Source organism: Stenotrophomonas sp. Steno-C15, from assembly GCF_056393265.1.
In genome coordinates this window covers 1-55,133 of the sequence record NZ_JBWJPF010000005.1, presented here as the reverse complement: position 1 = coordinate 55,133, position 55,133 = coordinate 1, and the positions used below count along the sequence as shown (strand labels likewise).

The window sequence follows — 55,133 nt, the reverse complement described above, 5'->3', positions numbered from 1 at the left end:
AGGCGCGGGCCACGGCGGCGCTGTCCTGGCGCCAGATGGCACCGGCCAGCGCCTGTTCGGCAGCGCCCCCACTGGGCAGGCCCAGCTTGTAGCCGCGCTCGATGGCGCGGTTCAGCAGCGGGCGCGCGGCATTGGCCTGCTGCACGCTGACCAGGCGCGGGCCGCTGCCGTCATCGACGGCCAGCCACAGCACCGGCTTCGGTCGGGGCTGCGGCCACAGCGGCAGGCCCAGCGCGGCGACCAGCGAATCGACGTCATCCTCGCGGAAACGGGCCACCAGCAGGGTCCGGAAACTGGGCGCACCGCTGGCGCTGACGCTCTGGTCCTGCTTGTAGTCGTAGCTGGCCACGTAATCCTTGGCATTGCGCAGGGCCTGCACCACGCCTGGCCGGGACATCACGCTGCGGTCGCCCGACAGCTTGCCCAGCACTACGCTCAGGGCACGTGCCAGCCCGCCATTGCGGTCGGCCTCGGCCTGGCTGTTGACCGGCACTTCGGCCTCGTAGGCCCCACTGGCGGTGGCGACATCCCCCTCGGTGCGCAGGCCGCTCTGGGCCATCGTGGCCACCGGCAGGCTCAACGCAAGAAGCAGGGTGAGAATCAGGCTGCGGCGCATCAGGACATCCATTGGCTCGACGTATCCGGGGGGAATTGTTGCCCGAATACGGCCTGTGCGCCAATGCGGCCTGTTAAAATCGCCCGTTCAACCCCTGCCAGCGCCGACGCCCGTGACCAACACCCCGTCTTCCGCCCCCTCCCCCCTCACCTACCGTGACGCGGGCGTCGACATCGACGCCGGCAACGAGCTGGTCGAGCGGATCAAGCCCCTGGTCAAGCGCAGCTTCCGTCCGGAAGTGATGGGCGGCCTGGGCGGTTTCGGCGCCCTGTTCGACCTGTCCAACAAGTACCGCGAACCGGTGCTGGTGTCGGGTACCGACGGTGTCGGCACCAAGCTGAAGCTGGCCCACCAGCTGAACCGCCACGATACGATCGGCATCGATCTGGTCGCGATGTGCGTGAACGACGTGCTGGTGCAGGGCGCCGAGCCGCTGTTCTTCCTGGACTACTTCGCCACCGGCAAGCTGGACGTGGATACCGCCGCGGCGGTCGTGGGCGGCATCGCCAACGGCTGCACCGAGGCCGGCTGCGCACTGATCGGCGGCGAAACCGCTGAAATGCCCGACATGTATGCCCCGGGCGAGTACGATCTGGCCGGCTTCACCGTGGCCGCGGTGGAAAAGAGCGAACTGAAGGATGGCGCCAGCGTGGCGGCCGGCGATTTGCTGATCGGCATCGCCTCGTCCGGCCCGCACTCCAACGGCTACTCGCTGGTCCGCCGCATCTACGACCGCGCCGGGCGTCCGGCCGATCTTGAGCTGGAAGGCGGCGTGAAGCTGGTCGACGCGCTGATGGCACCGACCCGGTTGTACGTCAAGCCGATCCTGTCGCTGCTGAAGTCGCACGGCGATGCCATCCATGGCATGGCCCACATCACCGGTGGCGGACTGACCGAGAACATCATCCGGGTGGTCCCGGACGGCCTCGGCCTGGACATCCAGGCGGCCTCGTGGACGCTGCCGCCGGTGTTCCAGTGGCTTCAGAAGGAAGGCGCGGTCGCCGACAGCGAAATGTGGCGCACCTTCAACTGCGGCATCGGCTTCGTGCTGATCGTCGCGCCGGACCAGGTCGAGGCGGTGTCCGCCGCGGTCACCGCCCAGGGCCTGGATCACTGGACCATCGGCCAGGTCGTCACCACCGAAGGCGCCGAGCGCGTCCGCATCGCCTGACCCCTGCAGAGGAGCCCGCATGGACGCAATGCCCCCATCCCCTTCGAACCCGGTGCCGCCGCCGCTGCTGACGGCACCCGTATTCGGCCCGCAGGACGCCAGCCATCTGCGGGCGCTGTCCATCGGCCACTACGTGGTTGGTGCGCTCATCGCACTGTTCTCGCTGATCTTCATCATCCACATCGTGCTGGGCGTGAGCGCCCTGACCGGGGCATTGCCGCTGAGCTCGGAGGGGCAGCCCTCATCGCCCGCCGAGCAGCGGATGTTCGGCTGGATGTTCACCATCATCGGCAGCGTGATCGTGGTGGGCGGCGTCACCCTGGGGGCCTTCGTCGCCTACGCCGGGCGCTGCCTGGCGCAGCGCCGCCGTTACGTACTGTGCCTGGTGGTCGCGGGCCTGTCCTGCCTGTTCACCCCGGTGGGCACGGTGCTGGGGGTGTTCACCCTGATCGCCCTGCTCCGCCCCCAGGTGAAAGCCGTGTTCGACACTCCGTCGGCAAGCGTTTGAGCCGCCTGGGTTGCCGGTAATGAACGCCCCCCGCCGCATCGCCGTGCTCGCCTCCGGGCGCGGCAGCAACCTGCAGGCCATCCTGGATGCCATCGCGTCGGGCCGCCTGCCGGCCGACGTGGTGGGCGTGTTCTCCGACCGCCCCGATGCCGCGGCCCTGCAGCGGGTCGATCCTTCCCGGCGCTGGGCGCATGCACCGAAGGAATTCAGCGATCGTGCCGCCTACGAGCTGGCCCTGGGCGACGCGGTTGCCGCCTCCGCTCCGGACTGGATCGTCTGCGCCGGCTACATGCGCATTCTCGGCGCTGGCTTCGTGCAGCGCTTCAACGGTCGCCTGGTCAACATCCACCCGTCGCTGCTGCCGCTGTACAAGGGCCTGCATACGCACGCGCGGGCGCTGGAAGCCGGCGATGCCGAGCATGGCGCAAGCGTGCATCTGGTGGTGCCGGAGCTGGACGCGGGCACGGTGCTGGCGCAGGCGCGCGTGCCGGTGCTGGCAGGCGACGATGCACAGACCCTTGCCGAGCGCGTGCTGGCGGTGGAACACCCGCTGCTGATCGCCAGCCTGCAGCTGCTGTGCGATGGCCGGCTGGCTGAACGGGAAGGACAGGCGATCTTCGACGGTCACCCCCTGTTTAGGCCGCTGGCCCTAGATTCCGCCGGAAACCTGAACCGATAACGTTCTGCACACGCCCCGCTGACTGCGGGGCTGGCATCCTGCCCCACTCCTGCGGCCCCTGTCCCCCATGAAGACCACGACGCTGCTGTGCACGCCCCTGCTGTTGTCGCTTGCCGTGTTGCCTGGCGTCGGCTGGGGCCAGGCACAGCCCTCTGCCGACCCGGCAGCTCCGTCGCAGGCCCCAGCCGCACCGGCCGTGCCCATGCTGCCCGCGCTGGCCTGGGAACCGCCGCCGCTGCAACCGTTCACCGCTACCTACCAAGCCTTCTACAAGGGCAAGGAAGCCGGCGATGCCACCATGCAGGTCACCCATACCGGCGGCAACCAGTGGCGGGTGGACATGCAGGTGGTGGGCCGCCGCGGCTTTGCCAGCGTGCTCGGCCTGAACATCGAGCAGAGCACGGTGTTCGAGGAGCGCGGCGGCGTCTATGCGCCGCTGAGCCAGAGCACGGTGCGCAAGGGCCTGTTCCTGGGCAAGAAGGCCGTCGGCACCTATAACTGGCAGGCCGGCACCGCGCAGTGGACCGGCGATGTGAAAAAGGATCGCGCGCAGCCCATTCCGCTGCAGGCCGGCGATCAGAGCGCCCTGCTGATCAACCTGGCGATCATGCGTGATGCCCGCCCGGGCGTGGCCATGCACTACCGCTACGTCGACATGGGCAAGGTGCGCCAGCACGACTACCAGGCCGCGCCGCAGACCGAGAACGTCGAGGTCGGCGACCTGTCCTACAACGCGCTGCGGGTATACCGCAGCAACGGCGGCAACAACGAAACCATTCTCTGGATCGCCAACGGTGTCCCCACCCCGGTGCGCATCCTGCAACGCGAAGATGGCGAAGACCGCGTCGATCTCCGCCTGATCGAATACCAAGGAGTCTGAGCATGAACACCCTCTCCCGCCCCCTGACGTGGATCGCCGCTGCCACCCTGTCGATGGCCAGCCTGCCGGCGATGGCCCTGGAGCCGTTCAAGGCCGACTATCTGGCCAGCTACATGGGCATGCAGGCCAACGGCACCATGACGCTGGCCAGTGAAGGCAGCAACAAGTGGCGCTACAGCCTGCAGGTGAAAAACCAGCTGGCCGACCTGAGCCAGAGCACCGTGTTCGAGGAAGTGCGCGGCCAGCTGCGTCCGCTCAGCAGCCAGGACCGCTCGGCGCTGCTGGTGAAGAAGCGCAACGTGCAGGCCAACTACAACTGGACCAGCAACCAGGCCACCTGGACCGGCGACATCAAGCCGGACCGCGCCGGACCGATCGCCCTGAAGGCCGGCGACATGGATGCGCTGCTGATCAATCTGGCCATCGCCCGCGACCTGGCAGCCGGCAAGCCGTTGACCTACCGCATGGTCGACGAGGGCCGGATCAAGAACATGACCTACCGCGTGATCGGCAAGGAATCGATCACCGTGGGCGGCAAGAGCTACGAGGCGACCAAGGTGTCGCGTGCCGATGGCAACAAGGAGCTGATCGCCTGGATCGTGCCGGAGTTTCCGGTGCCGGCGCGCATGCTGCAGCGGGAAAGCGGCCGCGACGCGCTGGACCTGACCATCCGATCGATGAACTGAGTGCCGGGGGTCGGATCCCATCCCCTCGGGGATGGGCTCTGACCCCGGCCCCGCACAAGGAAAACGCCCGCTTGCGCGGGCGTTTTTCATTTCTTCTCTTCGGCCGGTTTGAACTCGGTGCGGCAGTCCACCCGGATCTGCTCACCGCTTCCGCGCCAGACGAACGTGCGGCAATGGCGGTTGCCTTCCTGGCTGTCGTTCACCGACACGGCATAGAACGACTGGATGATCTCGTCACGCGATACCGTGCCGTCACCGTTCCAGTCCATGTCCTTCTGCTCGATGCCGCGGGTGATGGCGATATCGGCGTACCAGGCATACCCCAGCCACGCCAGCACGATCAGCACCAGCGCCAGCAGCGCCTTGCGACGCGGGCTGAATTTTCCGCGAAGGATCATGGCACGCGCCGGATGGTGGCACCGAGCGAAGACAGCTTCTCTTCGATGTTCTCGTAGCCGCGATCGAGGTGGTAGATGCGATCGATGGTGGTATCGCCGCTGGCCATCAGGCCGGCCAGGATCAGCGATGCCGATGCACGCAGGTCGGTGGCCATGACCGGCGCGCCGCTCAGGTGCTCGCTGCCACGCACGATCGCGGTATGGCCTTCGACCTGGATGTCCGCGCCCAGGCGCAGCAGCTCGTTGACGTGCATGAAACGGTTCTCGAAGATCGTTTCGTTGATCACGCCGACGCCGTCGGCCACGCAGTTGAGCGCCATGAACTGCGCCTGCATGTCGGTCGGGAATGCCGGATACGGCGCGGTGGTCAGGTTCACCGCCTTCGGCCGCTTGCCCTGCATGTCCAGGGTGATGCTGTCCTCGGTGGTCTCGATCCGGGCGCCCGCCTCGACCAGCTTGGACAGCACCGCGTCCATGGTGTTCGGACGTGCGCGGTTGACCGTGACCTTGCCGCCGGTCATCGCGGCGGCCACCAGGAAGGTGCCGGTCTCGATGCGGTCGGGCAGCACTTCATGACGGCCACCGGAGAGGCGCTCCACGCCTTCGATCACCAGGCGGGCGGTGCCGAGGCCCTCGATCTTCGCACCCAGAGCGATCAGGCAATGGGCCAGATCGGTCACCTCCGGCTCCATCGCGCAGTTGTCGAGGATGGTGGTGCCTTCGGCCAGCACCGCGCCCATCAGCACGTTCTCGGTCCCGGTCACGCTCACCATGTCGAAGGTGAAGTGGCCACCCTTCAAGCGCTTGGCCGAAGCCTTGATGAATCCGTTCTCGACCACGATGTCGGCACCAAGCGCCTGCAGGCCCTTGATGTGCTGGTCGACCGGACGCGAGCCGATGGCACAGCCACCGGGCAGCGACACTTCGGCCGCACCGAAACGGGCCAGCAGCGGACCCAGCACCAGGATCGACGCACGCATGGTCTTGACCAGTTCGTACGGCGCCACGTGCTGGTTCACCGCACGCGGGTCGACCACGATCGCGCTGCCGCGCGACAGCGTGCCCTGGTCGATGGTGACCTTGGCGCCCAGTTCGCCCAGCAGCTTCACCGTGGTGACCACATCGTGCAGGTGGGGCACGTTGGTGATCTCCACCGGCTCATCGGCCAGCAGGGTCGCGCAGAGGATGGGGAGGACGGCGTTCTTGGCGCCGGAGATGCTCACTTCACCGTGCAGCGCAGCGCCGCCGGTCACAACGATCTTGGCCATGGGGTTCGGGATCTTCTGCGGTTCAGCCGGCTTCGGCCGGGGTCACGGTTTTCAGCGCCAGCGCGTGGATCGCGCCGCCCATCAGGTCGCCCAGCGTGGCATAGACCATGCGGTGGCGGGCCAGCGGCATCTTGCCGGCAAAGGCGTCGCAGACCACGGTCGCTTCGAAATGCACGCCATCGTCGCCCCGCACATCGGCGCGGGCGCCAGGCAGGCCGGTTTCGATCAGGTTGCGGATGGTGTCGGCGTCCAACGGGCTTTCCTAATAAAATGAACCCTCATTCTACTTCCGCTGCGTGGCGTCCGCATGGCCGAGTCCCTCCCGCCCCCCCGTTCCGTCGAGCCGGCCGCCCTGGTGGCCAGCGGCCGCCGCGTGTTCGAGATCGAGCAGCAGGCACTGCAGGCGGTCGCCGAGCGCCTGGGCGAGCCCTTCCAGAAGGCCTGCCAGGTGATCCTGGGCAGCCGCGGGCGGGTGGTCGCCACCGGGATGGGCAAGTCAGGCCATGTGGCGCGCAAGATCGCCGCAACCCTGGCGTCCACCGGTACCCCGGCGTTCTACGTGCACCCGGGCGAGGCCGGCCATGGCGACCTGGGCATGATCACCGAAGCCGACGTGGTACTGGCCCTGTCCTATTCGGGCGAATCGGACGAAGTGCTGATGCTGCTGCCGGTGCTCAAGCGCCAGGGCAACGTGCTGATCTCCATGACCGGCCGCCCGCAGTCCAGCCTGGCGACCGCCGCCGACGTCCACCTGGACGTCAGCGTGCCGGCCGAGGCCTGCCCGCTGGCGCTGGCTCCGACCTCGAGCACCACCGCCTCGCTGGCGATGGGCGACGCGCTGGCGGTGGCCCTGCTGGATGCGCGCGGCTTCACCGCTGACGATTTCGCCCGCTCGCATCCGGCCGGCAGCCTTGGCCGTCGCCTGCTGCTGCATATCACCGACGTCATGCATACCGGTGCCGATCTGCCCAAGGTCGATGCCGGCGCCAGCCTCAGCGAAGCCCTCGTGGAGATGAGCCGCAAGCGCCTGGGCATGACCGCCGTGGTCGATGCCGAGGGCGTGCTGATCGGCCTGTTCACCGACGGTGACCTGCGCCGGGCACTGGACAGTGCGCTGGACGTGCGCACGGCAAAGATCGCCGATGTGATGACGCGCAACCCCCGCACCATCGGAGCCGACCAGCTGGCGGTGGAGGCCGCCCGCCAGATGGAAACCCAGCAGATCAACGGCCTGATCGTGGTCGATGACCAGGGCCGCGCCGTCGGCGCCCTGAACATTCATGACCTGTTGCGGGCCCGGGTGGTTTAACCGACAGTCCGTAGACCCCATTCAGTCTGTAACCCCACACCTGCCCTGATCGAGTTCAACGTCCTGATGCCCTGGTCCCCCCTGCCCGCCTTCCCCGCCCACCTGCATGCCGCTGCGGCGCGGATCCGCATGGCCTGCTTCGACGTGGACGGCACCCTCACCGACGGTCGGCTGTACTACGACCAGGACGGCAACGAGAGCAAGGCGTATTTCGTGCAGGATGGCCTGGGCCTGAAACTGCTGCAGCAGCACGGCATCCACCCCGTGCTGATCACCGCGCGCAACAGCCAGTCCGCGCTCAGGCGCGGTGCCGATCTCGGCATTGATACCCACATCGCCGTGGGCGACAAGCTGGCCAGCGTGCAGGCTCTGTGTGCCCAGCGCGGCATCGGCCTGGAACAGGTCGCCTTCCTTGGCGATGACCTGCCGGATCTGGCGCCCCTGGGTGCGGTCGGCCTGGCCGTGGCGCCGGCCAATGCCCATCCGTGGATCGCCGAACGCGTGCACTGGCAGACCCGTTCCGAAGGCGGGCGCGGCGCGGCGCGTGAGCTGTGCGACGTTCTGCTGGCCGCGCAGGGTCATGTCGCGTCGGTCCTGGCGAGGTACGGCGCATGAACGCACCGACCGTGAACTGGCGCACCGTGCTAGGCATCGGCCTGCTGCTGGCGGCCCTGCTCAGCAGCTGGGCCGCGCTGCGCAACCGCGACAAGGGCCCGGCCCAGAGCGGCCAGGAAGTCGGCGTGGATTACATCCTGCACGACTTCCAGATCGTCGCCCTGGACGAGCAGGGCAAGGAATCGACCACCCTGCGCGCGCCGCGGCTGGAGCGGCAGCGCGGCGACCAGACCATCAACATCGCCACGCCGCTGTTCGAGATGCCCGACAAGGACGGCAGGCACTGGACCCTGCGCGCGGAGACCGGCTGGCTGAGCGCCAAGGGTGACGAACTGAAGCTGCGCGGCAAGGTGGCGGGTGACAGTCCGGCTGCCCCCGGCGTCGTGCCGACCACCTTCCGCACCGACCACCTGGACGTGTTCCCCAAGGAGAGCCGGGCCCGGACCGACGCCCTGGTGACCATGACCCGCCCCGGCATGGAGCAGTCCGGCGTCGGGTTCGAGGTGGATTCGAAGAACAACACGTATCATTTCCTCAGCCAGTCCAAGGGTCGCTACACGCCCAGACGCTGATTCCGCCGCCCGGCCCGCGACGTCCCTGGACAGGCGCGGCGCCGGCAGCCCCCACCCGCCGCTGCCCTCCTGACCGGGCAGCCACCACCGGCAGAACGGACCCCGATGAAGATCCCCTTTGCAGCCATGCTCGCACTCAGTCTTCTTGTCCCCGCCCTCGCGCAGGCGAAGTCGACCGACCGCAACGAGCCCATGAACATCGATGCCGGTGCACAGAACGGCATGCTCACCGGCGACGGCAAAACCGTGCTGTCGCAGGGCGTGATCATCACCCAGGGCACGCTGGACCTGCGCTCGTCCGAAGCGGAGATCTATCTCAAGGACGGCGAGCCGGTGCGTGTGGTGTTCACCGGCAAGCAGGCGAAGTTGAAGCAGCAGCTTGATGACGGCACCTGGATGGATGCGCTCGCCGACCGCATCGACTACGACATCAAGACCGAGATCATCACCCTCACCGGCAACTACAAGGTCACCAGCGCGCGCGGCACCAACGCCGGCCAGCGCATGGTCTACAACACCCGTACCGGCGAGATGAACTCCGGCGGCGACGGCAGCCGCGTGCGCACCGTTATCCCGCCCAAGAACAAGACGCCTGCCGCCACCACCACGCCGGCGCAGCCGGCCGGGAGCCGGAAGTAATGCTCGTCGCCAAGGGCCTGCGCAAGCGCTATAAGCAACGTGAGGTCGTCAAGGACTTCGGGCTCACCCTCGAAGCGGGCGAAGTGGTCGGCCTGCTCGGCCCCAACGGTGCCGGCAAGACCACCTGCTTCTACATGATCGTCGGCCTGGTTGCCGCCGATGCCGGCAGCATCGTGCTCGATGGCAAGGACATCACCGGCGATCCGATGTACACCCGTGCCAAGCAGGGCGTGGGCTACCTGCCGCAGGAGCCTTCGGTGTTCCGCAAGCTGACCGTGGCCGACAACATCCGCCTGGTGCTGGAACTGCGCGAGGATCTGGACTCGGCGGGCCGCGAGCGCGAGTTGAGCAGCCTGCTGGACGAACTGCAGCTGGGCCATGTGTCCGAACAGCTTGGCGCCAGCCTGTCCGGCGGCGAGCGCCGCCGCTGCGAAATCGCCCGCGCGCTGGCGGCGCAACCCCGGCTGATCCTGCTCGACGAACCGTTTGCCGGTGTCGATCCGATCTCGGTTGGCGAGATCCAGCGCATCGTCACCCACCTCAAGCAGCGCGGCATCGGTGTGCTGATCACCGACCACAACGTGCGCGAGACCTTGGGAATCTGCGACCGCGCGTATATCCTCGCCGAGGGCACCGTACTGGCCCAGGGTTCGCCGGAATCGATCCTGGACAATGCCGACGTACGTCGCGTCTACCTTGGGGACTCGTTCAAGCTGTGACCGCAGCTGCCGGGTTCCATTCCCCCTCTTCGGCACAGGCATGAAGACTCGGCTGCAGACATCGTTGGGACAGCAGTTGGTGCTCACGCCCCAGCTGCAGCAGGCGATCAAGCTGCTGCAGATGTCCAGCACCGAGCTGGAACTGGAGATCGCCCAGGCGGTGGAGAGCAATCCGCTGCTGGACTGGGCCGAAGGCAACGAGAGCGATGCCGCTGCCGGCGACGATGGCAACGGCGATGACGCCCCGCCCGAACGCGCCGACGCCGGCCCGGAGGACGACTGGGCAACGGCGGAACCGGACTGGAGCACCGCCGGCAGCGGCGGCAGCGGCGGCAGCTTCGACGACGATGACGACAGCGGCAGCGCGGCCGAACGCGTGGCCGAAACCGAGACCCTGGCCGACCACCTGCTGTGGCAGCTGCACCTGTCGCATCTGTCCGCACGCGACCGCAGCATCGGGGCTGCCCTGATCGACGCCCTGGACGACGATGGCTACCTGCGCGAACCGCTGTCCACCATCGCCGAAACCCTGCTGCCGGCGATCCACGCCGGCGAGGACGAGATCCTCACCGTACTGCACCAGATCCAGCGCTTCGATCCGGTCGGAGTAGCGGCACGCAGCTTGGGCGAATGCCTGCAGCTGCAACTGGACGTACTGGCGGCCGACACACCTGGCCTTGCCCTGGCACGCCAGGTCGCTGCCGGGCCGCTGGAGCGGCTGCCGCGCAGCGGCGTGGTTGGGCTGGCGCACGAACTCCGGCAGCCCCTGGCCGATGTCGAGACCGCCGTGGCCCTGCTGCGGTCGCTGGACCCGCGCCCGGGCACCCAGATCGCGCCGCTGTCGCCGGACACCTACGTGGTGCCGGACGTAGTCGTCTGGCGGCAGAACGGCGTGTGGCGCGCCGCGCTGGCCGGCCATGCCGGGCCGAAGGTGGTCATCCACCGCGGTTACGAACAGATGATCCGCCGCTGCGGTGAGGCCGACGCCGGCTACCTGCGCGCCCAGCTGCAGGAGGCGCGCTGGCTGCTGAAAGGTCTGCAGCAGCGTGGCGAGACCCTGCTGCGGGTGGTGCGCTGCCTGATCCTGCAGCAGTCCGGCTTCCTGGAGTTCGGCGAACAGGCACTGCGCCCGCTCACCCTGCGTGAGATCGCCACCGAACTGGGCCTGCACGAATCCACCATTTCGCGGGCGATCGCCCGCAAGCATGTCCGGACCCCACGCGGCACCCTGCCGCTGCGCGCCTTCTTCGCGTCGGGAATCGATACCGAAGGCGGCGGTGAGGCATCCAGCACCGCCATCCAGGCAATGATCCGGCGCCTGATCGATGACGAAAACCCGCGCAAGCCCCTTTCTGACGCCAAGCTGGCTGACCTGCTCAAATCGTCGGGAATTCCAGTGGCGCGACGCACCGTGGCGAAGTATCGTGAAGCCATGAACATTTCCGCCTCGCACGAAAGGGTCAGAATCGCTTGACGCACCGCCGCGCCCGGCGGAGAGGTTCATTGGCACATCCGAACACAGGAGAAACCCGATGCGCATCGAAACGTTTGGCAAAGACGTCGAAGTCACCCCGGCCCTGCAGTCCTATGTAGAGGAGAAGCTGGCCCGGATCGGAAAGCACTTCGACCAGCACTGCGAAGCGCGGGTGACCCTCAAGCTGCAGAAGACCGAACACCACGTCGACGCCAGCCTCAACATTCCCGGCCAGACCCTGCACGCCGAGGCCGGCGGCCAGACCATGTATGCCGCGATCGACCTGCTTGCGGACAAGCTTGACCGCCTGGTGATCAAGCACAAGGAGAAAAAACAGCAGCACGCACCGCTGCCGGTGGGTGACAATGGCGGCTGATCGCCACCGTTCCCCGCAGACATGCCCCTGACTGACCTCCTGGCGGCCGTGCAGACCCAGCTCTGCACGGCCACCGACCGCGACAGCGTCCTCAAGGCCGCGGCCGGGTTGCTGGCCTGCCGCCAGGCCAATGCCGAACAGATCTATCTGAACCTGTGCCAGCGTGAGGCGCTGGGCAGCACCGCGATCGGTTGCGGCATCGCCATTCCGCATGGCCGCGCGCCGACCCTGGACCGCCCACGCGGCGCCCTGCTGCGACTGGAGACCCCCGTCGACTTCGGGGGCGACGAGCCGGTCGACCTGGTGTTCGCGATGGCCGTTCCGGCCCACTACACCCATCAGCACCTGATGCTGCTGTCCGAACTGGCCGAACTGTTCTCCGCCCCCGCCATCCGCGAGGCGCTGCGCGCCGCCGGCGACGCGCGGGCACTGCGTCAGGCCCTGGATCTCACGCCCCCGGCGAGTGCCGCATGAATACCAGCATCACCGCACGCGAACTGTTCGAACAGCAGCGCGAACGCCTGGGCCTGCGCTGGGTGGCGGGAAAATCCGGCGAGAAGCGCGAGCTTGAGGCCGGCAACACCGTCTCCCGCCGGCCCTCGCTGGCGGGCTACCTCAATGCGATCTACCCCAACAAGGTGCAGATCCTGGGCACCGAGGAACTGTCCTGGCTGGACGCGCTGGAACCGCGCCAGCGCTGGGAGACGATCGAAAAGCTCATGCAGTCGCACCCGCTGGCGCTGGTGATTACCCGCAACCAGCCCTGTCCGGAAGACCTGCGCGCGGCCGCCGACGAGTCGGGCACGCCGCTGTGGGTATCTCCCAAGCGCGGCCACGAACTGCTCAATCATCTGTCCTACCACCTGGCACGCACGCTGGCGCCGCGCGTGATCCTGCACGGCGTGTTCATGGAGATCTACTCCATCGGCGTACTGATCACCGGCGAAGCCGGGTCGGGCAAGAGCGAGCTGGCGCTGGAACTGCTCAGCCGTGGCCACCGCCTGGTGGCCGATGATGCACCTGAATTCACCCAGATCGCGCCGGACGTGCTCGACGGCACCTGCCCGGAACTGCTGCAGGACCTGCTGGAAGTACGCGGCCTGGGCGTGCTGAACGTGCGCGAGATGTTCGGCGACACGGCTGTAAAGAAGAACAAGTACCTTCGGCTGATCGTCCACCTGACCAAGCCGATGACCGAGCCCACTCCGCATGGCTACGAACGCCTGACAGGCGATTCCGGTACCCGCCATGTGCTGGACCTGGACGTGCCGCTGATCACGCTGCCGGTGATGCCCGGCCGCAACCTAGCCGTGCTGACCGAGGCGGCCACCCGCCTGCATATCCTGCGGACCAAGGGCATCGACCCGGCCGCGATGTTCATCGCGCGCCACAGCAACCTGCTGGAACGGCGAACACCCTGATTTCCCTGGCCTTCGAAGAGTCTGTCCATGAGCACCGCTGCCCCCACCGCCCCGACCCTGATCATCGTCAGCGGCCTGTCCGGCTCGGGTAAATCCGTCGCCCTGAAGACGTTCGAGGACCAGGACTACTACTGCTCGGACAACCTGCCGATCCAGCTGCTGCCGGACTTCGTGCGCAGCCTGCTGGCCCACCATGACGGCGCCGCGCCGCGCCGGCTGGCGGTCGGCATCGACGTGCGCGGCCAGGCCGACCTGAGCCAGCTGGCCAACTGGCGGCAACTGGCCACCGATGCTGGCGTGGAAACCAAGGTGCTGTTCTTTGAAGCCAGCGACGAGGCGGTGCTCAAGCGCTATGCCGACACCCGTCGCCGCCATCCACTCAGCCAGCTCGGTCTGTCATTGCCGGAAGCGATCGCCCGCGAGCGCGAACTGATCGCACCGCTGCGCCAGGAGGCCGACGCGATCATCGACACCAGCGCGCTCAACGTGCACCAGCTGCGCCGCCGCATCATCACCGAGTTCACGCTGGACCACGCAACCCGCCTGTCGCTGCTGTTCGAATCGTTCGCCTACAAGCGTGGCGTGCCGGCCGAAGCGGATTTCGTCTTCGATGCGCGGGTGCTGCCCAATCCGCACTGGGATCCCGAGCTGCGTGCGCTCAGTGGCCGCGAGCCGGGCGTGCGCGACTACCTGGAAGCCCAGCCGGACGTGCAGTGCTACCTCGCACAGCTGATGGGTTTTCTCGACACCTGGCTGCCGAAGCTGGGCGACGGCACACGCAGCTACGTGACCGTGGCCTTCGGCTGCACCGGCGGCAAGCACCGCTCGGTCTATCTGGCCGAACGGATGGCCCGGCATGCCCGCGAAATGGGCTGGGAAGACGTGGCCACCTATCACCGCGAGCAGGATTGAGAGGCCCGGCCGGGGTGCGCCCGACCGCCCCGCGGAGAGGCGGGATGGGCCAGCAGGCGGGGGACGCTGAATACGGGACACAGTGCCCCTCATCTGCGGCTATCGCCAATTCACCTTGACCTGTTAACGTGCAGTAATGACCTGTGGCATTCTCCTCGTAACACATCCCGGGGTCGGCGCCGCCCTGCTTGACGTGGCGACCCGGCTCCTGCGGCAGCTGCCGTTGAAGACCGAAGCTTTCGAAGTACCGTTCGACGCAGACCTGGATGCTCTGCTCCCCCTCGCCTCGGCCGCGCTGCGGCGGGTTGATGGTGGAGAAGGCGTGCTGATCCTGACCGACCTGTACGGCGCCAGCCCCGCCAACCTTGCCGGGCAGCTGGCCCGGCTGGGGACCCCGGTTCGCCGGGTGTCGGCGCTGAGCCTGCCGATGTTGCTGCGGGTGATGAATTATCCGGAACAGGCACTGGATCAACTGCCCGCCACCGCTGCGGCGGGTACCCGTAATGGAGCGATAGTCGACGATGCTTGAACGAGAACTCACCGTCAGCAACCGCCTGGGCCTGCATGCCCGGGCCACCGCCAAGCTGGTGCAGACCCTGGCACCGTTCCGGTGCAACGTGACCATGGCTGCCAAGGGCCGCGAGATCAACGCCAAGAGCATCATGGGCGTGATGCTGCTCGCTGCCGGCCAGGGCACCCCGGTCACCGTGCGCATCAGTGGCGAAGACGAAGCCGCCGCGATGGACGCGGTGGTCGACCTGTTCGAACGCCGCTTCGACGAGGACAGCTGATCGTGCCGCGCGCCCGCGCCGGCCAGCTCCCTTCCGGCCAACGGCCGGTCCAGCTGCTGGCTGGTCATGGCGCTGCGCGGGGTTCGGCGATGGGGCGTGCACGCGTGCGCCTGCCGCATGCGCTGGACGTTGCCGAACAGCGCGTGGCACCGCAGCAGATCGAAACCGAGCTGACGCGCCTGCATCACGCCGTGGATGCCGCGCGCGCGGAGATGCATGAGCTTCGGCAGCGCCTGCACGGCGCACTGAACCAGGAAGTAGGCGAATTCCTCGATCTGCACGCGCTGCTGCTGGACGACCCGGAGCTGCTGTTCGGCCTGGATGAGCTGATCCGCAGCGGCCCGTACAGCGCCGGATACGCCCTGCGCCTGCAGCGCGACCGCCTGGCCAAGGTCTTCGATGGCATGGACGATGCCTACCTGAAGAGCCGCATGGACGATCTGGATCATGTGATCGGCCGCATTCACGCCTTCCTGCAGCCGGAGCGTGCGCCGGTGATGAAGGGGCTGGCCGGTGAGATCCTGGTCTGCGACAACATCGCGCCGTCCGAGCTGGCACAACTGCAGGCACAGGGCGTCGTGGGCATCGTCACCGCCGCCGGCAGCGCGCTGTCGCACAGCGCCATCCTCGCCCGCAGTCTGCACCTGCCACTGATCGTCAACGTTCCGCAGCTGCTCAGCCGCGTTGCCGATGGCGACGTGCTGATCGTCGATGGCGCCGACGGCAGCATCACCGTCAACCCGCAGGCCGACAACCTGCGTGACTATCGCGCACGACTGAAGGAACACGCCCGCGAGCAGCGGGAGCTCGGACGCCTGCGCAGCAAACCCAGCCGTACCCGCGACCAGGTCGACATCGCCCTGCTGGCCAACGCCGAATCGCTGGAGGACGTAACCCAGGCCCACGCCCTCGGCGCGCAGGGACTGGGTCTGTACCGCACGGAATTCCTGTTCCTGCAGCGCAACGAGCTGCCGGACGAGGAAGAACAGTTCCGGACCTACCGCGACGCCGCGCTGGGCATGAGCGGGCGGCCGGTGACCATCCGCACCCTCGATCTGGGTGCGGACAAAGCGGATCGTACCGGCCTGACCCTGAGCAACGAAGAGAACCCGGCGCTTGGCCTGCGGGGCGTGCGCCTGTCGCTGGCACGGCCGAAAGTGGCCGACACCCAGCTGCGGGCGATTCTGCGTGCCTCGGCCTATGGCAAGCTGCGGGTGCTGGTGCCCATGATCAGCACGCGAGAAGAGCTGCTGGCCGTGCGCCGGCGCATGCTCAAGCTGTCCGAACAACTGCGCGCGGAAGGGCACATGGTGGCCGACCACGTGCCGCTGGGGGCGATGATCGAAGTACCCGCCGCTGCTCTGGCGCTGGAGAGCTTCATCGACCTGGTCGACTTCCTGTCGATCGGCACCAATGACCTGGTGCAGTACCTGCTCGCGGCCGACCGCAACAACGAGGCGCTGGGCGAACTCTACTCGCCGCTGCACCCGGCGGTGCTGCGCCTGCTGCAGATGGTGATCGAGACCGGCGCACGCCATCGTGTGCCGGTGGCGGTGTGCGGCGAGATCGCGGGGGACGCACGCATGGCGCCGCTGCTGCTGGCACTGGGCCTGACCGAGTTCAGCCTGCATCCGGGCACGCTGCTGGAAGTCCGCCGCGCGATCCGCGAGGCCGACCTGGCATCCCTGCGCGCCCGCGCTCCGAAGCTGCTGGCCGCGCGGGACCGTCGCGGCATCGAGCGCTGGCTGGCACTGGTGGCCGATACGCCCTGACGGCCGCGCTGCGCGCTCGCCGGGCCATGCCCGGCGGAATTCATGGACCCCGCTGGCCGCAGACACCGGGGTATGCGTTGAAACATCCCCTTGCGATAATGACGCGCTGAACACCCTTGTTGCCGCATCCTTGCCAGGATCGCGGCTTTTCTTATCCCGCGGGAGCTGCGATGGCTGAAGCTGTACGCCACGACAAGACTGCGCGCCAACTGCGGATGCTGTCCGATGCACTGGACAGTGGCCGGCTGGGACCGGTGCGTCGCCTGGTCAATACTCTGGCCCCCGCCGAGATCGGCAACCTGCTCGAATCGCTGCCGCCGGGAAAGCGCGAAGTCGTGTGGGGCCTGGTCGATCCGGAAGATGACGGCGAGGTGCTGGTCCACGTCGGCGACGACGTGCGCGAGAGCCTGCTCGCGGACATGGACCCGGACGAGATCATCGCCGCGGTCGAAGACCTGGACATCGACGACCTGGCCGATCTGGTCGAGGACCTGCCGGACACGGTCATCGACGAAGTCCTCAAGTCGATGGACCGCGAGAACCGCGAGCGCCTCGAGCAGGTCCTGTCCTACCCCGAGGACAGCGCTGGCCGCCTGATGAACCCGGACGTGGTGACCGTGCGCGCCGACGTCAACGTCGACGTGGTGCTGCGCTACCTGCGCCTGCGCGGCGAACTTCCGGACCATACCGACCACCTGTTCGTGGTCAGCCGCCGCCATCAGTATCTTGGCCGTGTCTCGCTTGCAGCGCTGGTCACCCATGAAGACACCACGCCGATCAACCGGTTGATCGACGACGAACAGCCGGCGATCGATGTCGGCGAGAGCGACCAGGAGGTCGCCCGCCAGTTCTCCGACCATGACTGGATTTCCGCGCCGGTGGTGGACGACAACAACATTCTGGTCGGCCGCATCACCATCGATGACGTGGTCGACATCATCCGTGGCCAGGCCGAGCACCAGGCGCTGGGCGCCGCCGGCCTGGACGAGGACGAGGATCTGTTCAGCCCGGTGTGGCGCGCGATGCGCCGTCGCCTGATGTGGCTGTCGGTGAACCTGTGTACCGCCTTCCTCGCCTCCAGCGTGGTCGGTCACTTCGAAGGCACGATCGACAAGCTGGTGGCGCTGGCGGTGCTCATGCCCATCGTCGCCGGCCTCGGCGGCAACGCAGGCACGCAGGTGCTGGCGTTGATGGTGCGCGGCCTGGCGCTGGGCCAGGTGGGCGCATCCAATGCACGCACCCTGCTGTGGAAGGAAGTGCGGGTGGCACTGCTCAACGGCCTGTTGCTGGGTTCCGTGCTGGGCCTGATCGTGCTGGCCTGGTTCCATTCGCCGGGGTTGTCGGCGGTGATCGCCATCGCGCTGACCTTCAACCTGCTGTTCGCCGCGCTGGCCGGTGTGCTGGTGCCGCTGACCCTGAAACGTTTCGGCTTCGATCCGGCCTTGGCCAGCGGTATTTTCCTGACCGCCGTGACCGATTCGATGGGCTTCTTCACCTTCCTCGGCCTGGCCACCCTGGTGCTGCTGCACTGACCGACCTGCGCCCTGCCGCCGGTCGGGGCGCGGGGCCCATTCCCACTGGAACACCCCATGGCAACCACGATCGAAAACTACTTCCAGCCGGGTTGGCGCGACCAGTTGCATACCTGTGCCGCGTGCGAATGGAAGGGCAGTTCGCGGGCAATGGTGATGGAGCTGGACGAGGATGCCACCGAGTACGACTGCCCGGTGTGCGAGAACCCGCTGCTGGTGGTGCTGCACCCGGATCTGGCACAGGTACGGGCCGCCGCCGCCGAAGGCAACGCTGAAGCGCAGGAGCAGCTGGACATCGTCGCCAGCGCCCCCCGGCCCGAGTGACGCGCTGCACGATGCTGGCCAGGCGCGACTGGACTACCATGAAAACGATTCCAGATCAGGAAACGCGCTCATGGTTCGTCTGCTTGCACGCTGGTTGCCGCTGCTGCTGGTCCTGATGGTAGGAGGCTGCGCCAGCACCGCCGAACGGACGCACGGACGCTTCGAGGCGCGTGCGGTGAAGGTGGATGGCCGGACGGCCTATTACCAGGTGTTCATTCCCGCGGGCCTGCAGCCGCGTGGTCCGGCGCAGCAGGGTGCCGCGCCGGTCGATGTGCCCGTCATCCTGTTCCTGCACGGCTCTGGCGAGCGTGGCGGCGATGGCGTGAAGCAGACTCACGCCGGGCTCGGCCCCTACCTGCGCGACCACCGCGACTTCCCGGCGCTGGTGGTGTTCCCACAGGTTCCCGGGCACGAGGAATGGAGCGGCCGCAACAACCGGGTGGCCCTGGCCGCACTCGACGCCACCCTCGCCGAGTTCGGTGCCGACCCGGCCCGGCAGTACCTGACCGGCATGTCGATGGGCGGCTACGGCAGCTGGAACATCGCACTGGATGACCCGCGCCGTTTCGCGGCGATCGTGCCGGTCTGCGGCGCGGTGCTGGCCCCCCGCGCGGTGCGGCCGACCCTGTTCGTGGAGCAGGTCGCCAACGAAGCCGATCCGTATGCCGCGATTGCACAGCGCCTGCGGCACACGCCGATCTGGATCTTCCATGGTGCGCTTGACGATGTGGTGCCACCAGACGACGACCGCCGCCTGCACGCCGCGTTCCAGGCCACCGGCGCCGCCGACGTACGCTACACCGAGTATCCGCAAGGTAACCACAACGCCTGGGATGCCACCTACGCCGACCCGGCAATGTGGGCGTGGTTGTTCGCGCAGAAGCGCTGAGCCATAGCTTCGGTAGTTGCCAACCTTGGTTGGCACTGGCCTACCTGAAACCAACCCATTCCCCGATGTTCACTGGAAGCAGGCCCGTCCATGCTTGCTCCATGCAGAACACACGTCTCCTGCTCGGTCGTCGCTCCAGCATCGGCCTCAGCTATATCCTCAACACCGTCGTCCATGACCGCGCGCCGCTCTTCACCAACGCCGCAGCGGCCGCCTTGGCAGTCCGCGAATTCCAGCGACTGGATCAGGAAGGCTTCACCCGCTCGATTGCGTACGTGGTCATGCCCGACCACATCCACTGGCTGGTCGAACTACGTGCGGGAACGCTGGAAACCGTCATGAAGCGTTTCAAGTCGCGCACCGCCCAGCAGGTAAACCGGTTGCTGGGGCGAGTCGGGCGCTTCTGGCAGGCCTGCTATCACGATCATGCGATCCGCTCTGACGAATCGTTGCACCGGCATGCGATGTATCTGATGGGAAATCCGATCAGGGCCGGGCTGACGACGCGGCTTGGGCAATATCCCCATGCATGGTGCGAATGGGAGCTTGGCGCTTCGTGTGATCCGCTCGACAACTTGGGCGCGGATGGATAGTGCCAACCAAGGTTGGCATCTACCAGAGCGGTGCGCGGACAAGCCGCGCGGTAAGTGTGTCAACCAAGGCTGACACCTACCAGAGCGGGTGGTCAGCCCAGCAGGGTTTCCAGCACGGCCATGCGCACGGCGACGCCGTTGGCGACCTGGCGCAGCACCCACGACTGTGGGCCATCGGCCACATCGTCGGTCACTTCCACGCCGCGGTTGATCGGGCCGGGGTGCAGCACCGCGGCGTCCTTGCCGGCGCGGGCCAGGCGTTCGCGGGTCAGGCCGTACTGGTCGTGATACTGCTCCAGCGACGGCACCAGCCCTTCTTCCATGCGCTCGCGCTGCAGGCGCAGCATCATCAGTGCGTCGACCCCTTCCAGCATCGCGTCGAAATCCTCGCCCACCACGCAGCCCTTCAGGGTTTCGTCGTCCGGCAGCAGCGACTGCGGGCCACACACGCGGATCTCGCCCACGCCCAGCGTGCGCAGTGCGTGCAGGTCGGTGCGGGCGACGCGCGAGTGCTTCACGTCGCCGACGATCAACACCTTCAGCTTCGAGAAATCCGGGCCCTTGGCCTGGCGCAGGGTCAGCATGTCCAGCAGGCCCTGGGTGGGGTGCGAACTGCGTCCATCGCCGGCGTTGACGAGGGCGGTGCCCTCGCCCGCCGCTTCGGCCAGTGCCGCCACGGCACCATCATCGGGATGGCGCACCACGAAACCGCGCACGCCCATCGCTTCCAGGTTGCGCAGCGTGTCGCAGGCGGTTTCGCCCTTGCGCGTGGACGAGGTCGACGCATCGAAGTTCAGCACGTCGGCGCCCAGGCGCTGCGCGGCCAGCTGGAACGAACTGCGCGTGCGGGTGGACGGTTCGAAGAACAGCGTGCACACCGCGGAACCGGCCAGCACGTGCCGCTTGTTGCCGACGCGGCCGACCGCCGCGTCGCGGATCTGCCCCGCGCGGTCGAGCAGCTGCAGCAGGGTGTCGCGGGGCAGGCCCTCAAGAGTCAGCAGGTGGCGCAGGCGGCCGGAGGCATCGAGTTGCTGGGCGGTCATGGCGGGAATCGTGCAGTCAGGGAATGGGAGTGGCGTCGTCCGGCGAGGACAGCCAGCGGTCGATGATCACCGCCGCAGCCACCGCATCAAGCGCGGCCGCATCACGGCGGCGCTTGCGCCCTTCGGCGCGCTCGACGGCGAAGCGGCGGGCGGCTTCCACCGAGCTTGAGCGCTCGTCGATCATCACCACCGGCAGCTTGAATCGTTCCCGCAGCTGGCGGGCGAAGCCCTGCGCGCGCTTGCGGTTGGGTTGGTCCTGGCCGTCGAGCGTCAACGGATCGCCGACCACCAGGCCATCGGGCTTCCATTCCTTGATGAGGCGTTCGATCGCCGCCCAGTCCGGGCCGTTGCCGTGCACGTCGACCACGGCCACGGCACGCGCGTGCGCGGCGAAGGCACTGCCGATGGCCACACCGATCCGTCGCGCGCCGACATCGAAGCCGAGCACGGTGCCATCGCGACGGAGGGCGGCCGGCTCAGACATGGCCGCTGTAATCGGTGAGCCGGAACAGATCCACGCCGATGCGCGAGGCCGCGCCCTGCCAGCGCTGCTCCAGCGGCAGCTGGAACACCAGTTCGGCGTCGGCCGGCACGGTCAGCCAGCTGTTCTCGGAAAGCTCGCTTTCCAGCTGCCCAGCGCCCCATCCGGCGCAGCCAAGGGTCACCACGGCATTGGCCGGGCCTTCGCCGCGGGCCATTGCTTCGAGAATGTCGCGCGACGTGGTCAGGTACAGGCCTTCGCCCACCGTCAGGCTGGAATCCCAGGGCCGCGCATCGTCGTGGATGACGAACCCGCGCTCGGGATGTACCGGCCCGCCGTTGAGCACCATGCGCGCCTGCAGGTCGCCATCGCTGGTGGCGATGTCCATCTGCGACAGCACCTCGCCCAGCGTGTACTCGGACGGCTGGTTGACCAGCACGCCCATCGCCCCGTTCTCGTCGTGCTGGCAGATCAGCGCGACGCTGCGGGCAAAGGTCGCGTCGCGCAGCGACGGCAGCGCGACGAGCAGGTGATCGGCAAGGGAAGTGGGAGTTGCGGGCATGCCGCCATTCTAGCCGCTGGCCGCCCCCGATGCCTGCACCTGCCGGTCACGGCGCGCATAATGACCACCCCGTACCGCAGGAGTTCGCCTTGTCCGGATATTGCCTGATCGCCCCCGGCCACCCGGTGCACGACTACTACCACGCGCACGAGTACGGCTTCCCGCAGCGCGACGAACGCGAGCTGTTCGAGCGGCTGGTGCTGGAGATCAACCAGGCCGGCCTGAGCTGGGAGACCATCCTGAAGAAGCGGGAAGGATTCCGCGCGGCCTACGATGCCTTCGACGTGGACCGGGTCGCGGCCTATGCCGAGCAGGACATCGAGCGCCTGCTCTCGGACCCGGGCATCATCCGCAATCGCCTGAAGGTGCTTGCCGCGATCCACAACGCACAGGTGATCCAGCAGCTGCGTGCGGACCACGGCAGCTTCGCCGCCTGGCTGGACGCGCATCACCCACGCAGCAAGGCTGACTGGGTGAAGCTGTTCAAGAAGACCTTCCGCTTCACCGGCGGCGAGATCACCGGCGAGTTCCTGATGAGCCTGGGCTACCTGCCGGGTGCGCACGCCGCAGACTGCCCGGTGCATGCGCGGCTGCTGAAGCTGTCACCGCCCTGGCTGCAGGCCGTCGCCCGCTGAACTGCATCCGCCGGGCATGGCCCGGCGAACGCGGAAGGCGCGCTTACACGCCCATGTAACGGCCGGGCCGGTGGTTGAACATCAGCACCAGGCTGAGCACCACCGCGCCGATCGCCGAATACATCACCTTGGACGGCGAAAGCACGAAGAACGCGGCGATCATCAGACAGGCATCGTAGGACATCTGCACCTTGCCGGCGCTCCAGCCACGGGTGCGCTGCAGGTAGACCGCCAGGATGCCAATGCCGCCCAGGCTGGCGCGGTGGCGGATGAAGAACAGGATGCCCAGCCCCGACAGCGCGCCGCCGACGATCGCCGAGTACAGCGGATGGATGTGCGAGAAATCGATCCAGTGCGGCAGCAGATCGGTCAGTACGCCGCAGGCGGTAACCGCGGCAAAGGTCTTCAGGGTGAACTCCCAGCCCATGCGCCGCAGCGCCACCCAGTAGAAGGGCAGATTGACCAGCACGAACACCAGCCCGAAGTTCCAGCCCATGGAGTAGTGCAGCAGGAAGGCCATGCCGGCCATGCCGCCGATCATCAGCCCGCCCTTGGCAAAGATGGCCAGGCCCAGCGAGGCCACCATCGTCGCCAGCACCATGCCCTGCACGTCCTCGGCCACCGAGTGGCGCAGCGCTTTCTCGTCGGCGGTGGTACCGGCGCTGTCCGGCGGCGGAGTCAACGGACCGGCGGTGACCAGGTGGCCGTCAGCGTCGTCGCACGGCGCGGGGCCATGGGAAGGATGGGACATGCGGGTGGGGGGACAGCGGGGGGAGGCGGTATTAGACACGATCCGCATGACAGTTGCAGATGAAATCGTTCAGCTGGATGCGCCGCCCTGCCTGAGGGCTCCCCGGAAAGCATCAGCCCGTGCGGCAGCGGGCAGCGGCGGCGCCGTATCATTCCCGCATGCCGCGCGAAAACCTCAACGACCTGCAGGCCTTTGTCCTCGTCGCCCGCGAGGGCAGCTTCACCCGCGCGGCCGCCCAGCTGGGTGTCTCGCAGTCCGCGCTCAGCCATGCCATGCGCGGCCTCGAAGAGCGGCTCGGGGTGCGCCTGCTGACCCGAACCACCCGCAGCGTCTCCACCACCGAGGCTGGCGCCCGCCTGCTCGCCACGCTGGCACCACGCCTGGCCGAGATCGAGCACGAACTGGCCGCGTTGGCCGAGTACCGCGACCGCCCCGCCGGGACCATCCGCATCAACGCCACCGGCCACGCCGCTGAGTATCTGGCGTGGCCGCGGCTGGCCCCCCTGCTGCAGCGCTTCCCCGACCTGAAGATCGAATTGACCACCGACTATGGCCTGGCCGACATCGTCGCCGAGCGCTATGACATCGGCATCCGCCTCGGCGAGCGCCTGGCACGCGACATGATCGCCGTGCCCATCAGCCCGCCGCTGCGGATGCGCGTGGTCGGTGCCCCGGGTTACTTCCGTCAGCACGCCGCCCCCGCGCATCCGCACGACCTGGCCAGCCACAACTGCATCACCCTGCGCCTGCCCACCCATGGCGGACTGATGCCATGGGACTTCGGCCAGGATGGCCACGAACTGAGCGTTCGCGTGAGCGGGCAGTGGACCTTCAACACGATGGGCATGACCCGCAGCGCGGCACTGGCCGGCAGCGGGCTGGCCTGGCTGCCGGAAGACCAGGTCCTGTCGATGCTGGACGATGGGCGCCTGCAATCGGTGCTGGACGACTGGTGCCCGCCGTTCGATGGCTACTACGCGTACTACCCCTCGCGCCACCACGTGACCCTGGCGATGCGCACGGTGCTCGATGCCCTGCGCGGGCCGATGATGGACCGATGAGTGCGGGCCCAAGGCCCGCACCCACCACGATCAGCCCTTGACCTGCGCCGCACGCTGGGCGTTGTAGCGCTCGCCGACGATCGACACTTCATCCAGCGCCTGCGCGATGCGCTGCCGTTCTTCGCTCGACAGCCGCAGGTCCACCGCTCCCAGGTTCTCTTCCAGGCGATGCACCTTGGTGGTACCCGGAATCGGCACGATCCAGTCCGCCTGCGCCAGCAGCCAGGCCAATGCCACCTGTGCAGGGGTGGCACCGCGGGCGGCGGCAATGGCGCCGATCCGGTCCACCAGCGCCTGGTTCGCCCGGCGCGCTTCGACTTCAAACCGCGGCACGGTGTTGCGGAAGTCGTCGGCCTCGAACGTGGTATCTGCATTGATCGTACCGGTCAGGAAGCCCCGGCCCAGCGGACTGAACGGTACGAAGCCGATGCCCAGCTCCTGCAGGGTCGGCAGCAGTTCGCGCTCCGGCTCGCGCCACCACAGCGAGTACTCGCTCTGCACCGCAGCCACCGGCTGCACGGCATGTGCGCGGCGCACGGTGGCGGCACTCGCTTCGGAGAGCCCGAAGTGGCCGACCTTGCCTTCGGCAATCAGGTCGCGCACGGTACCGGCGACGTCCTCGATCGGCACGTTGGGATCGACACGGTGCTGGTAGAACAGATCGATGTGGTCGGTACGCAGGCGCTTGAGGCTGGCTTCGGCCACGGCACGGATGTTCTCCGGGCGGCTGTCCAGCCCGGTATCGGCCTGGGCATTGCGGAAACCGAACTTGGTGGCGATCACCAGCCGGTCCCGATGCGGCGCCAGCGCCCTGCCCAGCAGTGCCTCGTTGGTGTACGGGCCATACACCTCGGCCGTGTCGAAGAAGGTGACCCCGCGCTCAACGGCTGCGTGCAGCAGCGCGACGCCCTGCTCCAGTTCCACGGGCTTGCCGTAGCTGTGGCTCAGGCCCATGCAGCCCAGGCCGAGGGCGGAAACCTTCAGGCCGCTGCGGCCGAGTTCACGTGTCTGCATTGTCATGCTCCAGAGGGGGAGCGCTGACGATACGCCTGCGGCCTCATCGGATTGAACCGGCTGCGCCGCAGTCGGTCATGACTGGATTTCATGAATCCGGCCGTCCCGGTGATCTTCCGCGGCGCCGGGCGACGCCCGGCTGCCGTCCTCTGCTGCTTCAGCGGATCTCGGAGATTTCCACGCCGTCCAGGCCCTGCGACAGGGTGCGCGCGTCACCGCCCTGGCTCAGCTTGATGCGCAGCCGCACTTCGTTCTGCGAATCGGCGTACCGCAGCGCATCCTCGTAGCTGATCTCACCGGCCTGGTACAACTCGAACAGGCTCTGGTCGAAGGTCTTCATGCCCAACTGGACCGATTCCTTCATCACTTCCTTCAGCTTGTGGATCTCGCCGTCGCGGATGTAGTCCTGCACCAGCGGCGTGCCCAGCAGGATCTCCATCGCAACCTTGCGCGAGCGGCCATCCGGGGACGGCACCAGCTGCTGAGCGACCACGCCCTTGAGGTTCAGCGACAGGTCCATCAGCAGCTGGTTGCGGCGGTCTTCCGGGAAGAAGTTGATGATGCGGTCCATCGCCTGGTTGGCGTTGTTGGCGTGCAGGGTCGCCAGCACCAGGTGGCCGGTTTCGGCGAAGGCGATGGCGTGGTCCATGCCTTCGCGGGTACGCACCTCACCAATCATGATCACGTCCGGCGCCTGGCGCAGCGTGTTCTTCAGCGCGGCCTCCCAGCTGTCGGTATCGATGCCCACTTCGCGCTGGGTGATGATGCAGCCCTCGTGCTTGTGCACGAACTCGATCGGATCCTCGATGGTGATGATGTGGCCGGTGGAATTCTGGTTGCGATAACCGATCATCGCTGCCAGCGACGTCGACTTGCCGGTACCGGTCGCACCGACGAACAGGATGATGCCGCGCTTGGTCATCGCCAGCGTCTTGATGATCGGCGGCAGGCTCAGTTCTTCCACGGTCGGGATGCGCGTCTCGATGCGACGCAGCACCATGCCCACCTGGTTGCGCTGATAGAAGCAGCTCACGCGGAAACGGCCGACACCGGACAGGCCGATGGCGAAGTTGCATTCGTGGGTCTTCTCGAACTCTTCGCGCTGTGCCGGCGTCATCACGTTCAGCACCAGGTCGCGGCTCTGCTGCGGCGTCAGGGGTGTCTGCGTGATCGGCGCGATCTTGCCATTGACCTTCATCGCCGGCGGCATGCCTGCGGTGATGAACAGGTCCGAGGCGCGCTGGTGCGCCATCAGCTTGAGGAAGGAGGTGAAATCGATGGTGGTGGCGGTGGTGTTCACGGCAGGCTCCCAGGAGGCATGTGCCAGGCTTCAGTCGATGGTCGGAACATCGCGGAGTCGCCGGCGCGGTCGCGCGCCGGGGCCCGCTTCTGCCTTGCCTTACTCGAACAGTCGCTTGTCCTTGGCGTACTCGCGCGCCTGGTTGCGGGTGATCAGGCTGCGCTTGACCAGGTCCTGCAGGTGCTGGTCGAGCGTCATCATGCCCTGCTGCTGACCGGTCTGGATCGCCGAGTACATCTGCGCCACCTTGTCTTCGCGGATCAGATTGCGGATGGCCGGCGTGCCCACCATGATCTCCCACGCTGCGGTACGGCCGCCGCCCACCTTCTTCAACAGTGCCTGCGAGATCACCGCGCGCAGCGACTCGGACAGCATCGAGCGCACCATCGGCTTCTCGCCGGCCGGGAACACGTCGATGATGCGGTCGATGGTCTTGGCCGCCGAACTGGTGTGCAGGGTGCCGAACACCAGGTGGCCGGTCTCCGCGGCGGTCAGTGCCAGGCGGATGGTTTCCAGGTCGCGCAGTTCGCCGACCAGGATGATGTCCGGGTCTTCTCGCAGTGCCGAGCGCAGTGCCTCGTTGAAGCCATGCGTATCACGGTGTACTTCGCGCTGGTTGATCAGGCACTTCTGCGAGGTGTGCACGAACTCGATCGGATCCTCGACAGTGAGGATGTGGCCGTATTCGCTCTTGTTGATGTAGTCGATCATCGCGGCCAGCGTGGTCGATTTGCCCGAACCGGTCGGGCCGGTCACCAGGATCAGGCCCTGCGGCTGCTGGATCAGTTCGCGGAAGATCGGCGGGCAGGCCAGATCCTCCAGCGTCAGAACCTCCGACGGAATGGTACGGAACACCGCGCCCGCACCCCGGTTCTGGTTGAACGCATTCACGCGGAAACGTGCCAGCGACGGGATCTCGAACGAGAAGTCCACTTCGAGGAATTCCTCGTAGTCGCGGCGCTGCTTGTCGGACATGATGTCGTACACCAGCGCATGGACCTGCTTGTGGTCCAGTGCCGGGATGTTGATGCGGCGAACGTCGCCGTCCACGCGGATCATCGGCGGCAGGCCTGCGGACAGGTGCAGGTCGGACGCTTTGTTCTTTACGGAAAACGCCAACAGCTCGGCGATATCCATGAGCGGCTACTCCCCAATAACGGCTTCGACTGGAAGGATCTTTCCCCGGGCGGCAGTATAGCCTCCTGATCGATTGGAACGCGTTACGTGGCCACTGCCCTGCCCCAGATCCTGAGCACCCTGCACGCTGCGGCGGAGGCCGCCGGACGTGCGCCGCCGCGCCTGCTGGCGGTCTCCAAGACCCAACCGGCCGAGGCCGTGGCCGCCCTTGCTGCACAGGGCCAGCGCGCCTTCGGCGAAAACTACGTGCAGGAGGCGCTGGCCAAGATGCAGGCGCTGCAGCACCTCGACCTGGAATGGCACCTGATCGGCCATCTGCAGTCCAACAAGGCCGAAGCGGTGGCCACGCATTTCGACTGGGTACAGAGCGTGGACCGTCCCAAGCTGGTGACCGCGCTGGCCCGCCATCGACCGGCGGCGCGCGGAGCGCTGAACGTGCTGATCCAGGTCAACATCGATGATGAATCGAGCAAGCACGGCTGCGCGCCAGAGGACGTCCAGGCCCTGGCCGAGGCCATCGCCGCCGAGCCTGGCCTGCGGTTGCGGGGTCTGATGGCGATCCCGGCGCCGTGGCCGGAGGCGGAACGCCGCCGCGACGCATTCGTGCGCATGCGCACACTTTTCCAGACACTGGCCGACCGCTTCCCGCAGGTCGATACCCTTTCGATGGGCATGAGCAGCGACTACACCGAGGCCATCGCCGAAGGCGCCACCCTGGTGCGCATCGGCACCGCCCTGTTCGGCGCCCGTCCGCGGCCGGCCTGACATTCCGAGGAGACTTCCATGGCAGCAGATTCCATCACCTTCATCGGCGGCGGCAACATGGCGCGCAGCCTGATCGCCGGCCTGATCCGCCAGGGCGTGCCTGCCACGCGCATCCACGTGGCCGAGCCGGTCGCCGCCGTGCGCGATGCGCTTGCCAGCGACTTCGGCGTGCATACCCACGACAGCGCCAGCGCGGCCGCCGCGCAGGGCCAGACCTGGCTGCTGGCGGTCAAGCCACAGGTACTGCGCGACGTCTGCCAGTCGCTGCAGCCGCTGGCGCAGGACAACCGACCGCTGGTGGTCTCGATCGCCGCCGGCATCACCAGCACGCAGCTGCAGCGCTGGCTGGGCGGCACGTTGCCGGTGGTGCGCGCGATGCCCAACACGCCCGCGCTGCTCGGTGCCGGCGTCACCGGCCTGTACGCAACACCGGCAGTGGATGCACCGCAGCGGGCCCAGGCCGAGCACCTGCTGGCCAGTGCCGGACGCACGGTATGGATCGACAGCGAGCCGTTGATGGATTCGGTCACCGCTGTCTCCGGCAGCGGTCCGGCCTATGTGTTCCTGCTCGCCGAAGCGATGGAAGCGGCAGGCATCGCCCAGGGTCTGCCCGCCGACGCCGCACGCACGCTGGTGGTGCAGACGCTGCTGGGCGCCTCACGCATGCTCGATGAAGCGGGCGAAAGTCCCACCGAGCTGCGCCGCCGCGTGACCTCGCCCAACGGCACCACCCAGGCTGCGATCGAAAGCTTCCAGGCCGGCGGCTTCGAGGCACTGGTGGATGCCGCGCTGCGCGCCGCACAGGTGCGCGGCCAGGAACTGTCAGCGGCAAACGACTGATTCCTTGGGGTCAGATCCCTCTGCCGGGGCAAAGGGATCTGACCCCATCTCCCCCGATGCTCATTGCCCCAACGTGGTCATGACGAAGTCGACGAAGCACTGCAGGCGCGGGCGCGGGCGACGGTCCGGCAGATAGATCAGGTGCATCGGCCGCGGCGCCGGCAGATGGTCGCGCAGCAGCGGTTTCAGCCGGCCCGCAGCGATCTCAGTGGCCAGCAGTGCCGTCGGTTGCAGAATCAATCCGGCACCCGCCACGGCAGCCTCGCGCAGCGCGAAGCCGTCATTGCTGGTGAGCCGTGCCTCCCAGTCCACATGCTCGCCACTGGCCAGCTGCCAACCGTGCCCGCCACGCCACGCCAGGTGGCTCAGGCAATCGTGCCCCTGCAGATCCGCGGGCGTCCGCGGCGTGCCTCGACGGCGAAGGTACGACGGCGCTGCGCACAGGCTCATCGCATAGGGGGGCAGCGGACGCGCCACGATGTCCGCCGAGGGCAGCGGACCGACCCGGATCGCCGCGTCGAAGCCGTCTTCGATCAGGTCCACCCGGCGATTGCTCAGATCCAGTTCGATGTTCAGCAGCGGCTGTGCACGCAGCAGTTCGGCCAACCGGGGCGCCAGCACGCAGCTGCCCCAGGTGGTGGGAGCACTGACCCGCAACACACCGCGCGGCTGCAGCTGCAGGCCGGCCACGTCCGCCTCGGCCTGCTGCACCTGTTCCAGCACCTGCCGGCAACCGGCCAGATAGGCGCTACCCGCTTCGGTCAGGCGCTGCCGCCGCGTGTTCCGCTGCAACAGCGCGGTGCCGAGGTGGCTTTCCAGCTGCTGGATGTACTTGCCCACCATCACCGCAGACACCTGCAGGTGCTCGGCGGCAGCGGCGAAACTCCCGCGCTCGGCCACGGCGACGAAGGCCTGCATGCAGCGCAGCATGTCCATTGCTAAGTCCTGATTAGTAATCAGCAAATCATACGCGGCTTACCAAACCGCGTCGTCACGGCGCAGACTGCGCTTCATCTCCCCAAAGCAAGGAACCGTCATGAAGATTCTTCTCGTGGGCGCCACAGGCACGCTCGGCCAGGCCGTAGCGCGCCAGCTCGGCCAGCAGCACCAGATCCTGGACGCAGGGCGCAGCAGCGGCACGCTGCGCGTCGATCTGACCGACGATGCCAGCGTCAACGAACTGTTTGCCCGCACCGGCGCGGTCGATGCGGTGATTTCCACCGCAGGCAAACTGCATTTTGGTCCCCTGCGTGACATGACGCCCGAACGGTTCAACGTCGGCCTGCAGGACAAGCTGCTCGGTCAGGTGCGGCTGGCACTGGCCGCCCAGCATCACCTCACCGCCGGTGGCTCGATCACCCTGACCAGCGGCATCGTCAGTGCCCAGCCGATCCGCGACGGCGTCAATGCAACCTCGGTGAACGCCGCGCTGGAAGGATTCGTGCGCGCAGCGGCCCTGGAGCTGCTGCCCCGCGGGCTGCGCATCAATGTCGTCAGCCCGAATGTGCTGGTCGAATCAATGGATGCCTACGCGCCCTACTTCCCCGGCTTTGAAGCGGTCACCGCCCAGCGCGCGGCACTGGCGTACCAGCGCGCGGTGGAAGGCATCCTGAGCGGTGAAACGATCACCGTCTGGTGATGCATGATCCAGCCTGGCGTGCCCTCCGATGTGCCGGGGCCTCAGCCCCAGCGCATCGGACCGTCACCCCGTTCCCCGAGGACATCTTCGGGGTTGGCCAGCCGGCAGCGCTTCAGTGACAGGCAGCCGCAACCGATGCACCCGGTCAGTTCGTCACGCAGCAGCTGCAGCATGTGGATGCGCTCATCCAGCTCGGTCCGCCAGCGTGCGGACAGCGTGGCCCAGTCGGCCTTGGTCGGTGCCCTGCCCTGCGGCAGGCTTTCGAAAGCGCGCGCCACCGCCTCCAGCGGCATGCCCACGCGCTGTGCAACGCGTATCACCGCCAGCCGGCGCAGCACGTCGCGGCTGAAGCGGCGCTGGTTTCCCGAGGTGCGCAGGCTGCTGATCAGGCCCTTGCGCTCATAGAAGTGCAGTGCGGATACGGCCACGCCGCTGCGCTGCGAAACCTCACCCACACTCAGTTCCTGCGACACCATTGCTTGACCTCAACTATAGTTCAGGTGTCATGCTGCGGTCTTCGCCGCCGGATGACAAGCGCGGCCTCCCAGACTTTCCGCATGACCCCAACTCCATCTGCTGCCGACGCCGCCCCTCCTGCCGAAACCTCCATCCTCTCCGCGCGCTATCGTGCGACCACCCTCGGCATGGTCGCCCTGGTTTCGCTGCACGCCTTCGAAGCGCTGGCGGTGGCCGCAGCCATGCCCACCGTCGCCGCCGCGCTTGACGGGCTTCGCCTGTACGCGCTGGCCTTCGGCGGGACCCTCGCCACCAGCGTCATCGGCATGACACTCGCTGGCCTCTGGGCCGACCGGCACGGGCCCGCGCGGCCGCTGTGGTGGGGCCTGGCGTGCTTCGTACTGGGCCTGCTGCTGGCCGGCCTGGCCACGCACATGGGGATACTGGTGGCCGGGCGGCTGCTGCAGGGCCTGGGCGCGGGTGCGATCTCGGTCTCGCTGTATGTGATGGTCGGCCGTGCCTACCCCGAATCGCTGCGGCCGAAGGTGTTCGCAGCATTCTCCGCTGGCTGGGTGGTGCCGTCGATGATCGGCCCGGCTGCGAGCGGGCTAATCGTGCAGCACCTGGGCTGGCGGTGGGTGTTCCTGGCCGTGCCGCTGCTGGCGCTACCCGCTGCATTGCTGCTGCGACCTGCAGTGTCACGCCTGCAGCCCTCGCCTGCGGGCGACAGCGGCAATCGCAGCCGGGTGGTGCGCTGGGCCAGCGGCGCGTCGCTGGCAGCGCTGCTGTTGTATCTCGGCGGGCAGCAGCAAGGGATGGCGGCAGTGCTGTGCATCGCTGTGGCGATGCTTGCGCTGCTGTTCTGCGTGCAGCGGCTGCTGCCCGCCGGCACCTTGCGCGTGCATCGCGGCCTGCCCAGTGTGATCGCCCTGCGCGGCATCGCCGCTGCGGCATTCTTCGCCTGCGAGGCCTACCTGCCACTGCTGCTGCAGCGCGAGCGCGGGCTGTCACCCAGCGGGGCCGGCGCGGTGTTGAGCCTGGGGGCATTGGGCTGGTTCGCCGGGTCGTGGCTGCAGGGCCACCAGCGCAATGGCTGGTCACGCCAGCAGCTGCTGCGCGCGGGAACGCCGCTGATGGCGATCGGTATCGCGGCCACGCTGGCGGTGCTGTTCCGCACGGTACCGCTGTCGGTGGCTCTGATCGGCTGGACGCTGACCGGCTTCGGCATGGGCATGATCTACGCCAGTCTTTCGGTACTGACCCTGTCCCTTTCGGCACCGCACGAACAGGGAGCCAACACCTCGGCGCTGCAGTTGAGCGAGGCGCTGGCGGTCACCACCGCACTGGCCGTCTCCGGCGCGCTGTTTGCCCTGTTCGTGGACGACAGGCCGCACATCGGCTACGTGCTGTGCCTGGCGATCACCCTGGGCCTGGCTCTGCTGTCCACGCTGATTGCACGCCGGGTGTAACGCCACCGGTTGATTCGGCCGGGCGTGGCCCGGCGATCAGTGCAGTCATGGCGTGGCCGCCGCGTCCACGTCATCGATGTCCCGGTGCAGGATGCGGCGCACCTCCAGCACGGCCTGCGGCGATTCCTGCACGCTGTGTCCGGAGATGATGACCTTCTCCGACAGCGCCCCCGGCAGGTGCGCGCTCCAATACGGCACCAGCCCATCGTCGGATTTCTCCAACGGCAGTTCCGGTTTGCGCTGGGCGATGATCGAGTGGTACTTCAGGCCCGCTTCGATCGGCAGCTGTGCGGCCGCCTTCACGAACGGATCGCTGGCCTTGAGGTTGTCGATGCTGTTGGGAATCTTCGGCTTGGCGGTGCCGTCAACCTGCTGCTCGGCCTGCGCCAGCGCCAGGAACACATCCTCGAATTTGCCCAGGATGGTCAGCGGCAGGCGCACCAGACGGCCGATCAGGCGGCCGACCCTGTTGCCGGCGATGTCGGTGCCCTGATGCGGGGCGGCGATGAAGATCGCCCGTTCCACATTCGGCTGCGCCTTGAAGTGCAGCAGCGGGCCCAGCTTGTTCTGCACCCGCTTCAGTCGTTCACCCTTCAGGTCATAGTTGGCCAGCAGGTCGTTCCACAGCACGTCGCCCGAGTCGCTCACCAGCAGGCGGGCCAACACGCCGCCCATGCTGTGACCGATGTAGACCATGTCCTTCGAGGCGCGCGTGCTGCCATCCGGGTCGAAATGCTTCAGCGTGTCGTTGAATGCAGTAGCGATCTCATAGCGGTTCAGCGCGATCGGCGCGTTGGTCGGGTAATACACCTGCCACACCTGGAACTGCTGGCGCAGCTCGGGATCGCCCATGATCTCGTTGGCCAGGTTCACCCACGCTTCCGGGCTGCTGGCCAGGCCATGCAGCATGAAGATGATGCGGCGGTTCGGATCCCACGGCTGCATCAGGTAGATGTGCGGCTCACCGATACCCTCGCTCATGCCGAACAGCGTGCGCAGCGATTGCCGGGCGAAGCCACTCTGCGCCAGCCACAGGCCGTAAGCGGCAGTGAAGTTGCCGGCCAGCGGCACCTGCTCGCCGTGCAGGGTGATGCGCTCGGTCGCTTCGGGCGAATAGGCGTCCAGCTCGACCCGGCGGGTGCGCATCACGTCCTCCAGCGTGCTGCCCTCGAAGCGCAGCAGCGCGGTGACGTTGATCGAGGACATCTCGCTGAACTCCGGCACCGCATCATCTTGGCGATGGCGGCGACCACGACGCGCATCGCTGTCGTCGTCCTGCCCGCCGTCCGCCTTCGGGCCATCTGCGGAGACCGCCGGAGTGACCAGCTTCGGCGGGTCCATCACCATCACCAGCTCCGCACCGAAACCGTCGCGTCGATAGGTACTGCGCAGGCCGACGAAGCTGACCGTGCCAGCGGGTACCAGCTGCGCCGGAATGCTCTTCAGGGCCAGCTGCTGGTAGTTGGAGGCCAGCGACCAGCTGCCGACCGTGATCGGCTTCGTATAGTCCTCGCCGGCGAGCGCGGCGGCGCGCGCCCGCACGAACAGAACCACCGCGGCCTTCTCGGCTGCATAGTTGTAGTAGTCGCGCACCTGCGTCTGCCGGTCCTCGAACGCCCGATCGGACGGCGAACGGCCGCTGTAGAACAGGTAGGCGTAGGCATAGCGCGCCGCTTCCAGCCATGCGTCCAGTGCGGCATCGCTCATCGGTGGATCGCCCGCCGCCGTCTTCTTCGGGGTCAGCGCCAGCGCTGCCTTCACCCACAGCTCCGACAACGCGGACAGCCGCTGTTCGACGTTGAGATCGTCGGTCATCAACAGCGTGCTGCGACAGACCACGAAGTCCTTCTCGCACTGCGACTCATCCAGCCCGGCTGCACTCAGCGTTTCCCGGGCCGCCGGGCTGAGCCTGCCGGTGTTGAGCACATCGGCACGCTTGTTGACCAGCGAGTCACTGGATTTCACCTGCTTGACGGTGACCATCGCGCAGCCGCTGCCGGCCAGCAGCATGAAGATCGCCAGCGACGCCGGCAGCACGCGCTGCCAGCGGGAAAGTATGGACATGAGCATCACTGCGGGTCCTGCTCGGTGCCGGGCACGCCCTGGCGGATCACGGTGGAAAAGTTGCCGCCGTCACCCAGGTCCAGCGCGCGCTGGGTGATCCGGCCCTTGGCATGCAGCACTGCGTACGGCACCCCCGGCGTCAATGCCCCGACCTCCTGCGCGTACTCGGCCAGATAGCCGGACAGCAGCAGGCGGTAGTCCAGCGGCAGCCGCGGCGCGATATGCCTGGCCAGATCGAAGACGATGGTGGTGCAGTTGCTGGTCAGCGTATTGTAGAAGCCGGGCTTTGCATCCAGCTCGCGTGCCTGCGCGATGTAGGCAGCGAACAGTTCCTTCAACTGTGCGCGGTCCATGCCATGCAGGCGGTACAGATAGACATCCTCGCCACGCGCGTTGGTACGCGTGCGGATGATGTCGGTCTCTTCGGAGGCCACCAGGGTCATCTCGAACTTGCGGAAGAATCCCCCCAGTGCCGAGAACGATTCCCCGCGTTCCTTGCGGATCTCCAGCGAGAACACGACATGGCGGCCATCGTCGAAGCCGAACGAGATCAGCGTGTGGGCGATCGCCGGCCCCATCCAGTACGAAAGCACCAGGTCGGCCGAACGCAGCTGGTCCAGGTCGTACGTGCGGCGCACCCAGCGCGCGTCATAGTCGGTTTCGCTGCGCCAGGTGAAATCGCGCACGTTGTCCAGCACCACATGCCGCCCATCGAAGGAGACCACGTGCAGGCGTTGCGCTACATCATCGGCCCAGACGCGATCCTGGCGCGGGGTCAGCAGCATCCACCACCCCAGCGCCAGGGCCAGCGCCACGCCAAAGGCCATGCCGAGCCGTCGCGTGCCATGGCCACGGGCGACCCGCCAGGACGCCCACAGGGCGGACAGCACCCACAGTACCGCCACGGCCGACGCCAGCCAGCCCGGCCCCGGCAGCTGATAGAGCAGCAGGCCAGCCACCCACAGTGCCAGCAGTACCATCACACTTCCTGTCATCCAACGTCCTGCGGCTTTCACTGGCGTCCTGTCGTGGTCCCGGGGGCGCATAGTTAGCCACAAGCGGGTTCGCCCTGGCATCTACGGCCCGTTCAGGCTGCTGGGTGCACCGTCTGCAACGCCGTTTTCCACATACCGTTCCCTCTTCCAGGAGCATCGATGGGCATTACCTCCGTGGCCGGTGTTGCGGTCCAACCCCAGCACAGCGCCCGCTGTCATTGCGGTACGGTCGAACTGCTGCTGGACCTGCCGGACGGCATCGTCGACCCGCGCCGCTGCGACTGTTCGATGTGCCGCCGCCGCGGCGCCATCGCCGCCAGCGTCGCCCTCGCCGGGCTGCAGGTGGTGCGAGGGCGGGACCATCTGCGGCTGTACCAGTTCAACACGCATGTGGCCGAGCATTACTTCTGCGATGTGTGCGGCATCTACACCCACCACCGCCGGCGTTCGAACCCCGACCAGTACGGCTACAACGTCGCCTGCCTGGAGGGCATCGATCCCTTCGCGCTGGGCGTGATCCCGGTCAGCGATGGCGTGAACCATCCGGCCGACCGCCCCGCCTAGTGCCGGGTACGGCGTGACGGCGCGGCGACCTTCTGCCAGGGCGCCATGCCGCTGCGGCCTGCGCGTACAGGCCGCTTGCGCCAGGGCCGGCGGGGCGCGGGCTCCGCTTGAACGGGGCGCGGCGGAGGCGCGGGCCGGCGTGCAGGCCAGAGATGATCAAGCAGCCACATGGTCGGTCTCCGTGGGGGCGGGGACGATCAAGCGTGGACGCTGGCCTGCATAGCCGGCGTGAGGCATCGACGACGCCACGATGACAGGCGGCGAAGCCCTGCGCGCGCACCACGCCGCAGCCGCATCGCGGACTGGGCGGCACCTCTTGACGCCCGCGCTACAGTGATAATTCCCCTCCTGCTGCAGGTGCCCCCGGATGCCTTCGTTCTCCGATGCCCAGGCTGCGGCCCGCTATCACGAGGGACCGCTGCGGCAGGTACCTGGATTCCTCGGTCTGCAACAGATGGCCCACCTGCTGCTGGCCGAGCACGTGCCCGAGCACGGCCACGTGCTGGTGCTCGGCGCCGGTGGCGGCCTCGAGCTGAAGGCCTTCGCTGACGCCCACCCATACTGGCGCATGCTCGGAGTCGATCCGGCCGGCCCGATGCTGGCGCTGGCCCGCGAAACGCTCGGCACACGGATGAACCACGTGGAGCTGCTGGAGGGCTACATCGAGGATGCCCCGGCCACGATCTTCGATGGCGCCAGCTGCCTGCTGACCCTGCACTTCCTCGATATCGACCAGCGCCGGCATACCCTGCGCGAACTGCGCAGGCGGCTGCGTCCGGGCGCGCCATTGGTGGTGGCCCACCACAGCGTCCCGCAGGAGCCGGAGGCGAAGCTGCGCTGGTTGAGGCGCTATGCGGCCTTCGGCGAGGCTTCCGGCATTGCCCGTGCGGATGCACAGCGCGCGATCACCGCCATCGCCGAGCGCCTGCCGCTGCTGTCACCGGAACAGGAGGTGGAGGTGCTGCAGGAGGCAGGCTTCAAGGACATCGAGCTGTTCTACGCCGGATTCACCTTCAAGGGCTGGGTCGCCTACGCGGCCTGATGAACCTGCAGAGCCGGCGCTCGCCCGGCCAAGCCCCGCACCTCGCACTTTTCCAGGGCCGCCCGGGAGAAGGGGCTCCCGTGCGTCGACCCGGAATGCACGTTATTGCATGTTCATGCACGAATATGCACACTTATCCCATGAACGCCGATTCCAGCCCCCTCCCCGCCGAACGTACCCGGCAGATCCTCGAGGAACTGCGCCAGCAGGGCCGCGTGATCGCTGCGGAACTGGCGCGTCGTTATGCGGTTTCCGAAGATTCGATCCGCCGCGACCTGCGTGAACTGGCCGCCCAAGGCCTGTGCCAGCGCGTGTACGGCGGCGCCGTGCTGCCGCCGCCGAAGGAGCGCCCGCTGCGCGAGCGCCTGACCCGCGATCGTGGCGACAAGGCCGAACTGGCCGCGCGCGTCTGTGCCCTGCTGCAACCTGGGCAGGTGGTGCTGCTCGATGCCGGTTCGACCAACCTGGCCATCGCCCAGCAGTTGCCGCCCGAACTGGCACTGACGGTGATTACCAACGCGCCGCAGATCGCCACCGCCGCCAGTGTGCATGAAGGCACTTCCGTGCAGCTGATCGGCGGCCGCCTGGCCAGCGGCGGCGGCGCGGTCGGTGCCGAAGCACTGGCCCAGGTGCAGCGCCTGCGCGCCGACGTGTACCTGCCCGGCCCGTGCGCGGTGGATGGCGACACTGGTGTGTGGGCGATGGATGCCGAAGAAGCCACCTTGAAGCGCGCCATGGTGGCCTGCAGCAGCCGCGTCATTGTCGCCGCCACCACCGAAAAACTCGGTGCCCGTGGCCACTGGCAGATCGCCGGCCTCGACGAGATCGACGACCTGGTGCTGACCACATCAGCCCCGCCCGCACTGGCAGCGCGCTTCCTCGCTGCCGGTATTGCGGTGCACCCCACCCCGCCCTGACCGAACCGCCCATGTCCGTTGCCTACCGCGCGCGTGCCGAACAGCACGCGACCCGCGCTGCATTCTTCATTCCCGGTTTCGCCACGGCACTGTGGGCGACGCTGGTACCGTTCGCCAAGGCACGCGCGGACCTCAACGACGCCACGCTCGGCGTGGTGCTGCTCTGCCTGGGTGCCGGTTCGCTGCTGGCGATGCCAGTGGCGGGCGTTCTGGCCGCGCGGCTGGGCTGCCGCCGGGTGATGGTGGCCAGTACGCTGTTGATCTGCCTCACCGTGCCGGGCCTGGCCCTGGCCGGTTCAGCGTGGCTGCTGGGCCTGGTGCTGTTCGTGTTCGGTGCCGCGGTAGGCGCGATGGACTGCACGATGAACGTGCAGGCCGTGGTGGTCGAGCGCGAAGCGCGACGTGTAATGATGTCCGGCTTCCACGCCTTCTTCAGCATCGGCGGCTTCCTGGGCGCGGCAATGATGACCGTGCTGCTGTCCCTGCAGCTGCCACCGCTGGCATCGGTGCTGATCGGCGTGGCCGCGATGCTGCTGGCGATGCTGCTGTCGGCGTCGTACTGGCACCGCGAGCGCATGCCGCACGACACCCCGATGCTGGCCATGCCGCACGGCATCGTGCTGTTCATCGGCGTGCTGGCCTTCGTCGCGTTCCTCGGCGAAGGCGCGATGCTGGACTGGAGCGCGGTCTTTCTCAGTGACGTGCGCAGCGTCGATGCGCGCATGGCTGGCATCGGCTATGTGATCTTCACCCTGACCATGACCGTGGCCCGCCTGCTCGGCGATGCACTGGTGGCGCGGGTGGGACGCGAACGCGCCATCGTGTTCGGTGGCCTGCTCGCGGCCAGTGGCGTGCTGGTGCTGACGCTTGTCACGCCCTGGCAGGTCTCACTGGCCGGTTATGTGCTGGTCGGCCTCGGCTGCGCCAACATCGCGCCGGCGCTGTTCTCGCTGGCCGGCCACCAGACCCGCATGCCCGGCGCGCTGGCGATCACCGCCGTGTCCACGCTGGGCTTTGCCGGCATTCTTGCCGGCCCGGCACTCATCGGCTTCGCCGCCAATCATTTCGGCCTGATCGCTGCATTCATCGGTGTGGCCATCGCGCTGCTGCTGGTGGCGGTGTCCACGCGCTGGCTGCGGGTGTAGCGCGCGGGATCAACGGCGCCGACGCTGGACCTTCATCCGCAATCGTCGATAACCGATCACCGTAGCCGTCGCGCACAGCGCGGTGCCGGCGGTGCTCAACAGCAGCAGCACGCCCAGCCGGGCCGTCTCCTGCCGCAGCATTGCCGGCAGGTCCCAGCTGTGCAGGAAGTAGAACAGCCAGCGCCCGACGCGCTCACGATGCCCCAGGGTCAGCAGTGGATCGCCGCTGCCCAGATCGAAGTAGACGCGCGTCGCCTCGGCATCACCGAAGTCCGCCACCGCCACCGGGAAGCGGCGCACCGCCGCACCGTTCATCGCCTCCGGCGCACGTGGATAGAAATAGGCATCCGCTGCATGCAGCAGCGCGAACCGATGCATCGGCGCGGCAGACATCGCCTGCGCCTTCTGCTGCAGCCATGCCACCGGCAGCAGCTGCATCATCCGAAGATGCCCTTCGCCTGCGGATACGATGCGCGTATCGCCCTGCCCGTCCAGCAACAGCGCGAACAGCTCACCGCCGATGCGCCGCCACTGGATCTCCACCGGCATGAACAGCCCACCATGGGCCGCAGCCAGCAGCGCTGCCGGTTCGCCCAGTGGGCCATTCACTGCCACCGCACCGCCGCGATACTGCGACGTGTCGATCGCCGCGCGCGTACTGCTGAACACGCCCAGCGGATTCATCGACATCAGGCCACTGAAGATCCAGGTGAACACGAACGCCGCAGCCGTCAGACCGATCAGATGATGCCAGCGCATCCACCGCTCGACGTACGGCGTCTTCGCGCCCGAACGATAGGTGCCACGGAAGCGCCAGCGCAACAGACCCACCACGATGCCGCTCACCGCCGCCACCGTGCACAGTGCGGACAGCACGATCACCCCCCACGTCCACACCGGGTCCACCGACTGCATGCGCAGGAAGTACAGCCAGTGCAGCCAAGCGCCCACATAGTTCCAGCGCTGCTGCACATGCGGTGCATCCAGCACCACCTCGCCGGTGCGCGAAGACACATAGAGGTCACCCGGCCGCGCACCGCCCACCTCGACCCGGTACAGCGGCCGATGCGCATCCAGCGCACGCGAATGCGTCCAGCGGTCCTCATCCACGCGCATCGCACCCACGAATGCCGGGCCGCCGGCAAACTGCGCCGCCGAAGCTTCGGCGCGCTGTGCCGATACCGGCAGCAGGACCTGCCCGGTACGCGCCGACCAGGCTCCCACGTGGCTGCCACTACGCACCACATAGGCGGGCTCGCCGCGCAGCGTGGTCAGCGCCACGCTTTCCGGCTCAGCCTGCACGGCCGCTGGCAACGCCGACAGTCCCAGCAGCCCATGCGCGTCGCCCAGCACCGGCAACGCCGCCAGCCGCTCGCCGGGCATCAGCTTCGGGTAGCCGACGAACAGCATCACCATGCCACTGACGAACCACAGCAGCATCAGCAGGCATCCGCCGATGCCCAGCCAGCGGTGCACCAGGTAGGTCCAGCGCTTGGCGGTGGATCGCAGCGACATGGTGTGCGTCCTCAGAAGCGATGGTCGAGCGTGAACTCGACGCGGCGGTCCGCACCCAGCAGCCACTGCGTGCTGGTGTAATACGCCGTCGCGTAGTACGCCTTGTCGAACACGTTGAACAGGCGCGCGCTCACCCGCGTGCGCGGTGCCGCCTGCCAGGTCAGCGCCAGATCGGTGGTGCTGTAGCCCGGCAGCTCCAGGGTGTTGGCGTTGTCGGCGTAGCGCTTGCCGACGTAACGCGCACCGCCGGCCACGGTCCAGTCCGGCAGGAACTGCCAGCTCAGCCACACATTGGCCAACCGCTCGGCCACGTTCGGCGGCACGTTGCCATCGCGCGAGACCAGCACGGCCGGCGAACCGGTGGTTTCCAGGAAATCCTCGAACTCGGCCTTCAGTACCGTCGCGTTGGCATCGAGCGTCCACTGCGGCGCGAAATTCCAGTTCAAGGACGCCTCGATTCCTCTCGAGGTCTGCGCGCCCACCTGCACCCGACGATCCGGCAGCAGCGGATCACGGCTGAGCAGCCCGGTCTTGCGGATCCGGTACGCCGCCAGCGTCCACTCGCCACCGTCGAAGGCCTGCTTCAGGCCGACTTCGACCTGACGCCCCTTGGCCAGGTCGAAGGCACCGTTGGCCGGGCTGATCATCAACAGGCCGCTGACCGGGTCGGCCGCCTGCGAATACTGCGCGTACAGGCTCAGCGTCGGCTGCAGCGCGAATACCGTACCTGCTCGCCAGCCGGTGCTGCTGTAGGTCTTCGAGAATGCCTTCTGGCCGCTGATCAGATCGGTACGATCGATGCGCGCGCGGTCGTGGCGTAGCCCGCCCAGTACCGACCAGCGCTCGTTCAGGGCCAGCCGGTCTTCCACGAACAGAGCGTACTGCTCGGCACTGTTGCGGTAGCGCGGCAGGTTCGGCGCATCGCTGGCAAACTGCCCCGGCACCGGATGGAACGGATCGACCGGGCCGGAGCTGCCGGCATAGGTGTTGTTGGTGTGCTTGAAGTGCGCGCGGTTGGCATCCATCCCCAGCGCGAAACTGTTGGCAAGACCGCCCACCTCACCCTGCAAGCGCAGCGTCGAGGTCAGCCCGGTCTGGTCCTGGTTGTGGGTGATCTCGGTATTGCCCGAGCGATCGATCAAGCCGGTAGCGCGGTTGTAGACATAGGCCTCGGCGTTGCGCCAATCGCGCTGGCTGTCGATCTGGTAGACGCGGGTGCGCCACTCCACCTTCGCGTTCGGCGTCCACAGCGCATCGAGCTGCGTCCAGCGGTCACGGAAGCGGATGTCACTGTCTTCCACGTTGTAGTTGCGGTGGCGCAGCGCTTCCAGCTGGCGGCCCTCGACCAGCGGCGTGCCGAAGTAGCGCATCGGCTGCTGGTAGCCCTGCGCATGGGTGAGCGTCAGCTGCAGGTCGGTACGCGGCTGCCACAGCAATGCCCCGGAGAAAGTCGCGTCACTGTTGCGACCACGGTCCACCCAGCCGCCGCTGTAGTTGCCGCTCACATCCAGCCGGTAGGCCAGCTCGGGCGTCAGCGCGCCACCGCTGCCGAAGCCCAGGCGCGCGGTGTCCTCGCTGCCCACCGTCACACTGATCTCGTTCTCGACGGCACCGCGCGAAGGCTTCTTCGGCAAGATGTTGATCACACCGCCGATCGCACCGTCGCCGTGGATCACCGAGGCCGGCCCGCGCAGCACTTCGATGCGCTCGATGGACCAGGTATCGAACGGGAACGTGATGCCGACGCCCCCGTACTGGCGCAGCCCGTCGTACAGGCGCATCACCGACGCCCCATCGGTGAAACCCCGGCTGGACAGTGCGCTGAGGCCATTGCCCGGATGCGGCATCGCGCTGATCGCACCCGCGCGGCTGATCGCATCGTTGAGGTTGGAGTCACCGCGCTGCTCCAGCTGGTCGCGGTCGATCACGGTGAGCGCCGCAGGTGTCTGCAGCACGTTCAGGCCCAGCGCGGAACCTGCGCCGGGGGTGGCCGACAGCGCACCGTGCCGGGTATCGACTACGCGTACGGTGTCCAGGGTGGTCGGGCCCGCCGCTTCGGCACGGGCAGGTGCAACAGGCAGGGCGCAGGCGCACAGCGCCGGCAGCGTCGCCCAACGCAGGGCAACGCGCTTCGGATGTCTTTTCATTTTTTCACGGCATGCAATGCCACCCCGCACTGCGGGGCAGCAGGAAGGAAAGCGCACGCGGTAGCGCCAGGTCATGCCTGGCGGCTTCCATCAGAGGGAATGCACGGCCGCGTGCGCGGCTCAGCCCGCCAATGCCGCCGGTGGTCCCCGCGCCCCGAGGGTTCCCGCCAGGCGCGCGGGCACTGCCAGCACAGCGCCCAGCCGCGCCCGGCAGACCGGCGCCAAGGGCACCAGCAGCAGGAACGCCGCCACCAGCAGGGTGATCAGCCGCGCCGCGATCAGGCAGTAATCGCAATCCACGCCCATTTCATGGTCGGCGTGTGGATCGGCGGGCGGATTCTTCGCGGCCTCATCGTGCGGCGTCGCCATCGCATGATGGTCGTGATGGCCTTCCATCGTGTGCTGCGCATGCAGCGAATGATCCATCGCCGCCACCGGCGCCGCCGCTGCCACGCGGCCATGCGCCACCCAGCGGCTCACCAGCGGGGCAAGCAGCACCAGCAGCAGGGCGAGCCATGCCAGGGCCTGGAACCGGCGGTGGAATCGGGGGCGGTGCACCCGGGCATTCTACGGCGCGGCGCCGCAACCTTGGACCACGTTCAGGGTTTTGCCCCTGCGACAGGGTGACGCAGGCGCCTCACGTCGCGTACTGGGCAACGCCATGCCCGAACGACCAGTTCTCCTTCTTCACTTCCACCAGATTGATGAACACGTCCTCGCGGCGGATGCCCACTGCCGCATGCAGGCCGTCAGCGATGCCCGCGTACAGCGCCTTCTTCTGCTCCAGGGTGCGGCCCTCGTTCCAGGTGATCTGGATGCAGATGAAATCGTCGGAGCGCTGCACACCCAGGTAGCTGGGGTCGTAGACCAGGGTGGCGGCGTCGTGCTCCTGGAAGATCTGGAAGCGGTCGTTCTCGGGCACGCCGACAGCGCGCATAGCCTGGTAGATGGCCTCGCCGACGCGCTGCAGGTAGTCGGCGGATTGGCCTTTGCGGAGATCGATGCGGGCGAGCGGCATGGTGGGGCTCCCGGGTGGAGGGGTCATTGTGCTGAGACTACGCCTGCCCGGGGCGGTGGGACAGCGCAGGGATGGAACCCTCTGCCTTCATCCATGACATGGTCACTCGCCTACTGCGCGGGTTGACGTAATTGCCGTGGCGGCGCCTCGCCAGAGTCGTCATGTCCACGGTCGAAGGGGGCGGCGGATTGCGCCATTAGAGACGAGCTTCGCAGCGAGTGGGTGCTGCAGGGCACAGAACTGGAAACGCTTGGTGCGCCTGCGTGCAGTTGAGAACTTTCCTTACGGACCGCTGTGATTGTGGGCCGGATGATCTCCATGCCGAGGCGCGTTGCCCTGGCCGGGATTGGCGTCTCGAATAAACGAACGAACTTCCACCGCTGCGGTTCACACCTCAGCAGAGAGAATGCACCGATTGCCTTCAATGGCGGCCGGTGCGTGGGGATCGACAGATCCGCCAGGCCTTCCTCTCGGTGGAAGTTCGTTTGCCTTGGTACGCCAACCCGCACCGTCCGCCACCTTCGCTTCGGAAGGTGGCCCCACGCCAGTGAGGGTTTCGCCATGACCAACCGCACCGCTGTCCATCCCCGCCTGCACGCCCTGATCGGCGACATCGCCGCCGACGCGCCCGAGGACCTCGCACGCGAGATCGAGTGCGCCTTGCACGAACAGAGTCTGCCCGTGCAGTCGCCTGCCTTCTTCACGTACCTCAATGCCATCAGCCGCGCCGACGGCGATGACGGACAGCCGTGCAAAAGCCTCACCCTCGTTGCCAGCAATCACGCCTCGCTGCGCCGCTCGATGTCTGGGCTTACCGCACTGCTCGATCTGCTGCAGGCCGCCGACCATGCACGCAACGAAGGCGGCCCGGACGAACAGCTGGGCGCTTTCCACACCGACGGACTGATCGTGGCCGCGCGACAACTGGTGCGTGAGGCGAATCATTGCCTCTCCGGCGCTGACTGACCGGCCCGGATGCCCTCCCGCTACAATCGCGCAGGGAACGCAGGAGGCCGCAATGGACGCCGAACATCTGGACTACTTCAAGGCCGCACTGGAAGGCCGCGCAACCGTGGGTTGGAACGTATGGTTTGCCGCCAACCAGCACGCGCTGGCCCAACAGCTGAGCCGCCCTGCACTGCTGCGGTTGAAGTTCAGAAAACTGGATGAAGCCGAGTGCCTGCTCGCCGAGGCCGGCATCGTGCCTCGCAGTACGGCGGGCAAACGCTACGAAATGTACTGCGCCCAGTTCTCGGCGGACGTGGTGGACGCGAACGGTCGCCCGCTGCCAGCCATCTGGCGCGCGGCGCACGGCGGTGCGATCGGCCTGCTGGCCGAGGGCGAACACGAGGCCGGCCAGGCGAAGCTCTTCGCGGAGTTCCGCCGCGTCCGCAAGCGTGGGCTGCAGCAGGCCCACGAATGGTTGGCTGATCTGTGCTTTGAAGGCGAGATGGAACTGACCAGCGGCAATGCCGAGGTGGGCCGTGGTCTGTTGGCGGTGGTGGTGCAGGCCGGCAGCGGCCACGACCTGTTGGATGCGACGGCGATGATCGCGCGGGATCTGCTGGATCAGCACGGGTGATGGCAGCCGCAGCAGCGACGCTGGCACGCATCATCAAATAACAAAAAAGCCCCCATTGCTGGAGGCTTTTTTCGTTCTGCAACATGGTGGGCGGTACAGGGATCGAACCTGTGACCCTTGCGCTGCACTGATCCCATGCCCGGTGAGTCGCCTGCGGCGATGGCGGTTAGAAGGCAAAGGGCCACGCTTCTTCCAGTCCGCCAAGACGCCTTGGCACTATCTGGGCGATGTTCTCGAATGGATCAGCGGCAGTGAGAGCTTCAAGTGACGATCTGCATGCTGACGGCCCGTCAGAAAGGCAGGTTCTCAGTGAAGACAAAGCCACCCTCGTAGCGGGCGTGGCCCTTGAGAATCTTACTGACCTGATCAGCGAGGGCGTCGTCTTCGTTAAGAGTCTTGAGAACCTCGTCATCAAATGTATCGATCTCCAGTTCGAGGCGCCCCTTCCGATAGTCAAGTGAGAGCTCAGAGATCCTACCCTTCTCCCCAGTATACGCCTCGATCGTTGCATTGATGCGCCAAACTAAGCGACTTTTGATTCGATCCGCAATAATTTGACGGACCTTCGAGTTCCCCTCAATGGCCTGGTAGGACTTACCGACCAACTCCGAGAAAAACTCAGCACTCTTTGCGGCGGCGCTGGTTATGCACTCGACATAGTTAGGAAGGGAGCTAGCACTTATGAAATGGACGAGTGCAGATAGTTCGCGCTTCTTAACCATGTAGCGAGCGAGGTGGGTGATTCCATCAACCTCGGTCACCTTCGTCGACCGCCCCTCGTAAGCAACCTCCACTAGTGGAGCGTCCACGACCGAAAGGAGACTGAAGTGATACAAACGCCTTCGGTTGCGCATTCTCGTACCAAGCAGATCAATCTCGTAATCGAGCGCTTTCATGACGCTCACAATTGAGGAAAAGATCTGATCGTCGTTTCTTGGAGTAACCGTTCCGACCTCCGAGGTTGCTTCGGCGCCTTTTGGAACCCTTTTACTGTTGCCTTGAGGGGGCGTGAGACCCAACTGCTGAAACGCAAAAATTGCGGAACGCGGCGAGAACAAGTCTCTGTACTTTTTGCCGAGCGCCACCGCATGACTATTCTTCCAACTCTCAGTTTTCAGATATGTCGATAGAGGCTCAACGTCGGTCCACACGTGAACAGGATTCCAGTCAAGGTTCGGGTCTTTCTTTGGCTTCTCCTTCGTAAGAAATGCCCATGTCAGTGCCTCGTCCTTTTTGCAGCTGACAAGGACTGCTGCGACAACCTCGACGTCTTCAAACTTTTCTGCACGGTATGCCACAAGATCGAGCTCTCTCGCTCGACCATCGACGTCATCGGCATAGTAGCGCCCACCAATGGTTGACCAGCCATTTTTCTTGAAGACGTCGCCGACCAAGTGTTCAAGGATGAAGCCCGTCTTTTCCAACGCCGCTGGGATCTGATCGAGCGGGACAGAGCGACGTTTAGAAATGGTCATAAGATGCCGTCCTCAACAAAGATCGTTGACCAAGGCCCCGACGAGGCGGCCGCGCGATTAAGATTAATGCCCGCATTCTAGCCAAGAGTCGAGACTAAGAGTGCCGCGTCCAAACACGCTCTCGCGCCGGTAGCTTTGGCGAGTCACCCAAGCTGGGAGAAGTTGACGGGCAGATGGTGAGCGTCTCCATCGACGGGCGCCACCGTGCTCCAACAATTCTGCAGATGTAGAGCAGATGGGAAGAGGACGTACATGCGCTGGAGACAATACGATGACGAACCGCAGAAAACACGGCAGTCAAGGCGAGCTGTCTTGTAGGCAAGGAGCCGCGGCTCCTCCAGTCCGCCCAGAGCCCCTGGTGCCAACTAGGCACGTGCTGGCACGAATTGGATCATGGGAAGGCTATCGCTAAACGAAGAGCGCGCCAGCCAACCTTCCAATCTCTGCCACGGCAGCAACGCCACCGGCGAGTAAGAATGCGGCCGGGACACAACATCCCATAGCCCTGCCCACTTTGCGCTGCCTGCCCGCACGCGTCAGCGGCACCCCAAGCTGGCGTGACAACCTACCTTTTGCGGACGAGAGGCCAGATGCTCTTTTCCATGAGAAGCCAGGTATTCCTCTTTTCCGAGCCATGAGATTTCAGTTCCAATTGTGGGGGCAGTGCACTGATCTGCGTTCATTGCACACTGCGCACTCAAAACAGTGCGGCGCGACCTCCATACGCCCCCGAATTTTCTGCACAGTCAGTTGAAGAAGCCACTTTTCAGCGCTTCCGATTGAAGCATGCCAGACGATATGGCGATCGATTCGATCTCAGGAAGAACCACACCCTCGCTTTGGAGCCTCATCTACCGAACGATGGGAGTCGCCATTAGATTACTTATTCTTTGACTGACTGCCACGCCCCCGAATAATCCGCCCCCTCTGTAGCCAACCGTGATGCCGGTGGTTTGATCTTTACGATCATTGGAAATTTGAATCCAACGCCTCCGAGAAGCGCTTCTCCCGTAGCAAGCGTGGGAACCATCGCCGTAATTCGGGAGTCAGCATCACCAAGCGCCTTCTCCATCGCGTCCCTATCATAAGAATTCGAAAGCCGATGGACAACAAAGGTTCCAATCTGACTAAAAACGTCATCAGGGATATCTCTTGATCGCTGCGTTGATATAACAACAGTCAGCCCGTACTTTCGTCCCTCCTTAGAGATAGCGCCAAACGCATCCAAAACGATCTGCCCCGCATCAAAGCTCAAGCTCTTGCTGAGGAACTGATGCGCCTCATCCAACACGACGATCAGCGGATTCTTCTTGGTGACATAACCTGCCCTTGCCAATGCCAGCAGCTTCCGGCCCAAGGCATTTACCAACACCTCCCTAGATGAGCCTTCAAAAGGTATTGAGGACAGATCCAATCGAATAATTCCGCCACTGGACTTCGCAAACGCCTCAAGAGTACTCGACACCGTCTTTATCGAGGGATCGACGTCGATGAGCCAGCGATGGTGCACGCTTTTCGCAAGCTGATCCACCCTGGAAATCAGGTTAAGGCAGTTCCCCACATCGTTCTCAACTCGCCCACCCCAGATAGACTGGTCCTTTCCGAAGTTGGCGTCGGGGTAAACGCACTCGTGGACAATCTGCTTTGAGAGCGCGGAAAACAGCCATGGAGATCGATCGATCTCGTCCGCGTACTTCGTGTAGTAGGCCTGCTGCGGCTCCTTCTTCTGTCCCGACTTAAGAAGATTGCCTTCCGCATCGATCGGCAGGTCTGCACCAGCCGTCCCAGCCTTAGCATGAAAGACCATCTTCAGGCTTCGAATTGCGGCATCAAGCTTCGGTGCTTGGCTCTGGGGAGACGGGCGCAGCAAAGCTCGCAAGTCGGAATCCATGAAATCCGTATGGGGGAACACCATGCGCTCCCTCCGGCCACCTGTGGTCTGATCGAATACGCCGGTGTACAGATCAAGTTGCTCGTACTCCCCCGTCGCGTCTATCAACAGAGCTTTGCCTCCATTGCTCCGTATTTGCTCGATCATACGGGCGACCGTAAAACTCTTTCCTCCACCTGTCGCCCCAAGTACACAGCAATGCCGCGCAAAGAGCGATTCGGGAGAGATTACGACGTCTACATGTGTGTCCTGCGGAAGCGTGGCGATGTCCAGGGAAACCACGCCGGACGCCTGATCATCCTTGCCACCGTAGAGATGGACGACAAGGTCAGGATGGGCGCTATACACGTGACTTCCAAGTTCAGGAAATCTGGCAACCCCGCGCATTACATCGCCATCCTCAACACGGACCGTTGCCAAAGGTATTGCAGCACCAAGGGGATGTGGAACTCCGCGAGGCAGGGCGCCAGGCTCCACGCTATACCTATCCGAACCTTCCAGCCAAACCTTGGCGATCCGACACAGAAGCGCGACTTCCCCTAATTCGATGAACACCAGATCGCCCACCAGCCCGGCAGATAGTTTCCTGCCAAAGTATGCGTGAGTCACACCTTCAGCCGCTCCCGCAAGATTGATTACGAACTCAGTGGGACCACAGGACGCGACTGTCCCGATGCGCCTCTTCCTTTCATACGGGGAGAACCAGGTCATGCCGGCCCTCCACTAGCACCTATGCCACTCCGTGAGAAGAACTTGGCAAGCGCATCCTCAGGCGACTCCTCACGCCGACTGGGAAGTCGGCTGACGAGGGCAGCAAATGATCCGCCAAAGAGTCCGACGCGACTGTCGCCAGCCTCTATTGCATGCTCGAGCAATTCCCGGACATCACCATTAAATGACCCAGCCGGGTGGAACAGGTCAAGCGTTGCGACAAAAAGCGATAGACTTGGATTCGTACGAAGCGCCAACAAGATGGCATTGTTCAAGTGGCTGTCATTGAAGCCAAAACCAGCGCAAAGAACAGCCGTATTCTGCTTTCTCAACTCTGCGAGAAACGAGGAAACCATATCGAGATATGGCGGCTCGTAGGAAGCTTGGTACTTACCTCGGCTCGGGTATATAAAGACAGGCCTTCCGTAAGACGCGTCAGAAGTCTTCTTCAGTCCATGGGCGCCGATGCGCCAGTTCACGGATCCGTGCAGCTTGTAAAGATGATAGACGTTGGAGATATACGACGGGGGTCGCCCGCTTTCTGCACGCGTGACGATATCGTAGGAAAACCACATCGGATTGAAAGCCCCCGGATCCGCGAAATCGAATCCGTCAATAGGGATGAATCCAGTCCGCGACGCTGCGACCTCGAAGGCAAGGTCGTAATTGGTAGTGAAAATCTTAAGCCGCTGCTGTTTCTCGCCTCTCCGTCCCAGAGATCTCAGCAGACGCTCATGGTCTCCCCACCGATCCGGAGGTACTGAGCTCACGAACGATGTCCGGCCAAGTATTACCTCCTTGGCATCGGTCACAAAAGACCTCAGATCCGTATCGTTCGGCGCTGTTATCAGCCAACTCTCGCAAAGGGAGAGGAGAAGCTCGATGTCTTCAGCCGGCTCGCCAAACTCATTTACTCGCGACTGCAGCGACGAGTACTCTACGGTCGATAGTACTTTTTCGAATCGCTTCTTGTCGGAATTCCGACAGGCCATCCACAGATCGTACATGGAGGGCGCGTATCGAGAAGCAGATGTATTCAGTGACAGCGAAGTACCTGATCCCGCGAGGATGATTAAATTCTCAGCATCCACTAGTCGATTAAGATGCTGAGAAAGATGTCGCCCAATCGCATCATCCCCTCCCGAAATCACTTGCGGAGTGCACTTGCCATCCTTCTTCGGCGATTCCGCACTGCAAAAGAGAGGGGGGATAGCCGGCAAAGGAGGGACTTTGATGGGCGCCGACGCTGCCTCTGCTAACTCATCTGGTCCACTTGGAGTATCTCCACCTTCATTGCGCACAGTCATACGCCCCCCCCTGTTGAGTGCCGATCTTCTAACGAGGGAGACAAGACTGCAAGGGCCGCAGTCCGTTGCGCGGCGCAGGTGACAGGAAATCAGCACAGAGGATTACTGACCGTTGCACTTAGCCTGCACTTACGAAAAAGCCGGCTCAAGGCCGGCTTTGACGTTAACCCATTAAAATCAGGGTTCTATTTGGTGGGCGGTACAGGGATCGAACCTGTGACCCTTGCCGTGTGAAGGCAATGCTCTACCGCTGAGCTAACCGCCCGGTGTGTTGCTGAGCCGCTCATTATAGGAACTTTTCAGAGGCCGTCAACAGTTTTCACATCCGTCTTCACGTGTGTTTTCGAGGCGTGCCGCCGGGCGTGGCCCGGCGCTGCCTCACATCGTGTGGGTGGGCTTGTCCGAGCTGGTCAGGCCGGCCAGCTGGGTCTCGATCTTATGGCGCACGCCCTCGCCTTCGGCGCCGTCGGCCAGCTGCACGCCGATGCCCGCGGTACGGTTGCCCTGCGCCCCTGCGGGGGTCACCCAGATCACCTTGCCGGCCACCGGCAGGCGCTCGCTGGAATCGGGCAGGGTCAGCAGCAGGAACACCTCGTCGCCGAGGAAGTAGCGCTTGGGCGTGGGCACGAAGATGCCGCCATTCTTCACGAACGGCATGTACGCGCTGTACAGCGCGGCTTTGTCCTTCACGGCCAGGGACAGGATGCCCTGGCGGGCGTTGCTGGCACTCATCGATTTCCCCTTGCGGCAGGCCGCTCGTTCACCTTGTTCCAGGCCAGCAGCAACTCGACCACCGCAAGGTCTGCACGCACCGTGGTGCGCAGCAGGTCGCGGGTGCGGTTGGCAGCGTCGAACCAGGCTGCCAGCTTGTGCAATCGCTCCGGCGCGGTCAAGGCGTCCGTGCTGGCCTGGGCCAGCGCCAGGTCGGCGGCGAAGCGCAGGCGCAGCGCCGCGTTGTCATCACCGCACCATTTCTGCGCCAGCTCCACCGCGCCGGTCCTGCCGGTGGCCAACTGCTCCAGGTCGCGGGCCACCTCACGGCGCAGGCTCAGCCCGTCCTCGCGCAGCCAGTTGTCGGCCTGGCCGGGATGGCCGCGCGCGGCGTCCAGCGCTTCGCGTGCGGAGGCGTCGCTGTGGCCCTGCTGCTGCAACCAAGCCAGCGCTTCCTCGTGCGGCGGCAGCTTGAACTCCAGGCGCTGGCACCGGCTGCGGATGGTCTGCGGCAGGCGTGCCGGGTCGCTGCTGATCAGCCACAGGTAGCGGCCGGGCTGCGGCTCTTCCAGCGTCTTGAGCAGTGCATTGGCCGCAGAGCGGTTGATCGCATCGGCCGGATCGACGATCACCACCTGGGCCACACCGTACTGCGGGGTCAATGCCAGTTTGTCGGTGATCTCGCGCACCTGCTCGATGACGATCTCGGTACGCAGCTTGTCGCCGCTCTTGTTCGGAATGAAGCTCACCAGCTGCAGGTCCGGGTGGGTACCGGCAGCGATCAGGTGGCGGGTGCGCGCGGCGTGCGCGGCATCGCCCTGCGCCAGCACGTGGTCGGCCAGCGCCAGCGCAACCTCGCGCTTGCCCAGCCCGGCCGGGCCGCAGATCAACAGGCCATGCCCCAGCCGGCCCGCGTCGAGCGCGGCCACGGTCTGATCGAATGCGCGCTGCTGCCAGGGCGAGAACGTGCTCATGCGCCCTTTCCTTCCTGCAGCCAGCGCTCGACCTGCGCGATCACGTCGGCGGCCACGCGTTCCTGCACCTGGCCCGCGTCGATCACGGCGAAGCGCTGTGGGTCCTGCTGGGCGCGGCTGCGGAACACTTCACGCACGCGCTGGAAGAAATCGTCCTGCTCGCTCTCGATGCGGTCCGGCCACAGGTCGCGGCCATTGGCACGCGCACGACCGACCGCCACGTCCACATCCAGCAGCAGGGTCAGGCCCGGCAACAGGCCAACGGCACGGCGCTCCAGCTCGGCAATCCACTGCGGGTCCAGGCCACGGCCCCCTCCCTGGTAGGCGTAGCTGGAATCGGTGAAGCGATCACTCAGCACGTAGGCACCGCGCTGCAGGGCCGGCTGGATCACCTCCCGCACGTGCTGCGCGCGGGCGGCGAACACCAGCAGCAGTTCGGCCTCGGCGCTGAGCGGCTCGGCGGCGATCTCGGCATCGGGCTTCAGTATCAGGCTGCGGATGCGCTCGGCCAGCGGCGTGCCGCCCGGTTCACGCGTCAGCACGACCTCATGGCCATGCTGGCGCAGGCACGCGCGGATGGCATTGATCGCAGTGGTCTTGCCGGCGCCTTCGCCGCCTTCCAGGCTGACGAAACGCGGGTGGCGTAGCAGCGCGGGACTCATTGCGCCGGGGTCTCCTGGGTGCGTTGCTGGCGCAGCTGCTGCAGGTAGCGCGCTACCGCAGCGTTGTGCTGGTCCAGGCTGGACGAGAACACGTGCGCGCCACTGCCATCGCCAACGGCGACGAAATACAGTGCATCCCCCGCTGCCGGCTGTGCCGCGGCCATCAGCGCGTCGCGGCTGGGCATGGCGATGGGGGTCGGGGTCAGGCCCGCACGGGTATAGGTGTTGTAAGGCGTATCGGTGGTCAGGTCGCGGCGGCGGATGTTGCCGTCATAGGCCGCGCCGATGCCATAGATCACGGTGGGATCGGTCTGCAGGCGCATGCCGATCTGCAGGCGGCGCATGAACACGCCGGCAATCTGCGGGCGCTCGCTGGCCAGCGCGGTTTCCTTCTCGATGATCGATGCCAGCGTCAGCAGCTCGTACGGCGTGTTGATCGGCAGGTCCGGTGCACGGCTCTGCCAGGCCTCGTCCAGCGCCTTTTCCATCGCCGCATGCGCACGCTTGAGCACATCCACGTCGCTGTCACCGCGCTGGTAGATGTAGGTCTCCGGCAGGAACCGGCCTTCCGGATGCTGGCCGCCGAAGCCCAGGCGCTGCATCAGTGCCGCATCATCAAGATCATCGGTGGTGTGCAGCAGTGGATCGGCACGCTTCAGCGCCGCGCGCAGCTGGCGGATGTTCCAGCCTTCGATGATGGTGACGCGGTGCTGCAGGACCTTGCCGGCGCGCATGCGCAGCAGCAGCTCGCGCGGGGTCAGCTGGCTGTCCAGCGCGTACTCACCCACCTTCAGCTTGCCGGCGGCGTCGAGCTGGCGCGCCAGCAGCTGCCACTGTGCGTCCTGGCCTTCGTCCACGCCTGCCTCGCGCAGCTTGCGCAGCACGGTGTTCAGGCCATCGCCGCTGGCGATCACCACGGTCTCTGCGGAGGGGGAGATCCGGGCATCGGCGAACTGGGTCTGCTTGTAGAAGAACCACGCGCCCGCGCCGGCCACGACCGCGACCAGCACCACCAGCAGCGTTACCACGAACAGACACCCGCGCTTGGCTCCCGCCATGGATTACCTCAGAACTCGATTCCGTCGTGCAGGATACCGTGCCGGTGGTGTGGGGTCA

General features: G+C 66.2%; 60 protein-coding genes and 1 tRNA gene (1 of these 61 running past the window's edge). 34 read left to right on the top strand and 27 right to left on the bottom strand.

Annotated elements, in window-relative coordinates:
- Positions 1-616, bottom strand: the 5' portion of a protein-coding gene (locus tag AC06FB_RS06195; protein ID WP_229765858.1) for a DUF2066 domain-containing protein. The gene continues 512 nt to the left of window position 1, outside the view; 616 of the gene's 1,128 nt are visible here — the first part of the coding sequence; its start codon is at positions 614-616; its stop codon lies beyond the left edge, outside the window.
- A gap of 112 nt (positions 617-728) precedes the next feature.
- On the opposite strand from AC06FB_RS06195, the gene purM reads away from it, so the two are divergent.
- The 5 genes from purM (at position 729) to AC06FB_RS06170 (ending at position 4,540) form a co-directional block, all read left to right on the top strand.
- A complete protein-coding gene (gene purM / locus AC06FB_RS06190) occupies positions 729-1,787 on the top strand; it encodes a phosphoribosylformylglycinamidine cyclo-ligase (protein ID WP_478053468.1) in 1,059 nt (352 codons plus the stop codon).
- A gap of 19 nt (positions 1,788-1,806) precedes the next feature.
- The gene (locus AC06FB_RS06185; protein ID WP_053519429.1) at positions 1,807-2,295 is read left to right on the top strand and encodes a hypothetical protein; all 489 of its coding nucleotides are present in this window, start codon (positions 1,807-1,809) and stop codon (positions 2,293-2,295) included.
- A 19-nt stretch (positions 2,296-2,314) separates the two neighbouring features.
- Positions 2,315-2,974: a phosphoribosylglycinamide formyltransferase gene (purN, locus tag AC06FB_RS06180; RefSeq protein WP_065174537.1), complete on the top strand. Its 660-nt coding sequence runs from the start codon at positions 2,315-2,317 to the stop codon at positions 2,972-2,974.
- 67 nt (positions 2,975-3,041) lie between these two features.
- A complete protein-coding gene (locus AC06FB_RS06175; RefSeq protein WP_065174536.1) occupies positions 3,042-3,854 on the top strand; it encodes a DUF3108 domain-containing protein in 813 nt (270 codons plus the stop codon).
- A 2-nt stretch (positions 3,855-3,856) separates the two neighbouring features.
- Positions 3,857-4,540, top strand: coding sequence for a DUF3108 domain-containing protein (locus tag AC06FB_RS06170; protein WP_053519426.1), 684 nt, complete (start codon positions 3,857-3,859; stop codon positions 4,538-4,540).
- Positions 4,541-4,626: 86 nt separating this feature from the next.
- Here the strand turns inward: AC06FB_RS06170 and AC06FB_RS06165 are convergent, their stop codons facing one another.
- The 3 genes from AC06FB_RS06165 to AC06FB_RS06155 are packed head-to-tail and all read right to left on the bottom strand — an operon-like array spanning position 4,627 to position 6,459.
- Complete coding sequence (locus tag AC06FB_RS06165; RefSeq protein WP_053519425.1) at positions 4,627-4,938, bottom strand: hypothetical protein; 312 nt, start codon at positions 4,936-4,938, stop codon at positions 4,627-4,629.
- The gene (gene murA / locus AC06FB_RS06160; RefSeq protein WP_053519424.1) at positions 4,935-6,206 is read right to left on the bottom strand and encodes a UDP-N-acetylglucosamine 1-carboxyvinyltransferase; all 1,272 of its coding nucleotides are present in this window, start codon (positions 6,204-6,206) and stop codon (positions 4,935-4,937) included. Before murA ends, AC06FB_RS06165 begins: the two co-directional genes overlap by 4 nt.
- A 22-nt stretch (positions 6,207-6,228) precedes the next feature.
- The gene (locus AC06FB_RS06155) at positions 6,229-6,459 is read right to left on the bottom strand and encodes a BolA family protein (protein ID WP_053519423.1); all 231 of its coding nucleotides are present in this window, start codon (positions 6,457-6,459) and stop codon (positions 6,229-6,231) included.
- Between the two features lie 54 nt (positions 6,460-6,513).
- Here AC06FB_RS06155 and AC06FB_RS06150 point away from each other — a divergent pair, with 54 nt between their 5' ends.
- From AC06FB_RS06150 to AC06FB_RS06070, 17 genes are all read left to right on the top strand, one after another.
- Positions 6,514-7,515: a KpsF/GutQ family sugar-phosphate isomerase gene (locus AC06FB_RS06150; protein WP_065174535.1), complete on the top strand. Its 1,002-nt coding sequence runs from the start codon at positions 6,514-6,516 to the stop codon at positions 7,513-7,515.
- A gap of 66 nt (positions 7,516-7,581) precedes the next feature.
- Entirely contained in the window at positions 7,582-8,130 is a 549-nt protein-coding gene (locus AC06FB_RS06145; RefSeq protein WP_053519421.1) for a KdsC family phosphatase, read from the top strand.
- Positions 8,127-8,702, top strand: a complete 576-nt coding sequence (gene lptC, locus AC06FB_RS06140) for an LPS export ABC transporter periplasmic protein LptC (RefSeq protein ID WP_053519420.1) — start codon at positions 8,127-8,129, stop codon at positions 8,700-8,702. Before AC06FB_RS06145 ends, lptC begins: the two co-directional genes overlap by 4 nt.
- Before the next feature lie 105 nt (positions 8,703-8,807).
- On the top strand, positions 8,808-9,341 hold the full coding sequence (gene lptA / locus AC06FB_RS06135) for a lipopolysaccharide transport periplasmic protein LptA (protein WP_065174534.1): 534 nt from the start codon (positions 8,808-8,810) through the stop codon (positions 9,339-9,341).
- On the top strand, positions 9,341-10,060 hold the full coding sequence (lptB, locus tag AC06FB_RS06130; protein ID WP_065174533.1) for an LPS export ABC transporter ATP-binding protein: 720 nt from the start codon (positions 9,341-9,343) through the stop codon (positions 10,058-10,060). The genes lptA and lptB overlap by 1 nt, the downstream gene beginning before the upstream one ends.
- Positions 10,061-10,100: 40 nt before the next feature.
- On the top strand, positions 10,101-11,534 hold the full coding sequence (locus AC06FB_RS06125; RefSeq protein WP_461288965.1) for an RNA polymerase factor sigma-54: 1,434 nt from the start codon (positions 10,101-10,103) through the stop codon (positions 11,532-11,534).
- Positions 11,535-11,592: 58 nt separating this feature from the next.
- Positions 11,593-11,910, top strand: a complete 318-nt coding sequence (gene hpf, locus AC06FB_RS06120) for a ribosome hibernation-promoting factor, HPF/YfiA family (protein ID WP_005415556.1) — start codon at positions 11,593-11,595, stop codon at positions 11,908-11,910.
- A 21-nt stretch (positions 11,911-11,931) separates the two neighbouring features.
- Positions 11,932-12,384, top strand: coding sequence for a PTS sugar transporter subunit IIA (locus AC06FB_RS06115; RefSeq protein ID WP_053519416.1), 453 nt, complete (start codon positions 11,932-11,934; stop codon positions 12,382-12,384).
- Positions 12,381-13,331, top strand: coding sequence for an HPr(Ser) kinase/phosphatase (hprK, locus tag AC06FB_RS06110; protein WP_053519415.1), 951 nt, complete (start codon positions 12,381-12,383; stop codon positions 13,329-13,331). The genes AC06FB_RS06115 and hprK overlap by 4 nt, the downstream gene beginning before the upstream one ends.
- Positions 13,332-13,358: 27 nt before the next feature.
- Positions 13,359-14,243, top strand: a complete 885-nt coding sequence (gene rapZ, locus AC06FB_RS06105) for an RNase adapter RapZ (protein ID WP_053519414.1) — start codon at positions 13,359-13,361, stop codon at positions 14,241-14,243.
- Between the two features lie 136 nt (positions 14,244-14,379).
- Entirely contained in the window at positions 14,380-14,772 is a 393-nt protein-coding gene (locus AC06FB_RS06100; RefSeq protein WP_065174531.1) for a PTS sugar transporter subunit IIA, read from the top strand.
- Positions 14,765-15,034, top strand: a complete 270-nt coding sequence (locus tag AC06FB_RS06095) for an HPr family phosphocarrier protein (protein WP_053519412.1) — start codon at positions 14,765-14,767, stop codon at positions 15,032-15,034. The genes AC06FB_RS06100 and AC06FB_RS06095 overlap by 8 nt, the downstream gene beginning before the upstream one ends.
- A gap of 2 nt (positions 15,035-15,036) precedes the next feature.
- Positions 15,037-16,806: a phosphoenolpyruvate--protein phosphotransferase gene (gene ptsP, locus AC06FB_RS06090; protein ID WP_065174530.1), complete on the top strand. Its 1,770-nt coding sequence runs from the start codon at positions 15,037-15,039 to the stop codon at positions 16,804-16,806.
- A gap of 170 nt (positions 16,807-16,976) precedes the next feature.
- On the top strand, positions 16,977-18,338 hold the full coding sequence (mgtE, locus tag AC06FB_RS06085; RefSeq protein ID WP_053519410.1) for a magnesium transporter: 1,362 nt from the start codon (positions 16,977-16,979) through the stop codon (positions 18,336-18,338).
- Between the two features lie 57 nt (positions 18,339-18,395).
- The gene (locus AC06FB_RS06080; protein WP_053519409.1) at positions 18,396-18,662 is read left to right on the top strand and encodes a hypothetical protein; all 267 of its coding nucleotides are present in this window, start codon (positions 18,396-18,398) and stop codon (positions 18,660-18,662) included.
- 70 nt (positions 18,663-18,732) lie between these two features.
- Positions 18,733-19,551, top strand: coding sequence for a carboxylesterase family protein (locus tag AC06FB_RS06075; RefSeq protein ID WP_197600954.1), 819 nt, complete (start codon positions 18,733-18,735; stop codon positions 19,549-19,551).
- A 101-nt stretch (positions 19,552-19,652) separates the two neighbouring features.
- Positions 19,653-20,144 carry an REP-associated tyrosine transposase gene (locus tag AC06FB_RS06070; protein WP_461288966.1) on the top strand — a complete coding sequence of 164 codons (492 nt, stop codon included), beginning with the start codon at positions 19,653-19,655 and terminating at the stop codon, positions 20,142-20,144.
- A gap of 92 nt (positions 20,145-20,236) precedes the next feature.
- On the opposite strand, the gene AC06FB_RS06065 is transcribed toward AC06FB_RS06070, so the two are convergent.
- The 3 genes from AC06FB_RS06065 to AC06FB_RS06055 are packed head-to-tail and all read right to left on the bottom strand — an operon-like array spanning position 20,237 to position 22,230.
- Positions 20,237-21,187, bottom strand: a complete 951-nt coding sequence (locus AC06FB_RS06065; protein ID WP_065174526.1) for an aspartate carbamoyltransferase catalytic subunit — start codon at positions 21,185-21,187, stop codon at positions 20,237-20,239.
- A 16-nt stretch (positions 21,188-21,203) separates the two neighbouring features.
- Positions 21,204-21,671, bottom strand: coding sequence for a Holliday junction resolvase RuvX (gene ruvX / locus AC06FB_RS06060; protein WP_053519401.1), 468 nt, complete (start codon positions 21,669-21,671; stop codon positions 21,204-21,206).
- Entirely contained in the window at positions 21,664-22,230 is a 567-nt protein-coding gene (locus AC06FB_RS06055; protein WP_461288967.1) for a YqgE/AlgH family protein, read from the bottom strand. The genes ruvX and AC06FB_RS06055 overlap by 8 nt, the downstream gene beginning before the upstream one ends.
- 89 nt (positions 22,231-22,319) lie before the next feature.
- On the opposite strand from AC06FB_RS06055, the gene AC06FB_RS06050 reads away from it, so the two are divergent.
- Positions 22,320-22,865: a DNA-3-methyladenine glycosylase I gene (locus AC06FB_RS06050; protein WP_053519397.1), complete on the top strand. Its 546-nt coding sequence runs from the start codon at positions 22,320-22,322 to the stop codon at positions 22,863-22,865.
- Positions 22,866-22,908: 43 nt separating this feature from the next.
- On the opposite strand, the gene AC06FB_RS06045 is transcribed toward AC06FB_RS06050, so the two are convergent.
- Positions 22,909-23,616, bottom strand: coding sequence for a YitT family protein (locus AC06FB_RS06045; RefSeq protein ID WP_263177737.1), 708 nt, complete (start codon positions 23,614-23,616; stop codon positions 22,909-22,911).
- Positions 23,617-23,774: 158 nt separating this feature from the next.
- Between AC06FB_RS06045 and AC06FB_RS06040 the strand changes: the two genes are divergently transcribed.
- Positions 23,775-24,677 carry a LysR family transcriptional regulator gene (locus tag AC06FB_RS06040; protein ID WP_461288968.1) on the top strand — a complete coding sequence of 301 codons (903 nt, stop codon included), beginning with the start codon at positions 23,775-23,777 and terminating at the stop codon, positions 24,675-24,677.
- 30 nt (positions 24,678-24,707) lie between these two features.
- Here AC06FB_RS06040 and AC06FB_RS06035 read toward each other — a convergent pair whose 3' ends face one another.
- From AC06FB_RS06035 to AC06FB_RS06025, 3 genes are all read right to left on the bottom strand, one after another.
- Positions 24,708-25,691, bottom strand: a complete 984-nt coding sequence (locus AC06FB_RS06035; protein WP_461288969.1) for an aldo/keto reductase — start codon at positions 25,689-25,691, stop codon at positions 24,708-24,710.
- A 157-nt stretch (positions 25,692-25,848) separates the two neighbouring features.
- Positions 25,849-26,991, bottom strand: a complete 1,143-nt coding sequence (locus AC06FB_RS06030; protein WP_074900446.1) for a PilT/PilU family type 4a pilus ATPase — start codon at positions 26,989-26,991, stop codon at positions 25,849-25,851.
- Positions 26,992-27,090: 99 nt separating this feature from the next.
- Positions 27,091-28,128, bottom strand: coding sequence for a type IV pilus twitching motility protein PilT (locus tag AC06FB_RS06025; protein ID WP_053519259.1), 1,038 nt, complete (start codon positions 28,126-28,128; stop codon positions 27,091-27,093).
- Positions 28,129-28,215: 87 nt separating this feature from the next.
- On the opposite strand from AC06FB_RS06025, the gene AC06FB_RS06020 reads away from it, so the two are divergent.
- Together AC06FB_RS06020 and proC are read left to right on the top strand one after the other, a co-directional pair.
- Positions 28,216-28,893 carry a YggS family pyridoxal phosphate-dependent enzyme gene (locus AC06FB_RS06020; protein ID WP_128989763.1) on the top strand — a complete coding sequence of 226 codons (678 nt, stop codon included), beginning with the start codon at positions 28,216-28,218 and terminating at the stop codon, positions 28,891-28,893.
- An 18-nt stretch (positions 28,894-28,911) separates the two neighbouring features.
- Entirely contained in the window at positions 28,912-29,733 is an 822-nt protein-coding gene (gene proC, locus AC06FB_RS06015) for a pyrroline-5-carboxylate reductase (protein ID WP_065182441.1), read from the top strand.
- Between the two features lie 60 nt (positions 29,734-29,793).
- On the opposite strand, the gene AC06FB_RS06010 is transcribed toward proC, so the two are convergent.
- Complete coding sequence (locus AC06FB_RS06010; protein ID WP_111187135.1) at positions 29,794-30,669, bottom strand: LysR family transcriptional regulator; 876 nt, start codon at positions 30,667-30,669, stop codon at positions 29,794-29,796.
- A gap of 100 nt (positions 30,670-30,769) precedes the next feature.
- Between AC06FB_RS06010 and AC06FB_RS06005 the strand changes: the two genes are divergently transcribed.
- A complete protein-coding gene (locus AC06FB_RS06005; protein ID WP_074900439.1) occupies positions 30,770-31,372 on the top strand; it encodes a short chain dehydrogenase in 603 nt (200 codons plus the stop codon).
- Between the two features lie 41 nt (positions 31,373-31,413).
- Here AC06FB_RS06005 and soxR read toward each other — a convergent pair whose 3' ends face one another.
- Positions 31,414-31,848 (bottom strand): redox-sensitive transcriptional activator SoxR, encoded by a 435-nt coding sequence (soxR, locus tag AC06FB_RS06000; protein ID WP_053519250.1) that lies wholly within the window; start codon positions 31,846-31,848, stop codon positions 31,414-31,416.
- 81 nt (positions 31,849-31,929) lie between these two features.
- Here soxR and AC06FB_RS05995 point away from each other — a divergent pair, with 81 nt between their 5' ends.
- Positions 31,930-33,297, top strand: coding sequence for an MFS transporter (locus AC06FB_RS05995; protein ID WP_478053467.1), 1,368 nt, complete (start codon positions 31,930-31,932; stop codon positions 33,295-33,297).
- Between the two features lie 45 nt (positions 33,298-33,342).
- Here AC06FB_RS05995 and AC06FB_RS05990 read toward each other — a convergent pair whose 3' ends face one another.
- Both AC06FB_RS05990 and AC06FB_RS05985 read right to left on the bottom strand, forming a co-directional pair.
- Positions 33,343-35,367 (bottom strand): esterase/lipase family protein, encoded by a 2,025-nt coding sequence (locus tag AC06FB_RS05990; protein WP_111187137.1) that lies wholly within the window; start codon positions 35,365-35,367, stop codon positions 33,343-33,345.
- On the bottom strand, positions 35,367-36,341 hold the full coding sequence (locus AC06FB_RS05985) for an Lnb N-terminal periplasmic domain-containing protein (RefSeq protein WP_128989872.1): 975 nt from the start codon (positions 36,339-36,341) through the stop codon (positions 35,367-35,369). The genes AC06FB_RS05990 and AC06FB_RS05985 overlap by 1 nt, the downstream gene beginning before the upstream one ends.
- A 174-nt stretch (positions 36,342-36,515) precedes the next feature.
- Here AC06FB_RS05985 and AC06FB_RS05980 point away from each other — a divergent pair, with 174 nt between their 5' ends.
- The 4 genes from AC06FB_RS05980 (at position 36,516) to AC06FB_RS05965 (ending at position 40,024) form a co-directional block, all read left to right on the top strand.
- The gene (locus AC06FB_RS05980) at positions 36,516-36,920 is read left to right on the top strand and encodes a GFA family protein (RefSeq protein ID WP_053519241.1); all 405 of its coding nucleotides are present in this window, start codon (positions 36,516-36,518) and stop codon (positions 36,918-36,920) included.
- 367 nt (positions 36,921-37,287) lie between these two features.
- The gene (locus AC06FB_RS05975; protein ID WP_164152196.1) at positions 37,288-37,962 is read left to right on the top strand and encodes a class I SAM-dependent methyltransferase; all 675 of its coding nucleotides are present in this window, start codon (positions 37,288-37,290) and stop codon (positions 37,960-37,962) included.
- Between the two features lie 140 nt (positions 37,963-38,102).
- Positions 38,103-38,879, top strand: a complete 777-nt coding sequence (locus tag AC06FB_RS05970) for a DeoR/GlpR family DNA-binding transcription regulator (protein WP_065175969.1) — start codon at positions 38,103-38,105, stop codon at positions 38,877-38,879.
- A gap of 11 nt (positions 38,880-38,890) precedes the next feature.
- On the top strand, positions 38,891-40,024 hold the full coding sequence (locus tag AC06FB_RS05965) for an MFS transporter (RefSeq protein WP_197572159.1): 1,134 nt from the start codon (positions 38,891-38,893) through the stop codon (positions 40,022-40,024).
- A 9-nt stretch (positions 40,025-40,033) separates the two neighbouring features.
- On the opposite strand, the gene AC06FB_RS05960 is transcribed toward AC06FB_RS05965, so the two are convergent.
- The 4 genes from AC06FB_RS05960 to AC06FB_RS05945 form a co-directional block, all read right to left on the bottom strand.
- Positions 40,034-41,539: a PepSY domain-containing protein gene (locus AC06FB_RS05960; RefSeq protein ID WP_478053466.1), complete on the bottom strand. Its 1,506-nt coding sequence runs from the start codon at positions 41,537-41,539 to the stop codon at positions 40,034-40,036.
- Between the two features lie 11 nt (positions 41,540-41,550).
- Positions 41,551-43,686, bottom strand: a complete 2,136-nt coding sequence (locus AC06FB_RS05955) for a TonB-dependent receptor (protein ID WP_478053465.1) — start codon at positions 43,684-43,686, stop codon at positions 41,551-41,553.
- 120 nt (positions 43,687-43,806) lie between these two features.
- Complete coding sequence (locus AC06FB_RS05950) at positions 43,807-44,193, bottom strand: DUF2946 family protein (RefSeq protein ID WP_065182485.1); 387 nt, start codon at positions 44,191-44,193, stop codon at positions 43,807-43,809.
- Positions 44,194-44,323: 130 nt separating this feature from the next.
- On the bottom strand, positions 44,324-44,704 hold the full coding sequence (locus tag AC06FB_RS05945) for a tautomerase family protein (RefSeq protein ID WP_053519221.1): 381 nt from the start codon (positions 44,702-44,704) through the stop codon (positions 44,324-44,326).
- Positions 44,705-45,265: 561 nt separating this feature from the next.
- Here AC06FB_RS05945 and AC06FB_RS05940 point away from each other — a divergent pair.
- Positions 45,266-45,670, top strand: coding sequence for a hypothetical protein (locus AC06FB_RS05940; RefSeq protein ID WP_478053464.1), 405 nt, complete (start codon positions 45,266-45,268; stop codon positions 45,668-45,670).
- A 52-nt stretch (positions 45,671-45,722) separates the two neighbouring features.
- A complete protein-coding gene (locus tag AC06FB_RS05935) occupies positions 45,723-46,286 on the top strand; it encodes a hypothetical protein (RefSeq protein WP_478053463.1) in 564 nt (187 codons plus the stop codon).
- 290 nt (positions 46,287-46,576) lie between these two features.
- Here AC06FB_RS05935 and AC06FB_RS05930 read toward each other — a convergent pair whose 3' ends face one another.
- The 8 genes from AC06FB_RS05930 to mltG form a co-directional block, all read right to left on the bottom strand.
- Positions 46,577-47,761, bottom strand: a complete 1,185-nt coding sequence (locus AC06FB_RS05930) for a hypothetical protein (RefSeq protein ID WP_460256306.1) — start codon at positions 47,759-47,761, stop codon at positions 46,577-46,579.
- 883 nt (positions 47,762-48,644) lie between these two features.
- Positions 48,645-50,363: an ATP-binding protein gene (locus AC06FB_RS05925; RefSeq protein WP_460256305.1), complete on the bottom strand. Its 1,719-nt coding sequence runs from the start codon at positions 50,361-50,363 to the stop codon at positions 48,645-48,647.
- Positions 50,360-51,670: an SIR2 family protein gene (locus AC06FB_RS05920; RefSeq protein ID WP_478053462.1), complete on the bottom strand. Its 1,311-nt coding sequence runs from the start codon at positions 51,668-51,670 to the stop codon at positions 50,360-50,362. Before AC06FB_RS05920 ends, AC06FB_RS05925 begins: the two co-directional genes overlap by 4 nt.
- Before the next feature lie 190 nt (positions 51,671-51,860).
- Positions 51,861-51,935 (bottom strand) — tRNA-Val (locus tag AC06FB_RS05915).
- A gap of 113 nt (positions 51,936-52,048) precedes the next feature.
- A complete protein-coding gene (locus tag AC06FB_RS05910) occupies positions 52,049-52,402 on the bottom strand; it encodes a PilZ domain-containing protein (protein ID WP_053520428.1) in 354 nt (117 codons plus the stop codon).
- Positions 52,399-53,355, bottom strand: a complete 957-nt coding sequence (locus AC06FB_RS05905; RefSeq protein WP_164152178.1) for a DNA polymerase III subunit delta' — start codon at positions 53,353-53,355, stop codon at positions 52,399-52,401. The genes AC06FB_RS05910 and AC06FB_RS05905 overlap by 4 nt, the downstream gene beginning before the upstream one ends.
- Entirely contained in the window at positions 53,352-54,017 is a 666-nt protein-coding gene (gene tmk, locus AC06FB_RS05900; protein ID WP_065182455.1) for a dTMP kinase, read from the bottom strand. The genes AC06FB_RS05905 and tmk overlap by 4 nt, the downstream gene beginning before the upstream one ends.
- On the bottom strand, positions 54,014-55,075 hold the full coding sequence (gene mltG / locus AC06FB_RS05895; RefSeq protein ID WP_065175958.1) for an endolytic transglycosylase MltG: 1,062 nt from the start codon (positions 55,073-55,075) through the stop codon (positions 54,014-54,016). The genes tmk and mltG overlap by 4 nt, the downstream gene beginning before the upstream one ends.
- Positions 55,076-55,133 lie beyond the last annotated feature (58 nt).

Coding starts and splice junctions, on each gene's coding strand:
- murA (WP_053519424.1), bottom strand. CDS start 6,206: ATGGCCAAGATCGTTGTGACCGGCGGCGCTGCGCTGCACGGTGAAGTG.
- AC06FB_RS05945 (WP_053519221.1), bottom strand. CDS start 44,704: ATGCCGCTCGCCCGCATCGATCTCCGCAAAGGCCAATCCGCCGACTAC.
- AC06FB_RS05965 (WP_197572159.1), top strand. CDS start 38,891: ATGTCCGTTGCCTACCGCGCGCGTGCCGAACAGCACGCGACCCGCGCT.
- AC06FB_RS05985 (WP_128989872.1), bottom strand. CDS start 36,341: ATGGTACTGCTGGCACTGTGGGTGGCTGGCCTGCTGCTCTATCAGCTG.
- AC06FB_RS06040 (WP_461288968.1), top strand. CDS start 23,775: ATGCCGCGCGAAAACCTCAACGACCTGCAGGCCTTTGTCCTCGTCGCC.
- AC06FB_RS05930 (WP_460256306.1), bottom strand. CDS start 47,761: ATGACCATTTCTAAACGTCGCTCTGTCCCGCTCGATCAGATCCCAGCG.
- AC06FB_RS05975 (WP_164152196.1), top strand. CDS start 37,288: ATGCCTTCGTTCTCCGATGCCCAGGCTGCGGCCCGCTATCACGAGGGA.
- rapZ (WP_053519414.1), top strand. CDS start 13,359: ATGAGCACCGCTGCCCCCACCGCCCCGACCCTGATCATCGTCAGCGGC.
- mltG (WP_065175958.1), bottom strand. CDS start 55,075: ATGGCGGGAGCCAAGCGCGGGTGTCTGTTCGTGGTAACGCTGCTGGTG.
- AC06FB_RS06075 (WP_197600954.1), top strand. CDS start 18,733: ATGGTTCGTCTGCTTGCACGCTGGTTGCCGCTGCTGCTGGTCCTGATG.
- hprK (WP_053519415.1), top strand. CDS start 12,381: ATGAATACCAGCATCACCGCACGCGAACTGTTCGAACAGCAGCGCGAA.
- AC06FB_RS06045 (WP_263177737.1), bottom strand. CDS start 23,616: ATGTCCCATCCTTCCCATGGCCCCGCGCCGTGCGACGACGCTGACGGC.
- AC06FB_RS06125 (WP_461288965.1), top strand. CDS start 10,101: ATGAAGACTCGGCTGCAGACATCGTTGGGACAGCAGTTGGTGCTCACG.
- AC06FB_RS06035 (WP_461288969.1), bottom strand. CDS start 25,691: ATGCAGACACGTGAACTCGGCCGCAGCGGCCTGAAGGTTTCCGCCCTC.
- AC06FB_RS06065 (WP_065174526.1), bottom strand. CDS start 21,187: ATGACCGCCCAGCAACTCGATGCCTCCGGCCGCCTGCGCCACCTGCTG.
- ruvX (WP_053519401.1), bottom strand. CDS start 21,671: ATGTCTGAGCCGGCCGCCCTCCGTCGCGATGGCACCGTGCTCGGCTTC.
- AC06FB_RS05970 (WP_065175969.1), top strand. CDS start 38,103: ATGAACGCCGATTCCAGCCCCCTCCCCGCCGAACGTACCCGGCAGATC.
- AC06FB_RS06115 (WP_053519416.1), top strand. CDS start 11,932: ATGCCCCTGACTGACCTCCTGGCGGCCGTGCAGACCCAGCTCTGCACG.
- AC06FB_RS06150 (WP_065174535.1), top strand. CDS start 6,514: ATGGCCGAGTCCCTCCCGCCCCCCCGTTCCGTCGAGCCGGCCGCCCTG.
- tmk (WP_065182455.1), bottom strand. CDS start 54,017: ATGAGTCCCGCGCTGCTACGCCACCCGCGTTTCGTCAGCCTGGAAGGC.
- AC06FB_RS05925 (WP_460256305.1), bottom strand. CDS start 50,363: ATGACCTGGTTCTCCCCGTATGAAAGGAAGAGGCGCATCGGGACAGTC.
- AC06FB_RS05960 (WP_478053466.1), bottom strand. CDS start 41,539: ATGTCGCTGCGATCCACCGCCAAGCGCTGGACCTACCTGGTGCACCGC.
- AC06FB_RS06145 (WP_053519421.1), top strand. CDS start 7,582: ATGCCCTGGTCCCCCCTGCCCGCCTTCCCCGCCCACCTGCATGCCGCT.
- AC06FB_RS06025 (WP_053519259.1), bottom strand. CDS start 28,128: ATGGATATCGCCGAGCTGTTGGCGTTTTCCGTAAAGAACAAAGCGTCC.
- AC06FB_RS06185 (WP_053519429.1), top strand. CDS start 1,807: ATGGACGCAATGCCCCCATCCCCTTCGAACCCGGTGCCGCCGCCGCTG.
- AC06FB_RS06100 (WP_065174531.1), top strand. CDS start 14,380: ATGACCTGTGGCATTCTCCTCGTAACACATCCCGGGGTCGGCGCCGCC.
- AC06FB_RS05905 (WP_164152178.1), bottom strand. CDS start 53,355: ATGAGCACGTTCTCGCCCTGGCAGCAGCGCGCATTCGATCAGACCGTG.
- AC06FB_RS06175 (WP_065174536.1), top strand. CDS start 3,042: ATGAAGACCACGACGCTGCTGTGCACGCCCCTGCTGTTGTCGCTTGCC.
- AC06FB_RS06080 (WP_053519409.1), top strand. CDS start 18,396: ATGGCAACCACGATCGAAAACTACTTCCAGCCGGGTTGGCGCGACCAG.
- AC06FB_RS05990 (WP_111187137.1), bottom strand. CDS start 35,367: ATGCTCATGTCCATACTTTCCCGCTGGCAGCGCGTGCTGCCGGCGTCG.
- lptB (WP_065174533.1), top strand. CDS start 9,341: ATGCTCGTCGCCAAGGGCCTGCGCAAGCGCTATAAGCAACGTGAGGTC.
- AC06FB_RS06055 (WP_461288967.1), bottom strand. CDS start 22,230: ATGCCCGCAACTCCCACTTCCCTTGCCGATCACCTGCTCGTCGCGCTG.
- soxR (WP_053519250.1), bottom strand. CDS start 31,848: ATGGTGTCGCAGGAACTGAGTGTGGGTGAGGTTTCGCAGCGCAGCGGC.
- AC06FB_RS05910 (WP_053520428.1), bottom strand. CDS start 52,402: ATGAGTGCCAGCAACGCCCGCCAGGGCATCCTGTCCCTGGCCGTGAAG.
- AC06FB_RS06070 (WP_461288966.1), top strand. CDS start 19,653: ATGCAGAACACACGTCTCCTGCTCGGTCGTCGCTCCAGCATCGGCCTC.
- AC06FB_RS05940 (WP_478053464.1), top strand. CDS start 45,266: ATGACCAACCGCACCGCTGTCCATCCCCGCCTGCACGCCCTGATCGGC.
- AC06FB_RS05935 (WP_478053463.1), top strand. CDS start 45,723: ATGGACGCCGAACATCTGGACTACTTCAAGGCCGCACTGGAAGGCCGC.
- purN (WP_065174537.1), top strand. CDS start 2,315: ATGAACGCCCCCCGCCGCATCGCCGTGCTCGCCTCCGGGCGCGGCAGC.
- AC06FB_RS06165 (WP_053519425.1), bottom strand. CDS start 4,938: ATGATCCTTCGCGGAAAATTCAGCCCGCGTCGCAAGGCGCTGCTGGCG.
- AC06FB_RS06005 (WP_074900439.1), top strand. CDS start 30,770: ATGAAGATTCTTCTCGTGGGCGCCACAGGCACGCTCGGCCAGGCCGTA.
- mgtE (WP_053519410.1), top strand. CDS start 16,977: ATGGCTGAAGCTGTACGCCACGACAAGACTGCGCGCCAACTGCGGATG.
- proC (WP_065182441.1), top strand. CDS start 28,912: ATGGCAGCAGATTCCATCACCTTCATCGGCGGCGGCAACATGGCGCGC.
- lptC (WP_053519420.1), top strand. CDS start 8,127: ATGAACGCACCGACCGTGAACTGGCGCACCGTGCTAGGCATCGGCCTG.
- AC06FB_RS05920 (WP_478053462.1), bottom strand. CDS start 51,670: ATGACTGTGCGCAATGAAGGTGGAGATACTCCAAGTGGACCAGATGAG.
- AC06FB_RS05980 (WP_053519241.1), top strand. CDS start 36,516: ATGGGCATTACCTCCGTGGCCGGTGTTGCGGTCCAACCCCAGCACAGC.
- hpf (WP_005415556.1), top strand. CDS start 11,593: ATGCGCATCGAAACGTTTGGCAAAGACGTCGAAGTCACCCCGGCCCTG.
- AC06FB_RS06170 (WP_053519426.1), top strand. CDS start 3,857: ATGAACACCCTCTCCCGCCCCCTGACGTGGATCGCCGCTGCCACCCTG.
- AC06FB_RS05995 (WP_478053467.1), top strand. CDS start 31,930: ATGACCCCAACTCCATCTGCTGCCGACGCCGCCCCTCCTGCCGAAACC.
- lptA (WP_065174534.1), top strand. CDS start 8,808: ATGAAGATCCCCTTTGCAGCCATGCTCGCACTCAGTCTTCTTGTCCCC.
- AC06FB_RS06095 (WP_053519412.1), top strand. CDS start 14,765: ATGCTTGAACGAGAACTCACCGTCAGCAACCGCCTGGGCCTGCATGCC.
- AC06FB_RS05955 (WP_478053465.1), bottom strand. CDS start 43,686: ATGAAAAGACATCCGAAGCGCGTTGCCCTGCGTTGGGCGACGCTGCCG.
- AC06FB_RS06010 (WP_111187135.1), bottom strand. CDS start 30,669: ATGGACATGCTGCGCTGCATGCAGGCCTTCGTCGCCGTGGCCGAGCGC.